This is a genomic window from Pseudomonas allokribbensis (assembly GCF_014863605.1).
Taxonomy (GTDB): domain Bacteria; phylum Pseudomonadota; class Gammaproteobacteria; order Pseudomonadales; family Pseudomonadaceae; genus Aquipseudomonas; species Aquipseudomonas allokribbensis.
Genome location: NZ_CP062252.1, coordinates 56,932 through 111,370 on the forward strand (window position 1 = coordinate 56,932; position 54,439 = coordinate 111,370).

The 54,439-nt window shown below is 61.2% G+C and carries 58 protein-coding genes (1 of these 58 cut by a window edge); 22 read left to right on the forward strand and 36 right to left on the reverse strand.

The window, feature by feature from the left end; translation table 11 throughout:
• Positions 1-27 precede the first annotated feature (27 nt).
• Positions 28-333 carry a c-type cytochrome gene (locus tag IF199_RS00265; RefSeq protein WP_192559403.1) on the reverse strand — a complete coding sequence of 102 codons (306 nt, stop codon included), beginning with the start codon at positions 331-333 and terminating at the stop codon, positions 28-30.
• A gap of 191 nt (positions 334-524) precedes the next feature.
• Here IF199_RS00265 and yihA point away from each other — a divergent pair, with 191 nt between their 5' ends.
• On the forward strand, positions 525-1,169 hold the full coding sequence (gene yihA, locus IF199_RS00270) for a ribosome biogenesis GTP-binding protein YihA/YsxC (protein WP_096822423.1): 645 nt from the start codon (positions 525-527) through the stop codon (positions 1,167-1,169).
• 425 nt (positions 1,170-1,594) lie between these two features.
• On the opposite strand, the gene polA is transcribed toward yihA, so the two are convergent.
• Entirely contained in the window at positions 1,595-4,399 is a 2,805-nt protein-coding gene (gene polA / locus IF199_RS00275; protein ID WP_192559404.1) for a DNA polymerase I, read from the reverse strand.
• Between the two features lie 74 nt (positions 4,400-4,473).
• Between polA and IF199_RS00280 the strand changes: the two genes are divergently transcribed.
• Positions 4,474-4,764, forward strand: coding sequence for a DUF2782 domain-containing protein (locus IF199_RS00280; protein ID WP_192559405.1), 291 nt, complete (start codon positions 4,474-4,476; stop codon positions 4,762-4,764).
• Positions 4,765-4,824: 60 nt separating this feature from the next.
• The gene (locus IF199_RS00285) at positions 4,825-5,778 is read left to right on the forward strand and encodes a homoserine kinase (protein ID WP_102621162.1); all 954 of its coding nucleotides are present in this window, start codon (positions 4,825-4,827) and stop codon (positions 5,776-5,778) included.
• A gap of 42 nt (positions 5,779-5,820) precedes the next feature.
• On the opposite strand, the gene IF199_RS00290 is transcribed toward IF199_RS00285, so the two are convergent.
• The gene (locus IF199_RS00290) at positions 5,821-6,741 is read right to left on the reverse strand and encodes a zinc ABC transporter substrate-binding protein ZnuA (RefSeq protein WP_102621161.1); all 921 of its coding nucleotides are present in this window, start codon (positions 6,739-6,741) and stop codon (positions 5,821-5,823) included.
• 66 nt (positions 6,742-6,807) lie between these two features.
• Here IF199_RS00290 and zur point away from each other — a divergent pair, with 66 nt between their 5' ends.
• Genes zur through IF199_RS00310 form a run of 4 tightly spaced genes read left to right on the forward strand, consistent with a single transcriptional unit; the run spans position 6,808 to position 9,607 of the window.
• Positions 6,808-7,290 (forward strand): zinc uptake transcriptional repressor Zur, encoded by a 483-nt coding sequence (gene zur, locus IF199_RS00295; protein WP_011331783.1) that lies wholly within the window; start codon positions 6,808-6,810, stop codon positions 7,288-7,290.
• On the forward strand, positions 7,290-8,075 hold the full coding sequence (gene znuC / locus IF199_RS00300) for a zinc ABC transporter ATP-binding protein ZnuC (RefSeq protein ID WP_096822428.1): 786 nt from the start codon (positions 7,290-7,292) through the stop codon (positions 8,073-8,075). The genes zur and znuC overlap by 1 nt, the downstream gene beginning before the upstream one ends.
• A complete protein-coding gene (gene znuB / locus IF199_RS00305) occupies positions 8,068-8,856 on the forward strand; it encodes a zinc ABC transporter permease subunit ZnuB (protein WP_065260666.1) in 789 nt (262 codons plus the stop codon). The genes znuC and znuB overlap by 8 nt, the downstream gene beginning before the upstream one ends.
• 37 nt (positions 8,857-8,893) lie before the next feature.
• Positions 8,894-9,607, forward strand: coding sequence for a PA5502 family lipoprotein (locus tag IF199_RS00310; protein WP_102621160.1), 714 nt, complete (start codon positions 8,894-8,896; stop codon positions 9,605-9,607).
• 37 nt (positions 9,608-9,644) lie between these two features.
• On the opposite strand, the gene katE is transcribed toward IF199_RS00310, so the two are convergent.
• Positions 9,645-11,786 carry a catalase HPII gene (gene katE, locus IF199_RS00315; RefSeq protein ID WP_192559406.1) on the reverse strand — a complete coding sequence of 714 codons (2,142 nt, stop codon included), beginning with the start codon at positions 11,784-11,786 and terminating at the stop codon, positions 9,645-9,647.
• 259 nt (positions 11,787-12,045) lie between these two features.
• Between katE and IF199_RS00320 the strand changes: the two genes are divergently transcribed.
• The 3 genes from IF199_RS00320 to IF199_RS00330 all read left to right on the forward strand — a co-directional run bounded on the left by IF199_RS00320 (position 12,046) and on the right by IF199_RS00330 (position 14,575).
• The gene (locus IF199_RS00320) at positions 12,046-13,053 is read left to right on the forward strand and encodes a methionine ABC transporter ATP-binding protein (protein WP_102621158.1); all 1,008 of its coding nucleotides are present in this window, start codon (positions 12,046-12,048) and stop codon (positions 13,051-13,053) included.
• Entirely contained in the window at positions 13,053-13,727 is a 675-nt protein-coding gene (locus tag IF199_RS00325) for a methionine ABC transporter permease (protein WP_096822432.1), read from the forward strand. The genes IF199_RS00320 and IF199_RS00325 overlap by 1 nt, the downstream gene beginning before the upstream one ends.
• Positions 13,728-13,801: 74 nt before the next feature.
• Positions 13,802-14,575, forward strand: coding sequence for a MetQ/NlpA family ABC transporter substrate-binding protein (locus IF199_RS00330; RefSeq protein ID WP_102621157.1), 774 nt, complete (start codon positions 13,802-13,804; stop codon positions 14,573-14,575).
• 61 nt (positions 14,576-14,636) lie between these two features.
• Here IF199_RS00330 and IF199_RS00335 read toward each other — a convergent pair whose 3' ends face one another.
• Genes IF199_RS00335 through IF199_RS00355 form a run of 5 tightly spaced genes read right to left on the reverse strand, consistent with a single transcriptional unit; the run spans position 14,637 to position 18,545 of the window.
• Positions 14,637-15,272 carry an SCO family protein gene (locus IF199_RS00335; RefSeq protein ID WP_085733848.1) on the reverse strand — a complete coding sequence of 212 codons (636 nt, stop codon included), beginning with the start codon at positions 15,270-15,272 and terminating at the stop codon, positions 14,637-14,639.
• On the reverse strand, positions 15,269-16,168 hold the full coding sequence (cyoE, locus tag IF199_RS00340; protein WP_085733847.1) for a heme o synthase: 900 nt from the start codon (positions 16,166-16,168) through the stop codon (positions 15,269-15,271). The genes IF199_RS00335 and cyoE overlap by 4 nt, the downstream gene beginning before the upstream one ends.
• Positions 16,156-17,235 carry a COX15/CtaA family protein gene (locus IF199_RS00345; RefSeq protein ID WP_192559407.1) on the reverse strand — a complete coding sequence of 360 codons (1,080 nt, stop codon included), beginning with the start codon at positions 17,233-17,235 and terminating at the stop codon, positions 16,156-16,158. Before IF199_RS00345 ends, cyoE begins: the two co-directional genes overlap by 13 nt.
• A gap of 10 nt (positions 17,236-17,245) precedes the next feature.
• Positions 17,246-17,839: a hypothetical protein gene (locus IF199_RS00350; protein ID WP_192559408.1), complete on the reverse strand. Its 594-nt coding sequence runs from the start codon at positions 17,837-17,839 to the stop codon at positions 17,246-17,248.
• The gene (locus tag IF199_RS00355; protein ID WP_192559409.1) at positions 17,805-18,545 is read right to left on the reverse strand and encodes an SURF1 family protein; all 741 of its coding nucleotides are present in this window, start codon (positions 18,543-18,545) and stop codon (positions 17,805-17,807) included. Before IF199_RS00355 ends, IF199_RS00350 begins: the two co-directional genes overlap by 35 nt.
• A 71-nt stretch (positions 18,546-18,616) precedes the next feature.
• Here IF199_RS00355 and IF199_RS00360 point away from each other — a divergent pair, with 71 nt between their 5' ends.
• The gene (locus tag IF199_RS00360) at positions 18,617-18,820 is read left to right on the forward strand and encodes a twin transmembrane helix small protein (protein ID WP_065260656.1); all 204 of its coding nucleotides are present in this window, start codon (positions 18,617-18,619) and stop codon (positions 18,818-18,820) included.
• A 13-nt stretch (positions 18,821-18,833) separates the two neighbouring features.
• Here the strand turns inward: IF199_RS00360 and IF199_RS00365 are convergent, their stop codons facing one another.
• The 4 genes from IF199_RS00365 to coxB form a co-directional block, all read right to left on the reverse strand.
• Entirely contained in the window at positions 18,834-19,721 is an 888-nt protein-coding gene (locus IF199_RS00365) for a cytochrome c oxidase subunit 3 (protein ID WP_085733844.1), read from the reverse strand.
• Positions 19,722-19,746: 25 nt separating this feature from the next.
• Positions 19,747-20,298, reverse strand: a complete 552-nt coding sequence (locus IF199_RS00370; RefSeq protein WP_085733843.1) for a cytochrome c oxidase assembly protein — start codon at positions 20,296-20,298, stop codon at positions 19,747-19,749.
• Between the two features lie 27 nt (positions 20,299-20,325).
• The gene (ctaD, locus tag IF199_RS00375) at positions 20,326-21,912 is read right to left on the reverse strand and encodes a cytochrome c oxidase subunit I (RefSeq protein ID WP_102621155.1); all 1,587 of its coding nucleotides are present in this window, start codon (positions 21,910-21,912) and stop codon (positions 20,326-20,328) included.
• Positions 21,913-21,994: 82 nt separating this feature from the next.
• Positions 21,995-23,122: a cytochrome c oxidase subunit II gene (coxB, locus tag IF199_RS00380; RefSeq protein WP_102621154.1), complete on the reverse strand. Its 1,128-nt coding sequence runs from the start codon at positions 23,120-23,122 to the stop codon at positions 21,995-21,997.
• A 369-nt stretch (positions 23,123-23,491) separates the two neighbouring features.
• On the opposite strand from coxB, the gene IF199_RS00385 reads away from it, so the two are divergent.
• The gene (locus IF199_RS00385; RefSeq protein WP_096822440.1) at positions 23,492-24,124 is read left to right on the forward strand and encodes a hypothetical protein; all 633 of its coding nucleotides are present in this window, start codon (positions 23,492-23,494) and stop codon (positions 24,122-24,124) included.
• A 51-nt stretch (positions 24,125-24,175) separates the two neighbouring features.
• On the opposite strand, the gene IF199_RS00390 is transcribed toward IF199_RS00385, so the two are convergent.
• The 6 genes from IF199_RS00390 to IF199_RS00415 all read right to left on the reverse strand — a co-directional run bounded on the left by IF199_RS00390 (position 24,176) and on the right by IF199_RS00415 (position 31,743).
• Positions 24,176-25,702 carry a SulP family inorganic anion transporter gene (locus IF199_RS00390; RefSeq protein ID WP_192559410.1) on the reverse strand — a complete coding sequence of 509 codons (1,527 nt, stop codon included), beginning with the start codon at positions 25,700-25,702 and terminating at the stop codon, positions 24,176-24,178.
• 90 nt (positions 25,703-25,792) lie between these two features.
• Positions 25,793-26,524 carry a carbonic anhydrase gene (locus IF199_RS00395; RefSeq protein WP_096822442.1) on the reverse strand — a complete coding sequence of 244 codons (732 nt, stop codon included), beginning with the start codon at positions 26,522-26,524 and terminating at the stop codon, positions 25,793-25,795.
• A gap of 238 nt (positions 26,525-26,762) precedes the next feature.
• Positions 26,763-27,821, reverse strand: coding sequence for a PA0069 family radical SAM protein (locus IF199_RS00400; RefSeq protein ID WP_192559411.1), 1,059 nt, complete (start codon positions 27,819-27,821; stop codon positions 26,763-26,765).
• Between the two features lie 74 nt (positions 27,822-27,895).
• Positions 27,896-29,197: a c-type cytochrome gene (locus IF199_RS00405; RefSeq protein ID WP_192559412.1), complete on the reverse strand. Its 1,302-nt coding sequence runs from the start codon at positions 29,195-29,197 to the stop codon at positions 27,896-27,898.
• A 12-nt stretch (positions 29,198-29,209) separates the two neighbouring features.
• A complete protein-coding gene (locus IF199_RS00410; RefSeq protein ID WP_096822445.1) occupies positions 29,210-30,994 on the reverse strand; it encodes a GMC family oxidoreductase in 1,785 nt (594 codons plus the stop codon).
• A gap of 2 nt (positions 30,995-30,996) precedes the next feature.
• Positions 30,997-31,743, reverse strand: coding sequence for a gluconate 2-dehydrogenase subunit 3 family protein (locus IF199_RS00415; protein WP_192559413.1), 747 nt, complete (start codon positions 31,741-31,743; stop codon positions 30,997-30,999).
• 298 nt (positions 31,744-32,041) lie between these two features.
• Here IF199_RS00415 and IF199_RS00420 point away from each other — a divergent pair, with 298 nt between their 5' ends.
• A complete protein-coding gene (locus IF199_RS00420) occupies positions 32,042-32,686 on the forward strand; it encodes a dual specificity protein phosphatase family protein (RefSeq protein WP_096822447.1) in 645 nt (214 codons plus the stop codon).
• Here the strand turns inward: IF199_RS00420 and IF199_RS00425 are convergent.
• The 3 genes from IF199_RS00425 to prlC all read right to left on the reverse strand — a co-directional run bounded on the left by IF199_RS00425 (position 32,673) and on the right by prlC (position 37,202).
• The gene (locus tag IF199_RS00425; RefSeq protein ID WP_192559414.1) at positions 32,673-34,724 is read right to left on the reverse strand and encodes a M3 family metallopeptidase; all 2,052 of its coding nucleotides are present in this window, start codon (positions 34,722-34,724) and stop codon (positions 32,673-32,675) included. The genes IF199_RS00420 and IF199_RS00425 overlap by 14 nt on opposite strands.
• A gap of 112 nt (positions 34,725-34,836) precedes the next feature.
• Positions 34,837-35,127: a YheV family putative zinc ribbon protein gene (locus IF199_RS00430; protein ID WP_007953955.1), complete on the reverse strand. Its 291-nt coding sequence runs from the start codon at positions 35,125-35,127 to the stop codon at positions 34,837-34,839.
• A complete protein-coding gene (gene prlC, locus IF199_RS00435; RefSeq protein ID WP_170929373.1) occupies positions 35,124-37,202 on the reverse strand; it encodes an oligopeptidase A in 2,079 nt (692 codons plus the stop codon). Before prlC ends, IF199_RS00430 begins: the two co-directional genes overlap by 4 nt.
• Positions 37,203-37,264: 62 nt before the next feature.
• Here prlC and IF199_RS00440 point away from each other — a divergent pair, with 62 nt between their 5' ends.
• Together IF199_RS00440 and IF199_RS00445 are read left to right on the forward strand one after the other, a co-directional pair.
• On the forward strand, positions 37,265-37,810 hold the full coding sequence (locus IF199_RS00440) for a gamma carbonic anhydrase family protein (protein ID WP_085647197.1): 546 nt from the start codon (positions 37,265-37,267) through the stop codon (positions 37,808-37,810).
• Between the two features lie 28 nt (positions 37,811-37,838).
• Positions 37,839-38,489 carry an HAD family hydrolase gene (locus IF199_RS00445; RefSeq protein WP_096822449.1) on the forward strand — a complete coding sequence of 217 codons (651 nt, stop codon included), beginning with the start codon at positions 37,839-37,841 and terminating at the stop codon, positions 38,487-38,489.
• Positions 38,490-38,492: 3 nt separating this feature from the next.
• Here the strand turns inward: IF199_RS00445 and IF199_RS00450 are convergent, their stop codons facing one another.
• A complete protein-coding gene (locus IF199_RS00450) occupies positions 38,493-39,578 on the reverse strand; it encodes an aminopeptidase (RefSeq protein WP_192559415.1) in 1,086 nt (361 codons plus the stop codon).
• Positions 39,579-39,637: 59 nt separating this feature from the next.
• On the opposite strand from IF199_RS00450, the gene IF199_RS00455 reads away from it, so the two are divergent.
• Positions 39,638-40,060, forward strand: coding sequence for a PA0061/PA0062 family lipoprotein (locus IF199_RS00455; RefSeq protein WP_096822451.1), 423 nt, complete (start codon positions 39,638-39,640; stop codon positions 40,058-40,060).
• A gap of 40 nt (positions 40,061-40,100) precedes the next feature.
• A complete protein-coding gene (locus IF199_RS00460) occupies positions 40,101-40,520 on the forward strand; it encodes a PA0061/PA0062 family lipoprotein (RefSeq protein WP_192559416.1) in 420 nt (139 codons plus the stop codon).
• 6 nt (positions 40,521-40,526) lie between these two features.
• Here the strand turns inward: IF199_RS00460 and IF199_RS00465 are convergent, their stop codons facing one another.
• The gene (locus IF199_RS00465) at positions 40,527-40,766 is read right to left on the reverse strand and encodes a DUF1161 domain-containing protein (protein WP_074689739.1); all 240 of its coding nucleotides are present in this window, start codon (positions 40,764-40,766) and stop codon (positions 40,527-40,529) included.
• Positions 40,767-40,868: 102 nt separating this feature from the next.
• Complete coding sequence (locus IF199_RS00470; protein WP_096822453.1) at positions 40,869-41,300, reverse strand: OsmC family protein; 432 nt, start codon at positions 41,298-41,300, stop codon at positions 40,869-40,871.
• 241 nt (positions 41,301-41,541) lie between these two features.
• Here IF199_RS00470 and IF199_RS00475 point away from each other — a divergent pair, with 241 nt between their 5' ends.
• Positions 41,542-42,543 (forward strand): LLM class flavin-dependent oxidoreductase, encoded by a 1,002-nt coding sequence (locus tag IF199_RS00475; protein WP_192559417.1) that lies wholly within the window; start codon positions 41,542-41,544, stop codon positions 42,541-42,543.
• 79 nt (positions 42,544-42,622) lie between these two features.
• Here IF199_RS00475 and IF199_RS00480 read toward each other — a convergent pair whose 3' ends face one another.
• Positions 42,623-42,847, reverse strand: a complete 225-nt coding sequence (locus IF199_RS00480; RefSeq protein WP_096822454.1) for a DUF1161 domain-containing protein — start codon at positions 42,845-42,847, stop codon at positions 42,623-42,625.
• 128 nt (positions 42,848-42,975) lie between these two features.
• Positions 42,976-43,191, reverse strand: a complete 216-nt coding sequence (locus tag IF199_RS00485) for a dodecin (RefSeq protein WP_096822455.1) — start codon at positions 43,189-43,191, stop codon at positions 42,976-42,978.
• Between the two features lie 156 nt (positions 43,192-43,347).
• On the opposite strand from IF199_RS00485, the gene IF199_RS00490 reads away from it, so the two are divergent.
• Positions 43,348-43,674, forward strand: a complete 327-nt coding sequence (locus IF199_RS00490; protein ID WP_007953918.1) for an ElaB/YgaM/YqjD family protein — start codon at positions 43,348-43,350, stop codon at positions 43,672-43,674.
• On the opposite strand, the gene IF199_RS00495 is transcribed toward IF199_RS00490, so the two are convergent.
• Positions 43,647-44,564 (reverse strand): LysR family transcriptional regulator, encoded by a 918-nt coding sequence (locus IF199_RS00495; protein ID WP_192559418.1) that lies wholly within the window; start codon positions 44,562-44,564, stop codon positions 43,647-43,649. The genes IF199_RS00490 and IF199_RS00495 overlap by 28 nt on opposite strands.
• 112 nt (positions 44,565-44,676) lie before the next feature.
• On the opposite strand from IF199_RS00495, the gene trpB reads away from it, so the two are divergent.
• The 3 genes from trpB (at position 44,677) to IF199_RS00510 (ending at position 47,285) form a co-directional block, all read left to right on the forward strand.
• Positions 44,677-45,909, forward strand: a complete 1,233-nt coding sequence (gene trpB, locus IF199_RS00500; protein ID WP_085713009.1) for a tryptophan synthase subunit beta — start codon at positions 44,677-44,679, stop codon at positions 45,907-45,909.
• Positions 45,909-46,721, forward strand: coding sequence for a tryptophan synthase subunit alpha (gene trpA / locus IF199_RS00505; protein WP_007953915.1), 813 nt, complete (start codon positions 45,909-45,911; stop codon positions 46,719-46,721). Before trpB ends, trpA begins: the two co-directional genes overlap by 1 nt.
• Positions 46,722-46,841: 120 nt before the next feature.
• On the forward strand, positions 46,842-47,285 hold the full coding sequence (locus IF199_RS00510) for an anti-virulence regulator CigR family protein (protein WP_192559419.1): 444 nt from the start codon (positions 46,842-46,844) through the stop codon (positions 47,283-47,285).
• Positions 47,286-47,355: 70 nt separating this feature from the next.
• Here IF199_RS00510 and IF199_RS00515 read toward each other — a convergent pair whose 3' ends face one another.
• The 8 genes from IF199_RS00515 to IF199_RS00550 all read right to left on the reverse strand — a co-directional run.
• Complete coding sequence (locus tag IF199_RS00515; protein ID WP_192559420.1) at positions 47,356-49,317, reverse strand: DUF7844 domain-containing protein; 1,962 nt, start codon at positions 49,315-49,317, stop codon at positions 47,356-47,358.
• Positions 49,314-49,634, reverse strand: a complete 321-nt coding sequence (locus tag IF199_RS00520; RefSeq protein WP_065260625.1) for a DUF2388 domain-containing protein — start codon at positions 49,632-49,634, stop codon at positions 49,314-49,316. Before IF199_RS00520 ends, IF199_RS00515 begins: the two co-directional genes overlap by 4 nt.
• 28 nt (positions 49,635-49,662) lie before the next feature.
• Complete coding sequence (locus IF199_RS00525) at positions 49,663-49,971, reverse strand: DUF2388 domain-containing protein (protein ID WP_192559421.1); 309 nt, start codon at positions 49,969-49,971, stop codon at positions 49,663-49,665.
• Between the two features lie 107 nt (positions 49,972-50,078).
• Entirely contained in the window at positions 50,079-50,396 is a 318-nt protein-coding gene (locus IF199_RS00530) for a DUF2388 domain-containing protein (protein WP_192559422.1), read from the reverse strand.
• Between the two features lie 135 nt (positions 50,397-50,531).
• Positions 50,532-50,777, reverse strand: coding sequence for a DUF1127 domain-containing protein (locus IF199_RS00535; RefSeq protein ID WP_425220345.1), 246 nt, complete (start codon positions 50,775-50,777; stop codon positions 50,532-50,534).
• Positions 50,778-50,998: 221 nt separating this feature from the next.
• Positions 50,999-51,214 carry a DUF1127 domain-containing protein gene (locus IF199_RS00540; RefSeq protein ID WP_003220409.1) on the reverse strand — a complete coding sequence of 72 codons (216 nt, stop codon included), beginning with the start codon at positions 51,212-51,214 and terminating at the stop codon, positions 50,999-51,001.
• A gap of 321 nt (positions 51,215-51,535) precedes the next feature.
• Positions 51,536-53,029: an acetyl-CoA hydrolase/transferase family protein gene (locus IF199_RS00545; RefSeq protein WP_096822461.1), complete on the reverse strand. Its 1,494-nt coding sequence runs from the start codon at positions 53,027-53,029 to the stop codon at positions 51,536-51,538.
• Between the two features lie 215 nt (positions 53,030-53,244).
• Positions 53,245-54,439 carry the 3' portion of an NAD(P)(+) transhydrogenase (Re/Si-specific) subunit beta gene (locus tag IF199_RS00550; RefSeq protein WP_192559424.1) on the reverse strand. Its footprint extends 239 nt past the window's final position, so 1,195 of the gene's 1,434 nt are visible here — the last part of the coding sequence; the start codon falls outside the window, past its right edge — the gene reads right to left on this strand; the stop codon is at positions 53,245-53,247.

A 54,439-nucleotide genomic window follows, 5' to 3' on the forward strand; every position in this document is an offset into this window, starting at 1 on the left:
AATCCAACTACGGCTAAGGGTTAAGAGTTATGGACCGGGTTTACTTCCGCTCATCCAGAGGATGATGGCCTGGTAATCCTCGGCACTGCAGTCCATGCACAAACCACGCGGCGGCATCGCCTTGAAACCCTGGGTCAGGTGTTGCACCAGCGTCTCCATACCTTTCGCCAACCTCGGCGTCCAAGCTTCCTGATCGCCTCTTCTGGGCGCCATGGGGAGTTGGCCGGAATGACAGGCACCACAAACACGGTTGTACACTGCTTCCGGATCCTGTGTAGCCTGTGCGCTGTAAAGCGGCATCAAGACTCCGGCAGCCAGCAGCCATTTCGTCATAAAACGACCTTTTCAGGGTTGAGAGCGTTCTGCGTTCTAATGCGCAATCAAGGTCTGTCGCTCTCGTGAACTTCATCCTTCGCTGGGACAAAGCACACACAAAATCTGCGGCATTATATACTGGCGTCACTGAAACGGAAGCGACACCGCGTTCCGCGCCCAATCCCGGCGCCGCCCACATCGGAAATCCCATGCAACTCAAGAATCCCATCCTCGGCCTGTGCCAACAGTCCACGTTCATGCTCAGTGCCGCCAAAGTCGATCAGTGCCCCGACGACGAAGGCTTCGAAGTGGCGTTCGCCGGTCGTTCCAACGCCGGTAAATCCAGCGCGCTGAACACACTGACTCACGCCAGCCTGGCGCGCACCTCGAAAACCCCGGGTCGCACACAGCTGTTGAACTTCTTCAAGCTAGACGATGAACGGCGTCTGGTCGACCTGCCGGGCTACGGTTATGCAAAAGTACCGATCCCGCTCAAGCAACACTGGCAGCGTCACCTTGAGGCTTACCTCGGTGGCCGCGAGAGTTTGAAGGGTTTGATTCTGATGATGGACATCCGTCATCCAATGACCGACTTCGACCTGCTGATGCTCGATTGGGCCGTTGCGGCCGGCATGCCGATGCACATTCTGCTGACCAAAGCCGACAAGCTGACCTACGGCGCAGCCAAGAACACGCTGCTCAAGGTGCAGTCGGAAATTCGTAAGGGTTGGGGTGATCTGGTGACAATCCAGCTGTTCTCCGCACCAAAGCGCATGGGCCTGGAAGAGGCCTACACTGTGTTGGCGGGCTGGATGGAGTTGGCGGATAAAGGCGCAGAGGCCGCGGCAGAGTAAAGGGATTTCAAAACTGCTTGTGGTGCTGCCAGGCAAGGCAAAAGTGCAGCAAAAACGGCCGGGGTCGCGCTCGACTTTAGGGAACCTAAATGAGCATTTTTTGTTGTGCTTTTAACGCAGCATGGCTGCGCCACAGGCAGTTTTGGGGCAAAAAAAAGCCCCGGACTTCATATGGGGAGGGAGAAGTTCCGGGGTTCAAGTTCCGAACCGCTAGGGCGGGGTTCAGATATCTGCCAACACTTAACACAACATAGGAGCATCGAAGGGCTTCACCAGCCATTCAGTAACTCTGAGTGGCCTGTCGCAAGATTAGTTCAGATTCTTTTCAAAAAACTTTGGAATAAGCTCAAGAGCGATCAGAACTAAGCGTCATTCGATGCCTTTGCCGCGACGTCATGTCGCGGCAAAACCCCGTCCCAGAGGCCTCAGTGCGCCTCGTCCCAGTTGTTGCCAACCCCGACTTCCACCAGTAACGGCACGTCCAGTTTCGCCGCTTCGCTCATGTGGACGCGAATTTCGTCGCGAACCTGATCGACCAGATCCTCGCGAACCTCCAGTACCAGTTCGTCGTGCACCTGCAGGATGACTTTGGCGTCCAGCCCCGAAGCGCTCAGCCAGTTATCCACCGCGACCATGGCTTTCTTGATGATGTCCGCTGCGGTGCCCTGCATCGGCGCGTTGATCGCCGTGCGTTCGGCAGCGGCGCGTTCCTGCGGCTTGTTGGAGTTGATGTCCGGCAGGTACAGGCGACGGCCGAAAATCGTTTCCACGTAGCCCTGATCTGCTGCCTGCGCCCGGGTGCGATCCATGTATTCACGAACGCCCGGGTAGCGCGCGAAGTAGGTGTCGATGTAGGCCTTGGCGGTCTTGGTGTCGACGCCGATGTCCTTGCCCAGCTTCTGCGCGCCCATGCCGTAGATCAGGCCGAAGTTGATCGCCTTGGCGCCACGGCGCTGGTCGGACGTCACTTCGTTCAGCTCGACCTTGAACACTTCGGCCGCCGTGGCGGTGTGCACGTCCAGGTTGTTGCGGAAGGCGTTCATCAGGCCTTCGTCGCGGGACAGGTGCGCCATGATGCGCAATTCGATCTGCGAGTAGTCCGCCGCCAGCAGTTTGTAGCCTTTCGGCGCGACGAACGCCTGACGAATGCGTCGGCCTTCAGCGGTGCGCACCGGAATGTTCTGCAGGTTCGGATCGCTTGAGGACAAGCGACCGGTCGATGCCACAGCCTGATGATACGAGGTGTGGATACGCCCGGTGCGCGGGTTGATCTGCTCCGGCAGGCGATCGGTGTAGGTGCTTTTCAGCTTGCTCATGGAACGGTGTTCCATCAGCACTTTTGGCAAGCGGTGATCGTCTTCGGCCAGTTTCGCCAGCACTTCTTCGGCGGTGGACGGCTGGCCCTTGGCGGTTTTCTTCAGCACCGGCAGGCCGAGTTTTTCGTAGAGGATCACGCCGAGTTGCTTCGGCGAGCCCAGGTTGAACTCTTCACCGGCGATTTCGAACGCTTCACGCTCCAGCGCGACCATCTTGTCGCCCAGCTCGATGCTCTGAACGCCAAGCAGTGCAGCATCGACGAATGCGCCCTGACGCTCGATGCGCGCCAGCACCGGCACCAGCGGGATCTCGATGTCGGTCAGCACGCTGGCCAGACTCGGGATGGCGCTGAGTTTTTCGAACAGCGTCTGGTGCAGGCGCAGGGTGACGTCGGCATCTTCGGCGGCATAGGGCCCGGCCTGTTCCAGAGCGATCTGGTCGAAGGTCAGTTGCTTGGCGCCTTTGCCGGCGATGTCCTGGAAGCTCACGGTGGTGTGATCCAGGTACTTCTGCGCCAGGCTGTCCATGTCGTGACGGGTGGCGGTGGAGTTGAGCACGTAGGACTCAAGCATCGTGTCGAAGGCAATGCCGCGCACGGTGATGCCCTGGCTCTGATCGCCACCGATGGCGCAGTTGGCCAGGATGTTCATGTCGAACTTGGCGTGCTGGCCGACCTTGAGCTTGCTGGGGTCTTCCAGAATCGGCTTGAGTGCGCGCAACACGGTGTCACGATCCAGCTGCTCCGGCACGCCGATGTAGGAGTGGGTCAGCGGGATGTAGGCCGCTTCGTTGGCCTGCACCGCGAAGGACAGACCGACCAGTTGCGCCTGCTGGGCGTCGACGCCGGTGGTTTCGGTGTCGAAGGCAAACAGCTTGGCGTTCTTCAGTTTTTCCAGCCAGACGTCGAAACGGGCCTGATCGAGGATGGTTTCGTACGCGGCTTCAGCCGGAGCGACCGGCGCTTCTTCCGCAGGTGCACTGAACAGATCGGCGGCCGGCTCAGGGGCAGCGGCGCTGCTCAGTTCCAGACGCTTGGCGTCGCGTTCCAGATCGTTGATCCAGCTCTTGAACTCCAGCAGGGTGTAGAGCTCAAGCAGTTGGGCCGGGTCTTCCGGGCCCATTTGCAGGTCGTCGAGGCCGATGTCCAGCGGCACGTCGACCTTGATGGTCGCCAGTTGATAGGAGAGGAAGGCCATCTCCTTGTGCTCTTCGAGCTTGGCCGGCAGGGTCTTGGCGCCGCGGATCGGCAGGGTCGGCACGATATCGAGCTGCGCGTAGAGCTCGGTCAGGCCGCCGTTGACGCCGACCAGCAGGCCGGACGCGGTTTTCGGCCCGATGCCGGGAACGCCGGGGATGTTGTCGGAAGAGTCGCCCATCAGGGCCAGATAATCGATGATCTGCTCCGGAGCGACGCCGAATTTCTCCTTCACGCCCTCCACGTCCATCGAACTACCGGACATGGTGTTGACCAAGGTAATGTGCCCGTCGACCAGTTGTGCCATGTCCTTGTCGCCGGTGGAGATGATCACCGGACGATTGGCGGCCGCGCTGCTGCGGGCCAGGGTGCCGATCACGTCATCGGCCTCGACGCCTTCGACGCACAGCAGCGGGAAGCCGAGGGCTTTCACGCTCTGGTGCAGCGGCTCGATCTGCACGCGCATGTCGTCGGGCATGCTCGGGCGGTTGGCTTTGTATTCGGCGTACATCTCATCGCGAAATGTCCCGCCCTTGGCGTCGAACACCACGGCGAACGGGCTGTCCGGATACTGCTTGCGCAGGCTCTTGAGCATGTTCAGCACGCCCTTGACTGCGCCGGTCGGCAGGCCTTTGGAGGTGGTCAGCGGTGGCAGCGCGTGAAAGGCGCGGTACAGGTAAGACGAACCGTCCACCAGGACGAGGGGGGCTTGGCTCATGAGCAGGATCAACCTTTTCGGCGGGTCCGGCGCTAGAATAGCGGGACCGTTGACGACAAAGGGACAAGGTTATCATGCGTACGTTAAATCGCTTGCTGCTGGTCAGTTTGATTGCAACCACGCCACTGGCCGCGATCGCGGCGGATGATGCGCCGTCAGCGGAGCCGGAGGTCACCATCCGTACCGAAGGTGACAAGACCATCCAGGAGTACCGGCAGAACGGTTTCCTGTACGCGATCAAGGTGACCAAGAAGGGTTTTCCGCCCTATTTTCTGGTGCGCGCGGACGGTACTGATGCAAACTTCATCCGCTCGGACCAGCCGGATATGCTGATCCCCGCGTGGAAGATTTTCGAGTGGAAGTAGTTTCTTAATTTCAACCGGCGCCGACGCGATGGCGGCGCCAGAACTGAGCAGTTTTTAACCATGTCTGTGTTCACCCCCCTGGCTCGGCCCGAGCTGGAAACCTTTCTCGCCCCTTACGGGCTCGGCCGTCTGCTCGATTTCCAGGGGATCGCCGCCGGCAGCGAAAACACCAACTTCTTCATCAGCATGGAAAAGGGCGAGTTCGTCCTGACCCTGGTCGAGCGCGGCCCGGTGCAGGAAATGCCGTTCTTCATCGACCTGCTCGACGTCCTTCACGAGGCCGACCTGCCGGTGCCTTACGCACTGCGCACCACCGACGGCGTGGCCCTGCGCGAGCTGAAAGGCAAGCCGGCGCTGTTGCAGCCGCGCCTGGCCGGCAAGCACATCAAGCAGGCCAACGCCCAGCATTGCGCGCAGGTCGGTGACTTGCAGGCGCACCTGCACCTGGCAACCCAGGGCAACAACATGATCAAACGCAAGACCGATCGTGGCCTGGACTGGATGCTGGAAGAGGGCACGCAGTTTCTTTCGCACCTGAGCGACGCGCCGCGCGCTCTGCTGCAAACCGCGCTGGACGAAATCACGCAACAGAAAGACAAAATTCTCGCGCTGCCGCGGGCGAACATCCACGCTGACCTGTTCCGCGACAACGCGATGTTCGAAGGCACGCACCTGACCGGGCTGATCGACTTCTACAATGCCTGCTCCGGGCCGATGCTCTACGACGTGGCGATTGCCTTGAACGATTGGTGTTCGGACGATGATGGCCTGATCGACGGCCCGCGTGCGCGGGCCTTCCTCGGTGCCTACGCGGCGCTACGCCCGTTCACTGCGGCCGAGGCCGAGTTGTGGCCGACCATGCTGCGAGTGGCGTGCGTGCGGTTCTGGCTGTCGCGGTTGATTGCGGCGGAATCGTTCGCCGGGCAAGACGTGCTGATTCACGATCCGAAGGAGTTCGAGCAGCGTCTGGCGCAGCGTCAGCAGGTCAGCACACCGCTGCCGTTTGCCCTGTAAAAGAAAAAAACCGCAGCCTGTGCAGGCTGCGGTTTTTTTGTATTAGAGCGACTCCAGGCACCCTGCCAGATCATTCCCCAGCTTCTCCAGCACTTGCTCATAACCCTGAGCAGTTGCCGGCGTGTACCCACCCAACGCATCCAGCTCCGCCAGCTTCACCGGCAGGCCCGCCACCAGGGTTTCGGCCAAGCGTGGGCGCAACGGCGGCTCACTGAACACGCAAGTCTTGCCGACTTCCTGCAAGCGCGCACGCATCGCCGCGACATGCTGGGCGCCTGGCTGCACTTCCGCCGCAACGCTGAACACACCGGTGTGTTTCAAGCCGTAGGCCTCTTCGAAGTAGTCGAAGGCTTCGTGGAAGACGAAGTAGGGTTTGCCTTCAACGCTGGCCAGGCGCTTCTTCAAACGCTGATCCAGCGCATCGAGACGCGCGTCGAACGCCTTGGCGTTGCTCTGATAGCGCTCGGCATTGGCCGGGTCGGCAGCGCTCAGGTCAGCGGCCATCTTGTCGGCAATAACCCGCGCGTTCACCGGCGATAGCCACAAATGCGCATCGAGAGTACCTGGGCGGTGATCGTGATCATGCTCGTCGGCGTCTTCGGCGTGGGAGTGGCTGTCTTCGGCGAAGCGACGCAGCTTCATGCCCGGCAGGTCCTGCACCGCGACGCTCGGCAGCGTACGACCATTCAGCACGCGTGGCAGGAAACCTTCCATGTCCGGGCCGATCCAGTACAGCAGGTCCACCGATTGCACCTTGCGCACGTCGGACGGGCGCAACGCATAGTTATGCGGCGAAGCCCCCGGTGGCAGCAGCACTTCGGGAATCGCTACGCCGTCCTGCACCGCAGCGGCAATCAATTGCAGCGGCTTGATGCTGGTGAGGACTCTGACTTCGGCCTGGGCCGAACCGATCAGCAGAAAACTGGCGACAAATGCCACAAAAACAGAAAAAAGTCGGGACACGATGACCACTCAAGGAGGCGAGAACGGGTAACATAATAACGTCTCTAACCAAACTCGTCGCCGCTCATGCCTATTACCCCGATTGCCAGCCGTCCCCACGACCACTCCCATTGCGTCCACAGCGCCCTGTCCGAGGCCGATGCCTTGTGTGCACAGAAAGGCCTGCGCCTGACCGCATTGCGTCGGCGGGTGCTGGAACTGGTCTGGCAGAGCCACAAGCCGCTGGGTGCCTACGACATTCTGGCGGTGCTCAGCGAGCAGGACGGCCGCCGCGCTGCGCCGCCAACCGTGTACCGCGCGCTGGATTTCCTGCTGGAAAACGGCCTGGTGCACCGCATCTCCTCGCTGAACGCCTTTGTCGGCTGCGTTCACCCGAAACACTCGCACCAGGGCCAGTTCCTGATCTGCCGCGAGTGCCACGCCGCCATCGAGCTTGAGCAAAAAACCATCAGCGACGCGATCGTCCACAGCGCCAAGGACGTCGGCTTCATCGTCGAGGCCCAGACCGTCGAAGTGGTCGGCCTCTGCTCCGGTTGCCGGGGGGCTTGATGAGCGATGCGTTGATCCGTCTGGAGCAGGTGGCTGTCCGGTTTGCCGGGCAGAACGTGCTGGACAACATTCACCTGAGCGTCGAGCCGGGGCAGATCGTCACCCTGATCGGCCCCAACGGCGCCGGCAAGACCACGCTGGTGCGCGCCGTGCTCGGGCTGCTGAAACCCGACAGCGGCAGTGTCTGGCGCAAGCCGAAACTGCGCATCGGTTACATGCCGCAAAAACTTCACGTCGATCCGACCTTGCCTCTGTCGGTGCTGCGCTTTCTGCGGCTGGTGCCGGGTGTTGATCGCCCGCGTGCGCTGGCGGCACTCAAGGAAGTCGGCGCCGAGCACGTCATCGACAGCCCGGTGCAAAGCGTTTCCGGTGGCGAAATGCAGCGCGTGCTGCTGGCCCGGGCGCTGTTGCGCGAGCCGGAACTGCTGGTGCTCGACGAGCCGGTGCAAGGTGTCGATGTGGCCGGGCAAGCCGAGCTGTACAGCCTGATCACCCGCCTGCGCGACCGTCATGGCTGCGGCGTGTTGATGGTCTCCCACGACCTGCATCTGGTGATGAGCACCACCGATCAAGTGGTGTGCCTCAACCGTCACGTCTGCTGCTCCGGGCATCCCGAGCAGGTCAGTGGCGACCCGGCTTTCGTCGAGTTGTTCGGCAATCACGCGCCGAGCCTGGCGGTCTATCACCACCATCACGACCACGCCCACGACCTGCACGGTTCGGTGGTCAAAGGGCCTGTGACGGGCCAACCTCACGTTCACGGAGATAGCTGCAAGCATGGCTGATTTTCTGTTCTACGCCCTGCTTGCAGGTCTGGCGCTGGCGGTGGTCGCGGGGCCGCTGGGCTCGTTCGTGGTCTGGCGGCGCATGGCCTATTTCGGCGACACCCTGTCCCACGCCGCGCTGCTCGGCGTGGCGCTGGGCTTTCTGCTGGATGTCAGCCCGACCGTTGCGGTCACCGTGGGCTGCCTGCTGCTGGCGGTGCTGCTGGTAACCCTGCAACAGCGTCAGCCGCTGGCGTCCGACACGTTGTTGGGCATTCTTGCGCCGAGCACACTCTCTCTCGGGCTGGTGGTACTAAGCTTCATGCATGAAGTGCGGATCGACCTGATGGCCTATCTGTTTGGCGATCTGTTGGCGATCAGTCCGACTGACCTTGCATGGATCCTCGGTGGCAGCGCGGCGGTGCTGGTGCTGCTGGTGACGTTGTGGCGGCCGCTGCTGGCGATCACCGTGCACGAAGAGCTGGCCCGGGTCGAAGGCCTGCCGGTGGCTGGTTTGCGCATGGCGTTGATGTTGCTGATCGCGGTGGTGATCGCCGTGGCGATGAAAATCGTCGGTGTGCTGCTGATTACGTCGCTGTTGATCATCCCGGCAGCTGCGGCACAACGTCACGCCCGCTCGCCGGAGCAGATGGCACTGGGCGCGAGCCTGCTGGGCATGCTCGCCGTGTGTGGCGGGCTGGCGTTGTCCTGGTTCAAGGACACCCCGGCCGGCCCGTCAATCGTTGTGACGGCGGCCGCACTGTTTCTGCTGAGTTTTGTTCTGCCCCGTCGAGGGGTGTAGACTTGCTCGTTTTTTGCGCAAATAGAGAGTCGCAGGAATGAAGCCGTTCGCCTCCCGTTATCTGCTCCTTGTCGCATTTTCAGTGCTGCTGGGCGCCTGCCAAAGCACGCCGCCGGTGGCCGAAGCCCCCGATGCGCGGGCCACGGCCATCGCACAGCTGGAGCAAAGCCTGGCCAGCAGCGAACTGGCCACTGCCGAAGACCAATTGGCAGCCTTGCAGGCCGAAACGCCCAACGATCAGTCCCTTGAGCAATACCAGCGCCAGTTGGCCGAAGCCTATCTGCGCCGCAGCCAGATCGTCCTGCAGAAGGGCGATGTGAATGCTGCCGCAACTGCTTTGGCCCGCGCCCGCGCGCTGATGCCCAAGGCCCCGGCGCTGACCGGTGGCGTCAACGGTGCTATCACCGAAGCCCGCAAGGCTGAACTGGAGAAAGCCGAAGCGGCACTTCAGGCCGCCGAAGCCAAGCCGAAAGCCAAGGTGATCGATCCGACCGCCGAAAGCACCACGGTTGCGCTGAATATCACCGATAGCCGCAAACTTCGCCGTCAACTCGACGCGATCGCCGCCGATGTGGTGAATTACGACTGTGCGGTGAGCATTCAGGCGCCGCGCACCAATGATTACCCGTGGCTGGCGACGTTGATCACCAAGCGCGTGAAGAAGCTCGATCCGGATTTCGATCTGCAGATCGAGAAACAGATCTTGCGCACAGTTCCGGCACAGATGGTCTTGAGCCCACGCAAACCTTGAATGACCGCAGCCTGCATTTCGCAGGCTGCGGTTTTTTTCAGGCCGGAATCGCCTTGGCCTTCGCTTCCCGATCCCAGACCCGATGCTGCCCGATCGCCGCAAAGAACGGCTTGGTCAGCGCTTTCACATCCTTGCCCTCGATCAGCCCGGCATCCACCTCCAGCTTCAACACATCCAGTAACTGCCTGGCGTCGCCTTGCAGCGCAATTGCCTTCAGGTGTTTGTAAGCCTCCAGCAGGTAATGCAACGCCACGCCGTCACCACTCAACACCTTGACCGACGCCGCGCCACCCGGCACGAACACCGCGTCGAACGCCACCGAAGGCAAACCTTCCATCGACGCATCCACCGCCAGGCTTTTGCCATCGGCTGTCTTTACCGGCGCCGAGGTCGGGCCGAGCAATTTGGCATGCGCACCTTCTGCCGCCAGAGCCTTCTTCATCGCATCGATCGCTGCACAATCGACACCATTGGCCACCAGAATCGCCACTTTTCGCGTCTTTATGTTCTCCGGCAACAGGTTGGCCTGACTCAGGGCCGGCGAGTGATCCAAAGATGTCTTGCGTACCTCGACCGTGCCTTTGGCCGGCGCTGGCAACCCAAGGTTGTGCGCCACGCGCTTGGCCAGTTCCAGGTCGATGTTGGCCAGAATCTCGTTCACTTCCCGGGCCCGAATGTGCTCCCGCTCAACCTTGCCCAGTTCGAAGCTGTAGGCCGAAATGATGTGTTCCTGTTCGTGCTTGCTCATGCTCTTGAAGAACAGCCGCGCCTGGGAGAAGTGATCGCTGAACGACTCGCTGCGCTGACGGATCTTGTTGGCGTCGATGCGTTCCGGGTAGCTTTCGAACCCGCCGTCCTGCGCGGCCGGTGGAGTTTCTTTCGGCCAGCCGCCATCAATCGAGTTCGGCTCGTAGGACGCGCGACCCTTGTCGATTACCGTGCGGTGCTGGGCATCGCGCTGGCCGTTGTGGAAGGGCGCGACCGGGCGATTGATCGGCAGCTCATGAAAGTTCGGCCCGCCGAGTCGGCTGATCTGTGTATCGGTGTAGGAAAACAGCCGACCTTGCAGCAACGGGTCATTGGAGAAGTCGATGCCCGGCACGATATGGCCGGGGCAGAACGCGACCTGTTCGGTTTCGGCGAAGAAGTTGTCGGGGTTGCGGTTGAGGGTCATCTTGCCCAGCGGCGTGATCGGGACGATTTCCTCGGGAATCAGTTTGGTAGGGTCGAGGATGTCGAAATCGAAGTCGTGCTCGTTTTCCTCCTCGATGACCTGTACGCCAAGTTCCCATTCCGGGTAGTCCCCCGTCTCGATGGCCTCCCAGAGGTCGCGCCGATGGTAGTCAGTGTCTTTACCCGCCAGCTTCTGCGCTTCGTCCCACACCAGCGAACAGGTGCCGGCGGTGGGGCGCCAGTGGAATTTGACGAAGCGCGACGTGCCCTCGGCGTTGATCAGCCGGAAGGTGTGCACGCCGAAACCCTGCATGCTGCGCAGGCTTTTCGGGATGGCCCGGTCGGACATGGCCCAGATGACCATGTGCGCCGATTCCGGCACCAGCGACACGAAGTCCCAGAACGTGTCGTGAGCCGAGCCGCCGGTGGGCATTTCGTTGTGCGGCTCGGGTTTTACCGCGTGGACGAAGTCGGGAAACTTGATCGCGTCCTGAATGAAGAACACCGGCATGTTGTTGCCGACCAGGTCGAAATTGCCTTCATCAGTGAAGAACTTCACGGCAAAACCACGCACGTCGCGCACGGTATCGCCGGAGCCGCGTGGCCCTTGCACCGTGGAAAAGCGTACGAAAACCGGGGTTTTCTTCCCCGGATCCCGTAGGAAACCAGCCTTGGTCAGCGCCGAATGGTTCTCGTAGGTTTGAAAGAAACCATGTGCACCTGTGCCGCGGGCATGGACGATACGCTCGGGAATCCGCTCATGGTCAAAGTGCGTGATTTTCTCACGCATGATGAAGTCTTCGAGAAGCGACGGCCCACGGGGCCCGGCCTTCAGCGTGTTCTGATTGTCAGCGATCTTCACACCCTGATTGGTGCGCAGGGCCTGGCCGGTGGCGTCGGAGCGAAACTTTTCCAGGCTGTCGAGTTTGGCGTTGGTGTTGGCGCGATCCGGGGTGTTGGTCCCGGCCAGTTGGCTTTTGTCGGTGGCAGGCTTTTTGGTACTCATCAGACGTAAACTCCTCGTTTGACCCCGGTCGCGCCGGGGCTCTTGAGTGGTTCCCGGGCACGGTACCCGGAGTTTCAAGTCGCTTAACTAGTGACTGACGAGGGTTTTTGCCGTTCCTTTTTTATGACCTTTGATCGCGTTATTGCCAAATGAAAGGTTGAATGCGGAATAAATGCTAATAACCTCTATACGGACAGGCTAAAATGCGCGCCCGGCTAACCGCTGATCCTTTTCCAACGCGCCCCACAAGGTTCGCTACGTGATCGAGTTTCAAAACGTCCATAAGACTTACCGCGTCGCCGGTAAGGACATCACCGCGCTGCATCCGACGAGTCTCTCCATCGAGAACGGTCAGGTGTTCGGCCTGATTGGCCATTCCGGCGCGGGAAAAAGTACCCTGCTGCGTCTGATCAATCGCCTGGAAGAATCCAGTGGCGGCAAGATCATTGTCGACGGCGAAGAAGTCACCGCGCTGGACGCCAACGGCCTGCGCCGTTTCCGTCAGCAAGTCGGGATGATCTTCCAGCACTTCAACCTGCTGGCGTCCAAGACCGTGGCCGACAACGTCGCGCTGCCGCTGACCCTCGCCGGTGAACTGTCCCGCGCCGAGATCGACCAGCGTGTGGCCGAATTGCTCAAGCGCGTCGGTTTGTCCGATCACGCGAAAAAATTCCCGGCGCAGTTGTCCGGTGGCCAGAAGCAGCGCGTCGGTATTGCCCGTGCCCTGGCGACCAAGCCGAAAATCCTGCTGTGCGACGAAGCCACCAGCGCCCTCGACCCGCAGACCACCGCGTCGGTGCTGCAACTGCTGGCCGAGATCAACCGTGAGCTGAAGCTGACCATCGTGCTGATCACCCACGAGATGGACGTGATCCGCCGTGTGTGCGATCAGGTGGCGGTGATGGACGCCGGCGTGATCGTCGAGCAAGGCTCGGTGGCCGACGTGTTCCTGCATCCGAAGCACCCGACCACCAAGCGTTTCGTCCAGGAAGACGAGCAGATCGACGAAAGCGAGCAGCGCGATGACTTCGCTCACGTGCCGGGTCGCATCGTACGTCTGACCTTCCAGGGCGAAGCGACCTACGCGCCGTTGCTCGGAACCGTCGCCCGGGAAACCGGTGTGGACTACAGCATCCTGGCCGGTCGTATCGACCGCATCAAAGACATTCCTTACGGGCAATTGACCCTCGCCGTCACCGGTGGCGACATGGACGCGGCGTTCGCCCGCTTCACCGCCGCTGACGTTCACATGGAGGTGTTGCGCTAATGGCAGACCTGATGAGTTTCTTCACCAATATCGACTGGTACGAAATCTGGCTGGCCACTGGCGACACCATGATGATGCTCGGCGGTTCGCTGCTGTTCACCGTGTTGCTCGGCCTGCCGCTGGGCGTGTTGCTGTTTCTGTGCAGCCCGCGTCAGTTGCTCGAAGCCAAAGGCGTATACGCTTTGCTGTCGCTGGTGGTGAACATCCTGCGTTCGCTGCCGTTCATTATTCTGTTGATCGTGATGATCCCGTTCACCGTGCTGATCACCGGCACCTCGCTGGGTGTGGCCGGTGCGATTCCGCCGTTGGTGGTGGGGGCAACGCCGTTCTTCGCGCGGCTGGTGGAAACCGCTCTGCGTGAAGTCGATCGCGGCATCATCGAAGCGACCCAGTCGATGGGTGCGACCACTCGGCAGATCATCATGAACGCCTTGTTGCCGGAGGCCCGTCCGGGCATCTTCGCGGCGATTACGGTGACGGCGATTACACTGGTTTCCTACACCGCAATGGCGGGTGTGGTCGGCGCCGGTGGCCTGGGTGACCTGGCGATTCGTTTCGGCTACCAGCGTTTCCAGACCGACGTGATGATCGTCACCGTGGTGTTGCTGCTGATTCTGGTGCAAGTGCTGCAAATGGCAGGCGACCGACTGGTCGTTCACTTTTCGCGCAAATAACCGGTTTTGTAATGACATGAGCCGGCCATTCGCTGGCAGGCGCCAGACGGGCGCCGTAAAAAGGAGTTAGCTGAATGAAAAAACTGATCGTTGCCCTGGCTGCCGTTGCAGCGTTCTCGGCCCACGCCGACGAAACCCTGACCGTTGCGGCCACCCCGGTGCCGCACGCGGAAATCCTCGAATTCGTGAAGCCGGTTCTGGCCAAAGAAGGCGTGGATCTGAAGGTCAAGGTCTTCACCGATTACATCCAGCCGAACGTGCAGGTGGCCGAGAAGCGTCTGGACGCCAACTTCTTCCAGCACCAGCCGTACCTCGATGAGTTCAACAAGGCCAAGGGCACCAGCCTGGTCGCCGTGACCGGCGTGCACCTGGAGCCGCTGGGCGCGTACTCCAGCAAGATCAAGAAGCTCGACGAGCTGCCAAGCGGCGCCAACGTGGTGATCCCGAATGACGCCACCAACGGCGGCCGTGCGCTGTTGCTGCTGGCCAAGGCTGGCGTGATCACCCTGAAGGATCCGACCAACATCCTGTCGACCGTCAAGGACATCGCCCAGAACCCGAAAGACCTGAAAATCCGTGAACTGGAAGCCGCGACCATCCCGCGCGTGCTGACTCAGGTCGACCTGGCGCTGATCAACACCAACTACGCGCTCGAAGCCAAGCTGGATCCGTCCAAGGACGCGCTGATCATCGAAGGCAGCGACTCGCCTTACGTGAACATTCTGGTGTCCCGTGCGGACAACAAGGACAGCGACGCGATGAAGAAACTGGCCGCTGCCCTGCACAGCCCGGAAGTGAAGAAATTCATCACCGAGAAGTACAAAGGCGCGGTGTTGCCGGCGTTCTGATTCAGATAGCTGCAATGAAAAGGGGACGCCAGTGGCGTCCCCTTTTTTGTGCGTTCAGCGTTTACTTGCGGTTCAACATCACCGGCAACTGCGCGACCAGTTTGGCGTTGTTCAACGGCGCCCGAATGAACCCGCGCTGTGTCCCGTCCGGCCCGATCACCGCAAGGTTTCCGCTGTGATCAACGGTGTAGTTCGGCTTGCTGGTGTCCGCCGGAATGAACGGAATACTCACCGCGTTCGCTACCTTTTGCAGCTCCTCGATCGACTTCGGCGTCAGGCCGATGAACTGCGGATCGAAGTAGCCCAGGTACTGCTTCAACTGCGCAGGGTTGTCGCGGTTCGGGTCGACGCTGACCAGCACGATCTGCAACTTGTCCACAGCGTCCTTCGGCAGTTCGCTCTTGATCTGGCGCAGCTGGGCGAGGGTGGTCGGGCAGATGTCCGGGCAGAAGGTGTAGCCGAAGAACAGCAGGCTCCACTTGCCCTTGAGCTCGTTGACCGTGACCGGTTGGCCGTCCTGATTGGTCATCGTCACGTCCGGCAGGTTGCGGCTTTGCGGCAGCAGGATGATGCCGGCGTCGATCAGCGCAGTCGGGTCGCCCTGGCCCTTGCCGCTCAGCACTTTGTTGACGGTCAGGCCGAGGATCAGCGCGATCACGGCCACGAGGATGAAGACGGTTTTCTGGGTTCGAGTCATAGGTTCAACAGTAAGTAGTGGTCTACGAGCAGGGCGATGAACAGCAGAAACAAGTACCAGATAGAGTACTTGAAGGTGTTGATCGCCGCGTGCGGCCGAGTGCCACGGTACAGCACCACGGCCCATTGCAGAAACCTCGCGCCCAGGCCGAGGGCGCAGATCAGGTACAGCGCGCCGCTCATGTGGATCACATACGGCAACAGGCTGACTGCCAGCAGGGCGAAGGTGTACAGCAGAATGTGCACCTTGGTGTAGTGCTCGCCGTGGGTGACCGGCAGCATCGGAATGTCGGCCTTGGCGTATTCCTCCTTGCGGTGGATCGCCAGCGCCCAGAAGTGCGGCGGGGTCCAGGCAAAAATGATCAGCACCAGTAGCAACGGTTCGGCGCTGACGTGGCCGGTGGCGGCGGTCCAACCGAGCAGCGGCGGGGCGGCGCCGGCGAGGCCGCCGATGACGATGTTCTGCGGTGTCGCGCGTTTGAGGAATCCGGTGTAGATCACCGCGTAGCCGAGCAGCGAGGCCAGGGTCAGCCACGCGGTCAGCGGATTGGTGAAGGTCAGCAGCAAGGCTTGGCCGAGCAGCGCCAGCACCAGTGCAAAGGTCAGCGCTGCCGTGGGCGAGACCCGGCCCTCGGCCAGCGGCCGTTTGTGGGTGCGCGCCATGACGGCGTCGATGCGCCGGTCCACCACGTGATTGACCGCCGCCGCGCCACCGGCACACAGCGCGATCCCTAGGTTGCCGAACACCAGCACCGTCCACGGCACGCCGGCGCGGGTCGCGAGGAACATGCCGACCAGCGAGGTGATGAGCATCAGCACCACGACTTTCGGTTTGGTCAGCTCCAGGTAATCTCGCCACAACGCCTGCGCGGGACGTTCGCCGATCAGAATCGCCATGGCGTCTCTCCTTTTATCGTGATGGGCGCCGCCGACTGTTTACGCGGGCTCAGGTGCCAGCGCGCAAGCATCGGTTGCTTGACCCGAACCAGACTGGTTCGCGCGTGATAGTTGACCAGCACCATGGTCAGCAGCAGGGCTGCGCCGCCGGCGTTGTGCGCCACGGCCACCGGCAGCGGCAGGTGAAACAGCACGTTGCTGATGCCGAGGGTGATCTGCACGCCGAGGGCGATCAGCACCAGCCCGGCCAGCCGCGTCATGCCCACGACTTTCAGTTGCCACGCCAGACCGAGCAGGACAATCGTCACCAGCAGGGCGCCGATGCGGTGGGTCAGGTGAATCGCCGTGCGCGCATCGCTGTCGAGTTGCCCGCCGAGGTAATTGGGGCCGATGTGTTGGGTCAGGTGAAAGCCGTTGGCGAAGTCCGCCGGCGGCAGCCATTGGCCGTGGCAGGTCGGGAAGTCGATGCAGGCCACTGCCGCATAGTTGGAACTGACCCAGCCGCCGAGGGCGATCTGGCCGATCACCAATAGCAATCCGGCGGTGGCCCAATATTGCAGGCGCTTGGGTACGGTCAGTGCCGGCAACACGCCGGACAGTCTCAATGTCAGCAGAAACAGCAGGCTCAAGGTCGCGAAGCCTCCAAGCAAATGCCCGGTCACCACTTGCGGCCAGAGCTTGAGCGTCACCGTCCACATGCCGAACGCGGCCTGGGCGAACACCACCGCCAGCAGAAACAGCGGCAGCTTCAGCGGTTGCCCCGGATGACGGCGGTTAACCCACGCCCGCCCGGCCAGAATCGAGATCAACATGCCGAGGGTGCCGGCGAAGTAACGGTGGATCATCTCGTTCCAGCCTTTGTGCGCCTCCACGGGCGAATCGGGGTAATGCAGTTCGGCATGGGCCAGTTGGGCTTCGCTTTTCGGCACGCTGATAAACCCGTAGCAGCCGGGCCAGTCCGGGCAGCCGAGACCGGCGTGAGTCAGGCGGGTGTAGGCGCCGAGCAGCACCACGATCAGTGCGAGCAGGGTGGCAAACAGCGCGAGGCGAAATCCAGGTTTGGCCATGACGATGCCCTTATCCGATGTTCGACAGTTTCAGCAGGTGGCGCAGGTCGTTGAGCAGATCCTTGCCCTTCACACTCGGGTCGTAGCGCAGCACGAGATTGCCGTGGGGATCGATGATCCACAGCTGTGGCGTGGTTTTGTCGCCGGTGGCTTTGCTGAACGCGGCGCTATCCAGTGGGTAACGTTGCAGCTGTGGATATTCGCGGCTCAGCTTGGCTTCGTAGTCGGCCGTCAGCGGTTGCGCGGCAGCGAGGGCATGGCTGGCGCGACCGGCATCGCGGCCGAGGCCGATCTGGATCTGCCGCGCCAGGTACACCAGTTGCTGGCAGTCCACCGCGCAGTCCTTCGGCGCGGTTACCAGCATCTGCCAGCGTTCTTCGTCAGCCGCTACGCCGAGGTCGGCACGGCTCTGGCCGTTGCCGATCAGTTCGCCGTGATAGCTGCGACCGTCCGGCACCCAGAATTGCAGCTTGTACATGCCGGTGGCGAGGATCATCGGGCCGATCACGCCGAGCAGGATCAGCAGCAGTTGAATGCGGCCGCGACGGCGACTGGCCGGGGCTTTTGCTTCAGACATGCTGGGTGGATTCATGGCCGCTCCCATGGTGTTTCTCCTTTGCGTTGTGCCAGCCGAGATAGAGGTAAAGACCGAACAGGGCGGTGGCCATGGCGAACCACTGCACGGCGTAACCGAAGTGTTTTTCCGGGCCCATGGCAACCACCGGCCAGTCGGCCTGATAGCTGGCGGGACCGGGTTCTGCGCGTAATTCATAGGCGAAGCCGTCGCGCTCGAGGGTTTTCCACCATTTGGCGGGTTCGACGGCGGTGACGGTTTGCGGCCAGGTGCTGCTGACCGGGTCGGCGTGCAACTGGAAGGTCGCGCCGGGGGCGACATACACCCAGGCGTCGACATTCACGGCATCGGCCGGTGTCTTGAATTGCGGGGTAACGCGCCGGTCCGGCCACGGCAGCCAGCCACGATTGACCAGCAGCCACAGGCCGGTGCGCTGATCCTGAAACGGTTGCAGCAGCTCGACGCCGACCTTGCCGTCACGTTGACGGTTGTCCAGCAGCAGGCTGTGGGCGGCATCGAACTGGCCGTGCAGATGCACCCGGCGAAAGGCCGGATCGGTGCTGTGCACCAGCTCGGTGCTGGCCATCGGTTCGGCGGCGCGGCGTTCGGCGTAGCTGGCGAGCAGGGCGGTTTTCTCCGCACCCCGGCCCAGCTGCCAGAAGCCCAGCGAAATCAGCAGCGGCAGCAGCAAGGCGACCACCAGCGTCGGCACGACGCCCGGCCGAAAGCGCTTCATGGCCGCGCCAGAAAAGCAGTGAATGCGACCGCTATACTTGATTGCATCGCCTGTACCCCCGGAGTCTTCCCATGCTCAAAGCAGCTATCGTCCTGATGCTGATTGCCACGGTGATCAGCCTGTTCAGCGGCCTGTTTTTCCTGGTCAAGGACGACAGCAGCTCGAATCGCCTGGTCATCGCCTTGAGTGTTCGGGTGGCATTGGCCGCTTGCACCGTCGGCTTGATTGCCTGGGGTTTCTACAGCGGCCAACTGGTGTCGCACGCGCCTTGGTAGCTGTGTCCGATCCTCAGAGCACGTAAACGAAGATGAACAAGCCGATCCACACCACATCGACGAAGTGCCAGTACCAGCTCGCGGCTTCGAAGCCGAACTGGTGCTCGTTGTCGAAGTGGCCGCGCATGATCCGCATCAGCATCACGAACAGAATGATCGTGCCGATGGTCACGTGGGCGCCGTGGAACCCGGTGAGCATGAAGAACGTTGCGCCGTAGATGCCGGAACCGAGGGTCAGGCCCAGCTCGTGATAGGCGTGCATGTACTCCTCGGCCTGCAAGGCGAGGAAGCCGCAACCCAGCAGCACGGTGATCAACAGCCACAGCTTCAGCGCACCGCGATGACCTTTCTTCAAGGCATGGTGGGCGATGGTGATGGTCACGCTGGAGCTCACCAGCAGGATGGTGTTGATCAGCGGCAGGCCCCACGGGCTGATGACTTCCTTGGGCGGCGGGAACAGTTTCGGATCCGGCGTGTGCAATAGCGGCCAGGTGAACTGGAAGTTCGGCCAGAGCATGTGGGCGATGCCTTTGGTGCCTTCGCCGCCCAGCGCCGGACCGGAAATGTGCCGCACATAGAACAGCGCGCCGAAGAAGGCGATGAAGAACATCACCTCGGAGAAGATGAACCAGCTCATGCCCCAGCGGAACGAGCGGTCCAGCTGCGGGCTGTACAACCCCGCCCGGCTTTCCTTGATCACTGTGCCGAACCAGCCGAACAGCATGTACGCCAGCAACAGGCCACCGACGAAAAAGATCAGCGGGCCGTGGGATTCAGGGCGCGCTGCCTTCAGATCGTTGAACCAGGTCGCCAGGCCGTACACCGTGGTGACCATGCCGATGGTCGCGACGATCGGCCATTTGCTCTGGGCCGGGACGTAATAGTGCTCATGAGTTGCCATTTATTGTTCTCCTTATCGGGCACGCTTAACCGCCAGTGTTTGCAGCCACCGGAGGATGTCGGGCGGTGATATCGAACAGCGTGTAGGACAGCGTCAGGTGCTTCACGTCCTTGGGCATGTCGCGGTCAACGATGAAACGCACCGGCATCTCGATCTGCTGACCGGGCTGCAGCACCTGCTGGGTAAAGCAAAAACATTCGGTCTTGTGGAAATACGCCGCCGCTTCGCTCGGGGCGATGCTCGGTACGGCCTGGGCGCTCATCGGTTTGTCGGTGGGATTGCGCGCGATGAAAATCATCTCGTTGACCGCGCCGGGGTTGGCCGTCAGTTCGTCATGCTTGGGATAGAAATCCCAAGGCATGTCGACATTGTTGGTCGACAGGAACTGCACCCGCACCTGCCGGGACTTGTCCACAACCTGTTCGCCTTCGTACTGCCCGGCGGTCTTGCCATTGATGCCGAACGCCTTGCACATCACGTCGTAGATCGGCACCAGGGCAAAACCGAAGACAAACATCGCCACCACCACGCCGAGCAGTCGGGTCACCAGTTTCTTCAGCGATATCGAGTCAGCCATGGCGGCGGCCCTCAAGGGCTACGGGTTTCATTTCACTTCCGGCGGCGTGGTGAAGGTGTGATACGGCGCCGGCGACGGCACGCTCCACTCCAGGCCTTCGGCGCCATCCCACGGTTTGGCCGGTGCCGGCTCGCCGCCGCGGATGGTCTTGATCACGATGAACAGGAAGAAAATCTGCGTGGCGCCGAACATGAACGCGCCGATCGACGAGACCATGTTGAAGTCGGCGAACTGCAGGTTGTAGTCCGGAATCCGCCGTGGCATCCCCGCCAGTCCCACGAAGTGCATCGGGAAGAAGGTCATGTTCATGCCGACGAAGGACAGCCAGAAGTGCAGCTTGCCCAGGGTCTCGTCGTACATGTGACCGGTCCACTTCGGCAGCCAGTAATAAGCCGAGGCGAAGATCCCGAAGATCGCCCCCGGCACCAGCACGTAATGGAAGTGCGCGACCACGAAGTAGGTGTCCTGGTACTGGAAGTCCGCCGGGGCGATGGCCAGCATCAGCCCGGAGAAACCGCCGATGGAGAACAGGATCACGAACGCCACGGCAAACAGCATCGGCGTCTCGAAGGTCAGCGAGCCTTGCCACATGGTGCTGGCCCAGTTGAACACCTTCACCCCGGTCGGCACTGCGATGAGCATCGTCGCGTACATGAAGAACAGCTCGCCCACCAGCGGAATGCCCACCACGAACATGTGGTGCGCCCAGACGATGAACGACAGGAACGCGATGCTCGCCGTGGCGTAGACCATCGAGGTGTAGCCGAACAGCGGCTTGCGCGAGAAGGTCGGGATGATCTGGCTGACGGCGCCGAAGGCCGGCAGGATCATGATGTACACCTCGGGGTGGCCGAAGAACCAGAACACGTGCTGGAACAGCACCGGGTCACCGCCACCGGCGGCACTGAAGAAACTGGTGCCGAAGTGGATGTCCATCAGCATCATCGTCACGCACCCGGCCAGTACCGGCATCACCGCGATCAGCAGGAACGCGGTGATCAGCCAGGTCCAGACGAACAGCGGCATTTTCATCAGCGTCATGCCGGGGGCGCGCAGGTTGAGGATGGTGGCGATCACGTTGATCGCGCCCATGATCGAACTGATCCCCATCAAGTGGATGGCGAAGATAAAGTAGGTCACGCTTTCCGGTGCATACGTCGTGGACAGCGGTGCATAGAACGTCCAGCCGAAGTTCGGCCCGCCACCGGCGGTGAACAGGGTCGAGACCAGCAGTAGGAAGGCCGCCGGCAGCAGCCAGAAGCTGAAGTTGTTCATCCGTGGCAGCGCCATGTCCGGTGCGCCGATCATCAACGGGATCATCCAGTTGGCGAGGCCGACGAACGCCGGCATCACCGCACCGAAGACCATCACCAGCCCGTGCATGGTGGTCATCTGGTTGAAGAACGCAGGCTCGACGATCTGCAGACCGGGCTGGAACAGCTCGGCACGGATCACCATGGCGAACGAGCCGCCGAGCAGGAACATGCAGAACGCGAACCACAGGTACAACGTGCCGATGTCCTTGTGGTTGGTGGTCAGCACCCAGCGCATCAGGCCTTTGGCGGGGCCGTGGGCGTGGTCGGCATGACCGTGGTCATCGATGACAGCGCTCATGGCCGGTCTCCTTCAAGTGAGTGGACTGGGCAGGCCGGGGCGCCTTGCCCCGGCCGGTTCACGAAGTACGCAATAGACCGGCTCATTTGCTTTCCGCCTGTTTCAGCTCCAGCACTTCTTTTGGCGTGACCATGTCGCCCTTGTTGTTGCCCCAGGCGTTACGTTCGTAGGTCACGACCGCTGCGATATCGACTTCCGAGAGTTGCTTGCCGAACGCCGCCATGGCGGTGCCCGGTTTGCCGAAGTACACGCGGTGCAGGTGATCGGCTTTCGGCCCGGTGGCAATCGGCGAGCCCTTGAGCGCCGGGAACATCGGCGGCAGGCCCTGGCCTTCGGCCTGGTGACAGGCTACGCAGGTGGTGTGGTAGATCTTGTCGCCGCGCTCCTTGAGCTCGTCGAGGGTCCATTCCTTGCTCGTCAGCTCTTTGAGCTGGGCAGCCTCGGCCTTGCGATCGGCGAGCCATTTTTCATAGTCCGCTTTCTCTTTGACCTCGACCACGATCGGCATGAAGCCGTGATCCTTGCCGCACAGCTCGGCGCACTGGCCACGGTAGAGGCCGGGCTTGTCGATGCGCGTCCAGGCTTCATTGACGAACCCGGGGATCGCATCGCGCTTGACCGCGAAGGCCGGCACCCACCAGGAGTGGATCACGTCGGCAGAGGTGACGAGGAAACGCACCTTGGCCCCGGTCGGCAGCACCAGCGGCTTGTCGACCTCGAGCAGGTAGTGCTCGCCCTTGGCTTCCTTGTTGTGAATCTGTTCGGCGGGGGTGGCCAGGTTGCTGAAGAACTCGACGTCCTGGCCCAGGTATTTGTAGTGCCACTTCCACTGATAGCCGGTGATCTGGATATCGATATCCGGCTCACTGGTGTCGTACATGCGGATCAGGGTGGCGGTCGCCGGCACCGCCATCGCCACCAGGATCAGCAGCGGGACGACGGTCCAGAGAATCTCGACGGTGGTGCTTTCGTGGAATTTTGCGGCGACCTGCCCGGTAGAACGGCGGTGCACCATCATCGACCAGAACATGGCGCCGAAGACGATGATCCCGATCACCACACAGATCCAGAAAATGGTCATGTGCAGGTCGAATACTGCGTGACTGATTTCAGTCGCTCCAGGCGCCATATTCACAGTCCAGGCAGCGTGCACCGGGCTGAAAATCGACCACAACAGGAGGCCCATCCAGACGTGTGGATGTCGCATCATTGCGGGTTCCCCTTATCGTTCTTGTTATCCCGCCGGCTTTCGCCTGCGGCAAGGGAGCGGCTGCATCAGACTACGAACTTGAATCGCCGGGCCTTGCTGCGGGTGCAGTCGGGCGTCATCAGCTAACTCCATTCAATGGCGAGTATAGACAGCGGCTGAAAAATGCAATGCGCGGACGTCAACCGAGTGAAACAGCTGGCACTTGCGTTCCGGGGCACGAATGGAGAAGGATGCAGACGAGTGGTGGCAAACCGATATAACGCAGGTGTATCAAGGATGAAATAATTATGACAAATGCGTCTTAGCATTTTTCGTAAGCCAGCTAAGTTATGTCTTCCCTATTTCATTGCCTTGTTTCCTGGAGTTTTCATGAACACCGCCGCATTGCGCGAGCAGATCCACATAGCCCGACAACACGAGATTGAAACCGGAAAGCTGACCCGTCAGCTGGAAGCCCAACTGCAACACCTGCACCCGGCGATCCAGTTGCCGGAAACCGACGCCAATGGCGTGCTGACGCGTTTTGTCGCCGCCTACATCGACGAAGTGCCAGACCTGCTGGATGCAGCCAATGAAGTCGCCAGGGAAGCGGGAATCGAGTCACAGATCAAACCGGTGCTGAAAATCGCCGAACAGTACTTTCTCCAGCCGCCGGTCGGCCTGGACAGTCTGCTGGACGAAGCCTACCTGGCGCACCGCTTTGTCGAAGAGGTCAACGACCTGTACATCAAGCATTTCGGCCAGCCACTGATCCCCTTGGACATGACGGTCGCCAATCTGATTGCTCACCAGTTGCTCGGTGAGGAATTTGCCAATCAACTCGACGAAGTGGTGCACCACGCGGTGGACAGCATGCTCGACGACGACAGCTTTGCGCTGGAGTCGGTGGAAGCCTACCGCGAGAAACTCAGCAGCCCGGACACTGGCGCGGCGTGGAAGCGCTGGCCGTGCATGAGTCGCCGTCTGGGCGTGGGCCTGGAACTGGATCAGCCTGCGGCTTGATCTCTGCGCAAACGATTGGGGGAACAGATTGCTCTGTTCCCCCAAATGTTTTCAGCCTGCCGCACCGATCCCGGTGGTGGTACGGATTCGTCCTTCAAGCCGTCGCTTCAATCCCCGCGACTCGATCAACAGCTTCGAACCCTTGGCCGCATTGGCCCGGCCCCACTCTTCCAGCAATTCCAGACACGAATGGTCGATGTAGCTCAGGTTGTTGAGCGGCACGTGCACCGTCGTGCCCGCAGGAATGCTGCCCAGCACCTGAGTCAGCGCAGGCACCTTGAGAAACGTCGCCGCGCCCACCAGACGCAACTCCATTTCCCCGTCCTGCGGCAGATCGATCAGGCTGATCTTCAGCCGCGAAGCCTTGAACGCCAGTTTCACCAGGGTCAAACCGAAACCGATCAGCACGCCGGTCAACAGGTCGGTGAAGATGATCGCCAGCGCCGTAGCGGCGTAGGTGAACATCGGCATCCGGCCATACCGCCCCAGACCGCGAAAGGCTTTCAGATCCACCAGTTTGAAACCGGTGTAGACCAGCACCCCGGCCAGGCTCGCCACCGGAATGCTTTGCAGCACACTCGACAGCAACAACACGAAGGCCAACAGCCACAGGCCATGGAAAATCGTCGAGTAGCGTGTGGTGGCGCCGGCCTGGACGTTGGCCGAGCTGCGCACGATCACCCCGGTCATCGGCAGCGCGCCGACCAGCCCGCAGAGCATGTTGCCGACCCCTTGTGCCGACAGTTCGCGGTCGAAGTCCGAGCGCGGGCCGCTGTGCATGCGATCCACCGCGGCGGCGGAGAGCAGGGTTTCGGCGCTGGCGATGAAGGCCACGGCAAACGCGGCAATCAGCAGGGTCGGATCGGCCAGGCTCAGCAGATCCGCCGGTTTCAGCCAGTCGATGGCTTCTGCCAGGTTCGCCGGTACTTCAACCCGCTTCACTTGCAGCGCCAGCAACAGACTGGCGCCTGTCGCCAGCCCTACACCGAGCAGCGCGCCGGGAATGAAACGCAGTGAATGCGGACGGCATTTCTCCCACAGCCACATCACGGCGATGGTCGACAGCCCGAGCAATCCGGCCTGCCAGCCAAACGACGGCAAGGCCTGGGCCACTGCGCCGGGGAATGCTGTCAGGTTGTCCAGGCCAGAAGGTTTCGGTGCGGCATCCAGCATCACATGCACTTGCGAGAGCACAATCAGCACGCCGATCCCGGCGAGCATCCCATAGACCACCGCTGGCGCCGTGACCCGAAACCAGCAACCGAGCTTCAGGCGCCCGGCCACCAGTTGCAGCAAACCCGCCAACAACAGAATCGGCCCGAGCATCTCGATACCATGCTGGCGCACCAGTTCGAACACCAACACCGCCAGACCCGCCGCCGGCCCGCTGACTTGCAACGGCGAACCCGCCAGCCAACCCACCACCAGCCCACCGATGATCCCGGTGATCAAACCTTTGGCCGGCGGCAGCCCCGAAGCAATCGCAATGCCCATGCACAGTGGCAGGGCGACCAGAAACACCACCACCGAAGCCAGCAGCTCCCGTGGCAACACCGCTTTCAATTGAGCTGCACGCATGATGACTCTCCCGAAGTTTTCTTCAGGCGTGGCGAAGCCTGGCCGCTGAAACAGCGACCGGCGTCAGACCACACGGATTTTTAGGAGGATTTAGAAGCGCGCTTTGGGCGTCGCCACCGGAATCGGATGGCTGCCATCGAGCGGCAGGAAGCGTCCCTGATCCGCGTCGTAAGCTTTGATTTCGCTGGTTTCGATGTTGTAGACCCAGCCATGGATGAACAGATGACCGTTCGCCATGCGCGAGGCTACCGAAGGATGGGTACGCAAGTGCTGCAGTTGGGCGATGACGTTTTCCTCGGTGAGGATCGGCATGCTTTCTTTTTCGTCGGTGCAGTTGCAGTTGTCATGCACCATGGTTTTCGCGACTTCGGCGTGGCGCAGCCAGGCTTTGACCGTCGGCATCTTTTCCAGACTGTCCGGATTGAGCACTGCGCGCATGGCGCCGCAATCGGAGTGGCCGCAAATGATGATGTGTTGCACGCCGAGCGCCAGTACCGCGTATTCGATGGCGGTGGAAACGCCACCGTTCATCTGGCCGTAGGGTGGAACGACGTTGCCGACGTTACGGGTCACGAACAGATCGCCGGGGGAGCTCTGGGTGATCAGTTCAGGAACGATGCGCGAGTCGGCGCAGGTGATGAACATCGCCCGTGGCGACTGGGCCGTGGCGAGTTTCTTGAAGAGTTCTTCCTGTTGCGGAAAGACCTCATGATGAAAATGCAAAAAGCCGTCAACGATATGTCGCAGCGCTGCATCGGCGGATTCCGCCCCAGGGACGGCTTGCGCCGACGCAGCCAACGGCTGTTTATCCTTGTCACTCATGATTCATCCTCTTTGGCGGATTCGGGGAGTCGTTCCCGTGTATTCCGGTATGAAGCCAGTGGCTGTTTAAAAACATCCGGGTCATCCCGACCCGTCAGTCACTCGATGAACAAGGTAACCGCCGAAACTTAACTCAAACTGAATCAAGCGCTCTAGAACGTGTGTTCCAGGTCACAAAAAACGTGACCAGCGTAACCGGGCAAGCAATTCCCTCCACTCAACCATAGGCCAATTGTCCCTAAATCAGCGCCATCTGGCGACCCGGCGGACAAAAGGCTGTGCAATCCAGATTGAAACCTTCGCGGTGATTGAGTCCCAGGCGTTTCAACGCCTTGGCGAAGCGCTGGGCGAGCAGGTCGGCGAACGGCCCTTCACCGCGCATCCGTGCGCCAAAACGGCTGTCGTACAGCTCGCCGCCACGACTCTGGCGGATCAGGCTCAGCACATGGGCGGCGCGCTGCGGGTAGTGCGCTTCAAGCCATTCCTCGAACAGTGGCGCCACTTCCAGCGGCAGGCGCAGCATCATGTAAGCGGCGCTCTGGGCACCGGCGGCGTGGGCTTCGGTCAGCAGGCTTTCGATTTCGCTGTCGTTGATCATCGGAATCATCGGCGAGCACAGTACGCCGACCGGGATACCCGCTTCGCGCATCACCCGGATCGCCCGCAACCGGGCCTTGGGCGCGGCGGCCCGGGGTTCGAGAATGCGTTTGAGCTCATCGTCCAGGGTGGTGAGGCTGATCATCACCGCCACCAGCCGTTGCTGCGCGAGTTCGGTGAGCAGATCGAGGTCACGCAGGATCAGCGAGCCCTTGGTGACGATGGTCACCGGGTGCCGATAGCGCAGTAATACTTCGAGGGTCTGGCGAGTGATTTTGTGTTCGCGTTCGATAGGCTGATACGGGTCGGTATTGGAACCCAGATTGATCGGCGCACATTGATAGCCTTTTTTCCCCAGCTGTTCTTCCAGCACCTGGGCGGCGTTGGTCTTGGCGATCAGTTTCGTTTCGAAATCCAGCCCCGGCGACATGTCCCAATAGGCATGACTCGGCCGCGCGTAGCAATAAATGCAGCCATGCTCGCAACCGCGATAGGGATTGATCGAGCGGTCGAAGGGCAGGTCCGGTGAGGTGTTGCGGGTGATGATGGTTTTAGCCGTCTCGAAGCTGACTTCGGTGCCCTGGGTCAGTGGTACTTCCTGATACCAGCCATCGTCCTCGGCCACCGAACGACTGGGCGCGAAGCGGTTGTGCGGATTGGTGGCGGTGCCGCGACCGCGCGGGGGAAGAGGGGTAGACATGGCAGTGCCTCGATACTGTGTGCATATACAGTATCGAGGCGCTGTCGATCTGACTAGTGCCGTTGGGCGAACGGTCAGTTGTGCTGTGTCACCTGGCCGAGGTCATCGGTCGAGGTGTGCTTCAAGTCTTCCTTGCGTAACTCCGCAACATCAGCTGCTTTGACCGGCGCGCCCTTGTTGCCCCAACTGCCTCGGATGAAGCTCACCACATCCGCCACTTCCTGATCCGACAGACGCCAGGCGAAGCCAGGCATGGTGAAGGTCGACGGCGCGGTGTGCGTCGCAGGCAGCGTGCCGCCCTTGAGCACGATGTGGATCAGCGACGTCGGGTCTTCCGATTGCAACACCGGGTTGCCCGCCAGCGCCGGGAACACCCGGGTGTAGCCGTGGCCGTCGGTGCGGTGGCACGCCGCGCAGTTGTCGATGTACACCGACGCGCCACGCTGACTGTCATCACCGTTCCATAAAGCCTTGGCGGCTTTCTCGTCGTACTGATGTGGCTGGTCGGCAGGATCATTGGCCGGCAGCGACTTCAGGTATCGGGCGATCGCGGTCAGGTCGGCGTCGGTCATGTACTGCATGCTGTGGGTGACCACGTCGCTCATACCGCCGAATACCGCGCTGCGGTCGCTGCGGCCGGTCTTGAGGAACTGCACCAGTTGCTCTTCGCTCCAGCTGCCGAGGCCATCCTTGTGGTCGCCGCGCAGGCTCTTGGCGATCCAGCCTTCCAGCGGCGCGCTGCCTGACAGAAAACTGCTGCCTTCGGCCGCGCTCAGGGATTTTTCCTGCATGGTCAGGGCCCGTGGCGTATGGCAGGCGCCGCAATGTCCGAGGCCTTCTACCAGATACGCCCCACGGCTGACGACGGCATCGTCCGACGCGGGTTTGTAGTCCTCGACCTTCGGCGCAAACAACCAGCGCCAGCCCATCAGCGGCCAGCGCATGCTCAATGGCCACGGGATGTCGCTGGCCTTGTTTTCCTGCGCCACCGGTTCAACACCGTGCATGAAGTAGGCGTAGAGCGCCTGCATGTCATCCTGACTGACACGGGCGTAGGACGGGTACGGCATCGCCGGGTACAAGGTACTACCGTTTTTGGCGACGCCATGACGCACAGCCTGGTCGAACTCCTCGAAGCTGTAGCCGCCCAGCCCGGTGTTGTCCGGGGTGATGTTGGTCGAATAGATCGTGCCGATCGGGGTTTCCATCGGCAGGCCACCGGCGAACGGCTTGCCGTCCTTAGCCGTGTGGCAGGCCACGCAGTCACCGGCACGGGCGAGGTATTCACCTTTTTTGATCAGGGATTGATCAACTTCGGCGCCGTAAAGGGATGCGCTGCCGAGCAGCGCCAGGGTCGCGATAACGAGAGTCTTCATGGTCATCGCTCCTTAAGCCTGAACCAGCGGGCCGGGGTTTTTCAGGTATTGCTCGCGGATCGCTTTCGCCGACCAGTAGGTCAGCGCGGCGACCAGCCCGGTCGGGTTGTAACCCAGGCCCTGCGGGAATGCCGAGGCGCCCGGGACGAACACGTTGTGCACGTCCCAGCTCTGCAAGTAGCGGTTCAGCGCGCTGGTCTTCGGATCGGTGCCCATGATCGCGCCACCGTTGAGGTGGGTGGTCTGGTACGACGCGGTGTTGAAGTGCTCGCCGACTTTCTTGCCAAGCACGGCAATGGCTTTCGGGCCCATGGCTTGCGCGACCTTGCCCATTTTTTCGACCATGAAACGGTTCATCTTGATGTCGTTTTCCTGCCAGTCGAAGGTCATCCGCAGCAGCGGCAGGCCGTAGGCATCGCGGTACACCGGGTCCAGATCGAGGTAGTTGCCACGGTAGGACTGATGCGCGCCGTGAGCGTCCATCGACACCTGGTGGGTGTAGTAATCGGCGGTCGCGCGTTTCCAGTCGCTGCCCCAGGCCGGGGTGCCCGGCGGGTTGGAGGTGCCGGCAATCGGACGGCTGCCGGCCTGGTTGACCCACATCGGCGAGCCCCCGACGAAACCGTGTGGCCCGTGGTCGAAGTTGTCGGCGTTGAAGTCGTCCAGCGCCACGCCGTTGCCGCCAGCGCCGATGAAGTTGTTGGTGTGGGTGTCCTTGTCGAAGAACGCCTTGATGGTCGCCATGTTCTGGTAGGCGAAGTTACGCCCGACCACACCTTCGCCACTGACCGGGTCGTACGGTTTGCCGATGCCGGAGAGCAGCATCAGGCGCACGTTGTGCAACTGGAACGCGCCGAGGATCACCAGATCCGCCGGTTGCTCGATCTCGCGACCCTGGCCGTCGATGTAGGTGACGCCGGTGGCTTTGGTTTTCGTGCTGTCGAGGTTGACCCGCAGGACGTGGGCGTTGGGCCGCAGTTCGAAATTCGGCAGCGGTTTCAGCGCCGGCAGAATATTCACGTTCGGCGACGCCTTGGAATACATGTAGCAAACGTAGCCGCTGCAGAAGCCGCAGAAGTTGCACGGGCCCATCTGCGCACCGTAAGGGTTGGTGTACGGCCCCGAAGTATTTGCGGAAGGCAGGTTGTAGGGTTTGTAACCGACCTCTGTGGCCGCTTTGCCGAACAGTTGTGCGGAAACCGTGTTCTTCTGCGCTTCCAGCGGAAACGGGTTCGAACGATCCGGCGCGTATGGGTTGCCGCCCTTGCCCTGGCCAACCAGTTGGCCTTTCACGGTCCAGGCCTGGCCGGAGGTGCCGAAGACTTTTTCGGCGAAATCGAAGAACGGTTCCAGTTCTTCATAGCTGACGCCGAAGTCCTGGATGGTCATGTCCTTGGGGATGAAGCTTTTGCCGTAACGCTCTTCGTAGTGGCTGCGCATGCGCAGTTCGATCGGATCGACACGAAAGTGCACGCCCGACCAATGCAGCCCGGCGCCGCCCACGCCATTGCCCGGCAGGAACGCGCCCAACTGGCGGTTCGGCAGGGCGATGTCATTGACGCTGTGACGGATGGTGACGGTCTCTTTGGAGATGTCCTGGAAGAGTTTTTTCCGCACGCTGTAGGTGAGTTCGTCGATCACCTGGGGATAGTTGCCGTCAGGATAGGTGTCCTGCATCGGGCCGCGCTCCAGCGCCAGCACGTTGAGACCGGCTTCGGTCAGCTCCTTGGCCATGATTGCGCCTGTCCAGCCGAAACCGACGATTACTGCGTCGACCTTCTTCATTACCGTTGCCATGCTCACGCCCTCTCGCCGCGAATCGAAACTGCCGGGAAGGGGTATTGCTCGTTGCGTTCCACCCAATCCATGAAATCGGCGCGGGCGCCGGGGAAGCCGATCATGGTCCAGCCGACCATGCCTTTATTGCCACCGTGGATCGGGTCGCAGAAGAACCCCTCCTTGGTGTTTTGCAGCAAAAGATTGAAGAAAATCTTCGCGGGAACAGCGTCGAATTGCGGTTTTCCGGCTTCAAGCTGCTTGAGCAGATCGTCTCGGGTAGCGCTGTCTTGCTCGGCAAATGTTTTGCCATTGAGGGATTTTGCCCACTGATCCGTGGCGGCGATGCCGAGGCGATAGATCTCTTTTGGCACCAGTTTGCTCTGCCAGCCCATCTCGGGCGCAGCGTCGGCATTGAACGGGCCTTGCATGTACCAGAGGGCACCGGCGGCGTACGGCGTGTTCATCTGGCGGTCGATATATTCCGGCACGCCAGCCTCGAGAGCGCCAGGGCCCTGGGCATCGTTGGGGATCAGTTGCGCGACGGCGGCATTGATGAATGCCCACTCTTCGGCGGTGAAGTAGTTCGGCTGATAGACGCCCGCGTCAGCGCCGGCCGGTTTTGCCGGTGCCGCAGCCGGTGCGCTTTCCGAGGCGGCTTGCAGCACGCTGCTACCGAGTCCGGTGCCGGCGAGGGTGACCACCGGGATCAGGGTCAGGGATTTGCGCAAAAACTCACGCCGCGGGTTGTCTCGATCTTGATCAGACATGGGGTGCACCTCATCAGGCATTGATGGTTATCAGCCGCTTCTGGGGACGGCTTTTGAGTGGTCGGTTGCGACGTGGCCGGAAATGACCCGGAAAATGGGGACGCGTCTGCAACATGATGTGACAAATGGTAGCAGCCTAACCAACCGGATGAATCGATTCAGCCGAAAAAAAGCCCGGATTTGCGACGAAGGATGTCCCTGGCTTCACGTTTCTTTGACAAACGCCTCACAGGGATTTGACTGGACAACCCTCAAGCTGCGGCCCTCACTGACGAATCCCACACGGTCACCACTCAGCATGTCCTTGAAGCGTTTTTCCTCTGCGATCTGTTTCTCGCTGCTTGCCCTGCTCGGCTCGATCCCGGCCCATGCCGCAGATGCGCCGGTTTCTCGTCCTCCGGAATGGGCGCAACCGGTCGAAGTGAAATACAACTTCTTTCAGATGTCGCCCACGCTTTATCGCAGTGCGCTGCCGGATGCCGGTGCCGTGCCGTTGCTGCAAAACCTGAAAGTGGCAACGGTCATCAACTTTCTGCCAGAGGCGGATTCGAGCTGGCTGAACGCTCCTGGCATCAATCAGGTGCAACTGCCGTATCGCACCAATCATGTCGATGACAGCGACGTGCTCAAGACCTTGCGCGCGATCCAGACCGCCGAAGCCAACGGCCCGGTGTTGATGCATTGCAAGCACGGCTCCGACCGCACCGGCCTGATGGCCGCGATGTACCGCATCGTGGTGCAGGGCTGGAGCAAGGAAGACGCCCTGAACGAAATGACCCAGGGCGGTTTCGGTGAAAGCGGTCACTTCAAGGACGGCGTTCGCTACGTCATGCAGGCTGATGTCGAGAAGCTGCGTACCGCGCTGGCCAACGGCGATTGCAGCACCAGTGCGTTCGCTACTTGCTCGATGAAGAGCTGGTTCCAGACCGTCAATCTGAAGTAACCCGCCGGATGATCGAACGGCCGGCACCCACGTCTTCACTGACCGGCCGGCCGACGAAAGCTTCCACTGCTTCCAGTAACGGGCGCCCGGCCCCGGGTGCAAAGAACGTTTCCCGGAACGCCCGGCCGGTCTGCGGCCTGAACACCCAGTCATGACTGAAGCGTTTGAACGCTTCTTGAGCCAGCACCCCTGACCAGACATAGGCGTAAACCGACGCGTCGTACTGGGTCACCATGTAATCGAAACCATTGGCGAACCGGTGATTGCCCGGTAGTTGCAGGTGAGCCATTGTCCTCTGCACGTCGGCGCAAACCGCTTCGACAGAACGCCCATCGCCGTGAGTCAGGTGCAGCTCGAAATCGATGATGGCGCCCATCAGCAACAAGGCTTTTTGCCGGCTGGCGTGGGCCTGGCTGGCCGTCAGGGCGGCGTCGACCCGTGAGGCACTCAGGCGCTCGCCGGTCTGGAAATGCGCGCCGAGCCACAGCACAAACTCCCGCGACTGACACCACTGCTCGAACAATTGCCCGGAAAACTCCGCCGCCTCATGGCCCAGTTGCAGGATGCCGGACAGGGTGTAATGAGGTGAACGCGTCAGTACGTGCTGAAGGCAGTGGCCAAACTCATGAAAAAGTACCTGCAGGTCGTCGAGTTCGAGACGGCACGGATGGCTGTCAGTGGCCGGAGTGAAATTGCTGTAGAGCACAGCAATGGGGAGCGCCGGGCGCCCTTCGGCATTGATCCGGCGGTTGCGCAGCGTGGAGGTGCCGGCGAAATCCGCAGCGTTGTCGCGGTGAAACGGGTCGAGGTAGATGTAGCCGATGATCTGCTCGTGCTCGCTGATTTCCAGCAGCCGTACATCGTCATGCCAGTGCCTGCCGCCGATTTGCTCGACGATGCGGATCCCGAACATGCGCTCACAGAACAGACAGAGCCGGCGCAGGGTGCCCTCGAGCGGGAAGTACTCACGCAGGTCGTCCAGCGCACCGGGAAACTGCTGCTGGCGCCATTGTTCGGCGAGAAAGTCTTCATCCCAAGGTTGAATCCGGTCGATTCCGCGTTGCAACGCAAAGGCGGCCAGTTGTATGGCGTCCTGCTCGAGAGCCGGCGCCAACTGCGCAACCTGGCGCTGGAGAAAATCACTGACCCACGCTGTCGTCCCGGACATGGTTTTTGCCAGCGTCAGTTGCGCGGCGTTTTCGTGGCCAAGTAAACGGGCTTTCTGTTGGCGCAAGGCAAGCAACGCCGTCAGTACCGGGCCGTTATCGAAGCGGCCGGCCAACGGCCCCTGATCGGAGGCGCGGGTCGCGTAGGCCACACAGCATTCTTCCCGCAAGGCACGGTTCTCGGCGTACTTGAGGATGTGATTGCAGGTGTTCTGATCCAGACGGATCAGCCAGCCGTCATGGCCGGCCTCGCGTGCGGCGCGCGCCAGGCGATCCCTCATCGCCGGTGACAGGCCCGCGAGCAGTGCAACGTCGTCGATACGTTTGCTCCAGGTCTCGGTCCAGCGTTCGAGGTGGGTCAAAAACACGGATTCCAGGCCGCCGATCTCAAGGTTCAACCGGGCCAGTTCCTGCTGTTGCTCAGTGGGAAGCTCGATGCCCGACTGCCTGAATTTGCGCAGTATCCGCGCCAGCACGATCTTGCGTGACTCATCGAAGTTGGCCGCGATCGAACTCCGCGCCAAACGCTGGTAGGCCTCGTACAGCGGGCGATTGCAGGATTTTTCGGAACGATACTGATTGATCGCCAGATGCGCCTTGGCGCTTTCCACGAGCCACGTGGCATCGTCGGACCTGACCATCGACAACGTTTCGAGAATCGAGCGGACTTCATTGAGACGGGCATCCGCTTCATCGATGCTCAGCACCAGATCATCCCAGCCGGGGTGCTCGGCCTGACTGGCGATCACTTGCGCAATGATTTGTCGGTTGTCGGCAATGATGCTGTTGATCGCCGGCAGCAGATGCTCGGCGCGAATATCCGGCCAGGGTGGCAGGGTCCAGTGTTGCAGGAGGGGATTGGAGTCAGGCATGGCAGCTTCCTTCGAGGCATGGCGGAAACGGCCAGCCTACGAAGCAAGTGCAGAGGACGGGTGTTAAGCCAATACCACCTTCCACCGGGATTCGGCAGAAGGTGGTTCTGGATCAGTGTTGCTCGTCGGGCTTTTTCTTCAGTTTCGGATTCGGGAAGAACTGCACCGCCTGAACCGTTTTGTCCGGGGCAGGCTTGAGCGCGCTGGTGTTGACCCGCGTGCCCAGCTCTTTTGGAACCGACAACCCTTGTGCGTTCAGCGTATCGCTGTAGCCGCACGCCACGCATTCGCGGTGCGGGACATCGTCCTCGCTCCACATCATCAGCTTGTCCGGCTCGCTGCACGCCGGGCAGACGGCCCCGGCGATAAAGCGTTTTTTGGTTTTCACAGGTGCCTCACTCATGCTGCCGCGTCCTCACTCAGGCCGCTGTGGCGCAAGAGTGCGTCAATCGATGGCTCACGGCCACGGAAGTCGACGAACAGCACCATCGGCTCCTGCGAGCCGCCGCGGGCCAGGATCGCCTCGCGGAAGGCGCGACCGGTATCGGCATTGAGCACGCCGTCTTCTTCGAACTTGGAGAAGGCATCTGCCGACAGCACTTCCGCCCATTTGTAGCTGTAGTAACCCGCTGCGTAACCGCCGGCGAAGATGTGCGCGAAGCTGTTCGGGAAGCGGTTGTAGGCCGGAGGGCGCATCACCGAGACTTCGTTGCGCACGCCTTCCAGCACCTGCGCGACGCTGCGACCGTCACCGTGGGTGGCGTGCAGTTCGAAGTCGAACAGCGAGAACTCCAGCTGACGCACCATCATCAGGCCGGACTGGAAGTTCTTCGCCGCGAGCATTTTTTCCAGCAGATCCTGCGGCAGCGGCTCGCCGGTTTCGTAGTGGCCGGAAATCAGCGCCAGGCCTTCCGGCTCCCAGCACCAGTTTTCCATGAACTGGCTTGGCAGCTCGACCGCATCCCACGCCACGCCGTTGATGCCCGATACGCCGGCATGCTCGACGCGGGTCAGCAGGTGATGCAGGCCGTGACCGAATTCGTGGAACAGGGTGGTCACTTCATCGTGGGTCAGCAGCGCAGGCTTGCCGCTGTCGGCCGGCGTGAAGTTGCACACAAGGTTGGCCACCGGGCTTTGCAGCACGCCGTCGAGGGTGCGGCGCCGGTCGCGGGCGCCGTCCATCCAGGCACCGCCGCGCTTGTTGGCGCGGGCGTAGAGGTCGAAGAAGAAGCGGCCGACGTGCTGGCCGTTTTCCTTGATCTCGAACAGGCGCACGTCCGGATGCCAGGTGTCGAAGCCTTTCAGTTCGGCGATCTCGATGCCGTACAGACGCTGAACGATGGCGAACAGGCCGCCCAGCACTTTATCGATCGGGAAGTAGGCGCGCAGGGTTTCCTGGGCGACGCTGTAGCGTTGTTCGCGGAGTTTTTCACCGTAGAAACCGCTGTCCCAGCTTTGCAGATCGGCGCAGCCCTGTTCGGCGGCGTAAGCCTTGAGCTGTTGCAGATCCTGGGCAGCGAACGGTTTGCTGCGCTTGGCCAGGTCGCGCAGGAAGCTCAGCACCTGGTCGCTGGATTCGGCCATTTTGGTCGCCAGGCTCAGCTCGGAGAAACTGGAGAAACCGAGCAGCTTTGCCAGCTCCTGACGCAGGTCGAGGATTTCGCCCATCACCGGGCCGTTGTCGTTCTGGCCGGCGTTCGGGCCTTGATCCGACGCACGGGTGCAGTAGGCGGCGTAGACTTCTTCGCGCAGCGCACGGTCCTGGGCGTAGGTCATCACCGCGTAGTAGCTCGGGAATTCCAGGGTGATCAGCCAGCCGTCGAGGCCTTTGGCCTGTGCCGCAGCAGCCATTTGCGCCTTGGCCGAATCGGTCAGGCCGGCGAGGGCGGCTTCATCGGTCAGGTGCTTGGTCCAGGCCTGAGTGGCGTCGAGCAACTGGTTGGAGAAGCGGCTGCCCAGCTCGGACAGCTTGCTCTGCACTTCGGCGTAGCGCTTCTGTTCGGCTTCCGGCAGGTCGATACCCGACAGGCGGAAATCGCGCAGGGCGTGTTCCAGAATGGTTTTTTGCGCCACGTCGAAACCGGCGGCTTCCGGGCTGTTGGCCAGGGCTTCATAGGCCTGGAACAGTTCGCGGTTCTGGCCCATCTCGGTGGAGTAGGCGCTCAGGGCCGGCAGGCACGACTCGTAGGCTTCACGCAGTTCGGCGCTGTTGCACACGGCATTGAGGTGGCTGACCGGGCTCCAGGCAGCGCCCAGGCGATCGTTGAGTTCGTCCATCGCCAGCACCAGCCCGGCCCAGGTCGGGTTCTGGCCCTGGGTCTTGAGGATTTCGGCAATGGCGGCGCGGTTGTCGGCCAGGATGGTTTCGATGGCCGGCTGCACGTGTTCGGCACGGATCGCGGAGAACGGCGGCAGGTCGTAGGACTGCAGAAGAGGGTTGTTCACGCTCACGGTTGGCACCTTGGCTGGAAGAAACATGCGCCCATCTTAATTACAATCGACACCCACCGCAGCTATCGGCGACAGAGAGAGAACTAATCGTGTCCCTTCGCAAGTACCAGAATCACACCCCACGCTTGAGCAAAGGCGCTTTTGTCGACGGCTCCGCGGTGGTGATCGGCGACGTCGAAATCGGCGAAGACAGCTCCGTGTGGCCGTTGACGGTGATCCGCGGCGACATGCACCGCATCCGTATCGGCGCACGCACCAGCGTGCAGGATGGCTGTGTGTTGCACATCACCCACGCCGGCCCGTTCAATCCGGACGGCTTTCCGCTGCTGATCGGTGACGACGTGACCATCGCCCACAAGGTCATGCTGCATGGCTGCACCGTCGGCAGCCGCGTGCTGATCGGCATGGGCAGCATCGTCATGGACGGCGCGGTGGTCGAGGATGACGTGATCATCGGCGCCGGCAGCCTGGTGCCACCGGGCAAGCGCCTGGAAAGCGGTTTCCTGTACGTCGGTAGCCCGGTGAAGCAGGTTCGCCCGCTGACCGACAAGGAAAACGCCTTTTTCACCTACAGCGCGGCGAACTACGTGAAGCTCAAGGACCTGCATCTGGCTGAAGGCTACGACCAGCTCTGACTTTTCTCTCTATTGCCCGGGATTTTTCATGCATTACCAGACCGTACTGTTCGACCTCGATGGCACCCTGACCGATCCGCGTGAGGGCATCACCCGCTCCATCCAGTTCGCCTTGAGCAAACTCGGTATCGATGAGCCGGACCTGACCAAACTGGAACACTTCATCGGCCCGCCGCTGTTGCAGGCGTTCATGCAGTTTTATGGTTTCGATGAAGCCAAGGCGTGGGAGGCGGTGAATTTCTATCGCGAGCGTTTCAAGGTTACCGGTCTGTACGAGAACCGGGTGTTCGAGGGCGTCACGCCATTGCTGGAAACCCTGAGTGGCCAAGGCCGGCAGCTGTATATCGCGACTTCAAAGCCGTGGGTGTTCGCCCGGGAAATCGCCCGGCACTTCGATTTCGCCAAACACTTCAAGGTGATCTATGGCAGCGAGCTGGACGGCACCCGCACCAACAAGGTCGAGCTGATTGCCCACCTGATCGCAGAAGAAGGGCTGGATCCGGCCAATACGCTGATGATCGGTGACCGCAAGCACGACCTGATCGGCGCCCGCAGCAACGGTCTGGATGCAGCGGCGGTGGGTTATGGTTTCGGCAGCCATGAAGAGCTGAGCGCCGAGGCGCCGGCTTATCACTTCGAAACCCTGGCCGAGTTGCATCAGGCGTTTTTGCAACGCTGATCGTCAATCGGAGCGAAGGGCGGCCAGCTCACGCAGGGCTGTCTTTCGCTTGTCAGCCGGCAATCCGCCCAGTTTCTCCACCTGTGCATAGAACTTCAGCCAATCCCCGCCCACCTGCCTGAACAAGGCTGCAAACGCCGGCACCCACTGGTCATACAGCCCGAACGGCAACAACCGCGCATTGTTCAGCGGTGCATTGACCCAGGCGTCGTAGCGTTTGTCTCCGGCCCACTGGCTGTCGCGCATCGCCCGATAATCCCGGCGAAACCGTTCGAACTCGGCGGCCTTGCGTTCGCGCATCTGTTCGACGGGCATCGGCTGGGCGTACAGCTTCTCCAGCCGGGTACGGGTATCGAGGATCAGTTGAATAAACTGATCCCGGCGTTTGAGCTGGGCATCGTTCTCTGGCGGCAAGCCGCGAAACGCCCGCCACTGCCGGGTGCCTTCCTGCTCGACAAAGGTCGCGTAGGACTCGTTGAACTCGGTGTCGTCCTTCACATAGAAACGTTGGTGGCCCAGCTCATGGAAGATCAGCGTGGCCAAGCGTTCGTCACCCCAACCCATCATCGAGTTGAGGATCGGGTCATTGAACCAGCCCAGGGTCGAATAGGCTTCGACACCGCCAATCGACACGTCCATACCTTGCAGGCGCTGAATCGCCGCCTCGCCCCGCGCCGCACTCTGGCTGTAGTAGCCGCGATAGGCCACGCAGCCGGCAATCGGGAAGCAATGGTTTTGTGGGCTCAGGGAAAACTCCGGGGTGGCGAACACGTTCCACACCACGTACGGGCGATGGATATCGGCGTACAGGCGATAGCTCTGGTTATCCGGCAGGTGCAGGTGTTGGCTGGCGAAGTCCCGGGCCTTCTGCGACTGGGCCAGGTGGGCACGCAGTGTGGCGTCCCGGCCCGGGTCGGCGATCACCTCGGCCACTGGCTCGCGAGCCCGCAGCAATTGCAGCTGACCACTGGCCAACTGACTGTAATAGCTGACGCTGGAACAACCGTTGAGCAGCAAAAGCAATGTGCTCGGAAACAAAACCCGCAAAACGCGATCAAGTAACCCAAGGCTTGGAAACGGCCTGATCACAATAAGAAATCCCCCGGAAAGTCTGATCGCAAGACTATCCCGCCCATTGGAGCTCCGCCATGCGCATGTTGATACTGACGGGAGGCCTGCTGACGCTGGCCGGTTGTGCCGGATTCGGAATGCCTTCGCCCGACCCCACGCAAGCCTGGATCGACCTGGATACACGGCAACAGGACACGGCGCTGCAAGCGCTGGAAGTCGACAAGAAGGCTGCCGTCGACAAACGTTACTTCGAAGTACAACCCGGCAGTCATGAACTGAAGGTGCGTTACCAGTTTCCGGTGGAGGCAACCAACATCGGCCCCGACGCGGAGCCCCTGTGGCGCGATTGCCAGTTGAACGTGACATTCAAGGACTTCAACGCCGGCCAGCGCTATCAGCTCCAGGCCGGCAATATCGGTTTCCGGCCGTGGGCCAAACTCTATGACCAGCAGCGCAACGTAGTCGGTCAGGGCAAACCGGCAGGCTGTCAGCGCACCTGATCGGCGTTATGCTGGATGTCCGAATTCACGGACATTCATCATGCGCAAGACGATGCTGTTACTGGTTGCCGGTTTACTCGCCGGTTGTCAGACGCCGATGCCTCCGGTCGATCCCAACATGGCCTGGGTCGAGTTCTCGACGCCGACCCCGGGCGGAAAATTGCTGATGGCCGAACGTCTCGACAAGCAGCGCCTGACTGACGGACGTTTTTTCCAGGTAACGCCCGGCAGCCATGAGTTGCTGGTGCGTTTCGATTTCGAGGCGCCTGGTGGAGGCGGCGGTCTGTTGAACGACCCCGTGGAGCGCCTGTGCTACCTGACCATCCGCTTCGACCATTTCGAAGCGGGTCAGCGTTATGTGCTGGAGGGTCGCTCCCTGATGTTTACTCCCAGTGCCCGGCTGTATAACGCCAAGCGGGAAATTGTTGCCGAGGATCGCGACACCTATTGCGCCATCTAACCTGAATCAGCGGTCGTTCTTCTGGTAGATGATGGCCTTCGTACCGTTGTCGCAAGTACCGACGATCATGGCGACGTCGTGCTTTTCGGCTTCCTCTTTGGAGACTATCTCCAGGGTGTAGGAAGGCACGGCATTCGCCTGAATCTTGATTTCGATCTCTTGCTTGAGTTCTTCGCAATCTTTTGGCGCCGCGAAGGCCGACGTCGCCAGCACGCCACAGATAACCGCCAAGGCAAAACGTTTCATGGTTGAAGCTCCTGGGAGCAGCGCGCACGAAGATGCGCGAAAGCTGCTGTCATTTATTCGACCACATTTTTGCCTGGCGGGTTCTGATTCGGCGCAAGTCAATCAACTGACCAGTGATGCATCCAGGCTGATCTTCGCGTTCAGCACCTTCGACACCGGACATCCTTCCTTGGCCTTGTTGCTCAGTTCCTCGAATTGCGCCTGGGTTGCACCTGGGATTTTCGCTTTGAGGATCAGCTTCACGGCGGTGATCGCGAAACCGCCCTCAACCTGATCGAGGGTGACTTCGGCCTGGGTGTCGATGCTTTCGGCCTTCAGGCCGGCGTCGCCGAGGATCATCGAGAACGCCATGGAGAAACAGCCGGCATGGGCGGCGCCGATCAGTTCTTCCGGGTTGGTGCCCTTGCCGCCTTCGAAGCGGGCCTTGAAGCCGTACGGCGCTTCCCGCAGGACGCCGGTTTCGGTGGAGATCGAGCCGATGCCGGTTTTCAGGTCACCTTCCCAATGTGCGGATGCCTTCTTCACGATAGCCATGTGTGCCTCCTCAAATCGGCGCGAAACGCCGCGCCATCAGGGTTTCTGCTTGCAAGGCTTCTGAGGATAGACGCCGGGACAAAGTTCAGCTCATCTGAATCGTTGACTTTTTTAGTAGGAAATTTCGGATCGGCTATTGAAACTCGGGTATATGCCCTTATTGCAGAGAGCACGCTTATGAATTGGGCAGGTTTGCGTTCGCCAAGAACAAACCTGCGCCCTCAATCGGAGATGCAGGTTTATGAAGCAACTGTCCGACGTAAAGTTTTCCACCCTCGATCTGGTGCCGGTGCGCGAGAACGGCAGCCCGGCCCAGTCGCTGCGCAACTCGCTGGATCTGGCGCAGCATGTCGAAAAATTCGGCTACACCCGGTTCTGGGTCGCCGAGCACCACAACATGGACGGCATCGCCAGTTCTGCGACGTCGGTGCTGCTGGGCTATCTGGCCGGCGGCACGTCGACCATCCGTGTCGGCTCCGGTGGCGTGATGCTGCCCAACCACGCGCCGCTGGTGATTGCCGAGCAGTTCGGCACCCTTGAAAGCCTGTACCCGGGGCGGATCGACCTCGGCCTGGGCCGCGCGCCCGGCTCCGACCAGATGACCGCCCGAGCCCTGCGCCGTGAACGCTCCGGCAGTGCCGACGACTTCCCGGATGACGTGGCCGAACTGGCGCGTTTCCTCGGCCCGCGTACGCCGGATCAGCGTGTGATCGCGATGCCGGGCACCGGCACCAACGTGCCGATCTGGCTGTTGGGTTCCAGCCTGTTCAGTGCGCAACTGGCCGGCGAGCGCGGTTTGCCCTACGCCTTTGCCTCACATTTCGCACCGCGCTTCATGCACGAGGCGATTCGCGTCTACCGCAACCACTTCAAGCCATCGGAGGTGCTCGACAAGCCGTACGTGATGCTCGGCGTGCCGCTGGTGGCCGCCGACACCGACGAGCAGGCCGATTACCTGGCGACCTCGGTGTACCAGCGAATTCTCGCGCTGATGCGTGGGCAAAGTCTGGTGCAGCGTCCGCCGGTGAAAACCATGGACGGCCTGTGGCTGCCCCACGAGCGTGAGGCGGTGGGCGATTTCCTCGGTCTGGCGATGGTCGGCAGCCCGCAGAAAATCCGCGCAAAACTTGAGGTGCTGATTGAACAGACTCAGGCGGATGAGCTGATCTTCACCTGCGACCTGTACGAACACGCCGATCGCCTGCATTCCTACGAATTGCTGGCGCAGGTGATGAAGGGCTGAAGTCCGATAGTTGTGCAAAAAAGATAGCCGGGCACAAAAAAGCCGACGCATTGCGTCGGCTTTTGCATTTCAGGCGCGATCAACCGCGCTTGTAGACGATTTCCTTGGTGCCGCCCTCGCATTTGCCGACGACCTTGCCGCCAGCGGCAGCACCTTTATCGACGATTTCCAGCGAATAACCGGAAACGTGTTTCGCATCCAGTTTTGCCGCGATCGCGGCTTTCACTTCTTCACAGGGCTTGCCGGCAGCAAACGCACCACCCGCAAGGCTCAACAAACCTACTGCCAACATGAACTTCTTCATCGGTCGCACTCCCTGGTCGGATTAAAAGAGGCGGGCATCGAGCGATCTACCCGATGCGCTCACCCTGTAGCGCTTTGCCATTCCTATGGCATTCGGCCAGCGCGCAAGTTCAGAAGCGTAGACCAAACTCAGCTGCTGGCAATCCGGAACCCGACTTTCAGGGTCACTTGAAAGTGGGCGGCCTTGTTGTCCTTGATGTGGCCACGGGTATCGACCACCTCAAACCATTCCAGATGCTTGATGCTCTTGCCGGCCTCGGCCAGCGCGTTGTTGATGGCGTCTTCGATGCTGCTGGGGGACGAACCGACCAGCTCGATTTTCTTGTAGGTGTGATGGTCACTCATGGCGATCTCCTTGACGTGTGGAATTGAGCCTAGCAGCGATTTGCAGTGTTGATTTCGTTCGCTTCGGGAAAGGCGAGTTCAGATTTTCTGCACTTTCCAGAACCCGCGAAGTCCCAAACAACACACGCCACTCATCACCAATGCAGGAGAGCCACCATGGCCAACACCTCGTTACGCAAAGCCTCATTGCAAAGCATGGAAGCGGAGATCGAGAGTCTGCTCAAGTCGCTGGAAAGCCTGAAAGACGACGCTTCGGACGAGTCGCGCAAGACCCTCAAGGCGCTCAAGGGCAACGCCGAAAGTGCGCTGAAACATTCGCGCAGCCTGCTCAGCGATGCCTACGAAGAAGTCAAAGTCAAAACCCGCGAAACCGGGATCGCCACCCGTGATTACGCGCAGGAACATCCGTGGACGACCGCCGGTGTGGCGGTCGGTGCACTGGGTCTGCTGGCCGCTTATCTGCTGTTCAAGCGCGGCGAGTGATCCGCCTGGCGCAGCTCGTTCTTGAGCCATTGCGCCAGTTGCCGGGCGCGTCCGTCTGCGGCGCGCTTGGGTAGCCACAGCGCCAGTTGCGCCGGGGTTTCGCAAAAGCCCCATGGCGCGACCAGGCGCCCGGCTTTCAAGTCTTCGGCCACCAAGGGTTCCGGCGCAATCGCCACGCCCAATCCGGCGCCGGCCGCTTCCAGCAAGTAATACAGATGCTCGAAACCTTGGCCCAGCTTCAATGCCTTGGCGTCGAGGCCGGTTTGCTGCGCCCAGCTCGGCCAGGCTTGCGGGCGTGAAGTCGTGTGCAGCAAGGGTTCGCCGAGCAGGGCAGTGGGCGGCGCCGATTTCAGGTGCTGGTAGCCGCTGAACAGCGGGCTCATGACCGGGCCGATGCGTTCGCTGGCCAGCTCGTAAACTTGCATGTCCGCCGGCCATGGCGGCTCGGCGAACAGCAGCAAGGCATCGAGTCCCGGGCGGCGCGGATCAAGGTCACCTTCTCCGGCCGACAGGTGCAGACGCAAGTCCGGCAGATCGGCATTGAGCCTTCCCAGTCGCGGAATGAACCAGCGCGCCAGCAGGCTGCCGGAGCAGCCGAGCACGAACGGCGCGTCGGCGGTGCTTTGGGTCAGCTCGGCACAAACACTGCGCAAGCGGTCGAACGCCTCGCCGCTGGCATCGCGCAGACGGATACCGGTATCTGTGAGTTTCAAGCCGCGACCGTCCTTGACGAACAGGCTGACGCCCAGGTGCTCTTCAAGCACCTTGAGCTGGCGGCTGACCGCGCCGTGGGTGACGTGTAGCTGCTCGGCGGCCTGGCTGACGCTGTTCAGCCTGGCGGTGGCTTCGAAGGCGCGCAGGGCGTTCAGCGGGGGAAGGTCATGGCTCATGATATCTGTGAGTCTTCCTGACAGGTTGTGGCGATCTTATCGGTTTTCAGCCTGCAAGGTCAGGGGTAGAGTGAACGCCATTGTCTTCTCGTGAAATCTGCTGGAGCGAACCATGACCCAGACTTCGAACACCTCCGATCTGCGTAACGGCCCTGACGCCAACGGCCTGTTTGGCTCGTTCGGCGGCCGTTACGTCGCCGAAACCCTGATGCCGTTGATCCTCGATCTGGCCCGCGAGTACGAAGCGGCCAAGGAAGATCCGGCGTTCAAAGAGGAATTGGCCTACTTCCAGCGCGACTACGTCGGACGTCCGAGCCCGCTGTATTTCGCCGAGCGCCTGACCGAGTTCTGCGGTGGCGCCAAGATCTACCTCAAGCGCGAAGAGCTGAACCACACCGGCGCGCACAAGATCAACAACTGCATCGGCCAGATCCTGCTGGCGCGGCGCATGGGTAAGAAACGCATCATCGCCGAGACCGGCGCCGGCATGCACGGCGTGGCGACGGCCACCGTGGCTGCGCGCTTCGGCCTGGATTGCGTGATCTACATGGGCACCACTGACATCGAACGTCAGCAGGCCAACGTGTTCCGCATGAAGCTGCTGGGCGCCGAGGTGATCCCGGTGGTCGCCGGCACCGGCACCCTGAAAGACGCGATGAACGAAGCACTGCGTGACTGGGTGACCAACGTCGACAGCACCTTCTACCTGATCGGCACCGTGGCCGGCCCGCATCCTTACCCAGCTATGGTTCGCGACTTCCAGGCGGTGATTGGCAAGGAAACCCGCGAGCAGCTGCAAGCTCAGGAAGGTCGTCTGCCGGACAGCCTGGTGGCGTGCATCGGCGGCGGTTCCAACGCCATGGGCCTGTTCCACCCGTTCCTCGACGACAAGAGCGTAGAAATCATCGGCGTCGAAGCCGCCGGTTACGGCATCGAAACCGGCAAGCACGCGGCCAGCCTCAACGGCGGCGTACCGGGTGTGTTGCACGGCAACCGTACCTTCCTGCTGCAGGACGACGATGGTCAGATCATCGACGCCCACTCGATTTCCGCCGGCCTCGACTACCCAGGCATCGGCCCGGAGCACGCGTGGTTGCATGACATCGGCCGCGTCCAGTACACCTCGGTGACCGACGACGAAGCTCTGGCCGCATTCCACCAGTGCTGCCGTCTGGAAGGGATCATCCCGGCACTGGAAAGCGCCCATGCCCTGGCCGAAGTATTCAAACGCGCACCGAAACTGCCGAAGGATCACCTGATGGTGGTCAACCTGTCCGGCCGCGGTGACAAAGACATGCAGACCGTCATGCACCACATGGAAACTTCCAAGCAGGAGAAACACTGATGAGCCGCCTGCAAACCCGCTTTGCCGAACTCAAGGAACAGAACCGCGCCGCACTGGTGACCTTCGTCACCGCCGGTGATCCGGATTACGACACTTCGCTGGCGATCCTCAAGGGCCTGCCGAAAGCCGGTGCCGACGTGATCGAGCTGGGTATGCCGTTCACCGACCCGATGGCCGACGGTCCGGCGATCCAGCTGGCGAACATCCGTGCCTTGGGTGCCAAACAGAACCTGATCAAAACCCTGCAGATGGTCCGCGAGTTCCGCAAGGACAACAGCGACACGCCGCTGGTGCTGATGGGTTACTTCAACCCGATCCACAAATTTGGTGTCGAGCGCTTCATCGCTGAAGCCAAAGAGGCCGGCGTTGATGGCCTGATCGTGGTCGACATGCCACCGGAGCACAACTCGGAGCTGTGCGACCCGGCCCAGGCTGCAGGCATCGACTTCATCCGTCTGACTACGCCGACCACGGATGATGCACGTCTGCCGAAAGTGTTGAACGGCAGCTCCGGGTTCGTTTACTACGTGTCGGTCGCCGGTGTGACTGGTGCCGGTGCGGCGACTCTGGAACACGTCGAGGAAGCCGTGGCGCGCCTGCGTCGTCATACCGACCTGCCGATCAGCATCGGTTTCGGTATCCGTACGCCGGAGCAGGCCGCGTCCATCGCGCGTCTGGCCGATGGCGTGGTGGTGGGGTCGGCGCTGATCGATCACATCGCCAATGCGACCACGCCGGACCAGGCCATCGACGGCGTACTGAGCCTGTGTTCGGCACTGTCCGAAGGCGTGCGTAAGGCCCGCGTCAGCTGAAGGTAAAGTTCCTGATACAGAGGAATTAGCACCTCGCGGCACAGACTAATCAAGCAAGACCGAGGGATTCAGAACCACGTTCTGAGTCCCTTTTTGCTGTTAGTGCAGTGAGGAAAACCCATGAAAATGCCGAAACGTCTGATTGCCAGTCTGGGCGTGCTGATGATCAGCGCGACGCCGCTGCTGGCCAGCGCTGACCCACGCGACGATCACGACCACGGCGGCCCGCAACAGGGTCAGTACGACAATCGCGGTGGCGATCACCATGATTGGCAAAGCAGCCATCGGGGTGGCCCGCCACCGCGCGACTTCGGGCCGGTGCGTCAGGTGATTCGTGACAATCACGGCTACTTCGTTCGCGGTGCACCTCCGCCGCCGGGTATTCGCCTGGAACGCGGCCGGCCGTTGCCGCACGGCTATTACGGCGAGCGGCTGGAGGCCCGGGCGTTGGGACGTTTGCCGGTGTATCCGGGCTATGAATGGCGTCGGGCCGGTGGCGATATCGTGTTGATCGCGATCGGTACCGGGATCGTCTACGAAGTGCTGGATGGTGTTCTGTACTGATTTGCAGGCAATAAAAAAGACCGCAGCCTTTCACAGGCTGCGGTCTTTTGTTTTTCAGAGGCATTGTTTTTCAGGGCAGCTCCAGGCCACCCGAGGCTTTGTGCAGTTTGCGCAAATGCTCGCCGATCTGCTTCACGTTGGCCTCGTTGGCTGCAATCTCCGCTGCCCGCTTCGGTTCCAGCAGCGCTCGCACTTCCTTGTCCAGATCACCGCTCAGCACCAGTAGCTGTTTCTGGCGCTGACTGCTTTCGGCTTCCAGTCGGCTGAACTCGCTGGGTTGTGGCAGGCCATAACCACGAGAGTCGAGCAGTTCTGCCGGGCGACTGAGGAAGCCGCTGTTGGCGAGGATCTGCTGCAACGTTGCGTTGGCCTTGTCCATGCCGCCGTTTTCCAATTCCCGTGCGCCGAGGTAGCGTTGCTTGACCTCATCCTGGGCCAGCAGCAACTGGCGACGGAAGCTTGCCTGCTCCAACAGCAGCAATGCGGCGCTGGTACGCAGGTCCGCGCGTTCGAACCATGGCCGCCGCTCTTCGGCAGACAGCGACAGCCATTCCTCGACGCTGGCCTGCTTGATCGGCAATTGCTTCTTCAGCACCTCGAACATTGCCTGATAGCGATCGCGGAACGAGTCGAAGCGGTAACCCAGGCGCAACGCCTCTTTGGGATTGTCGAGCACGCTGGTATCCGCCAGGCCTCGGCCCTTGAGCACTTCCAACAGGCCATTGGGCATGATGCTGTCGAGGCCGGTGAGCTGTGCATTGTTGCTTCCACTGCGCAGCAGTTTCAGGCTCTCCACCGCGCAGTTGTTGGACAGGAAGAAGTAGTTGCCGTCGTAGCTCCAGTGCATTTCGGCGGCGTGTTCGACGACGTCTTCGATCTCGCTGCGGGACAGGTTCAGCGGCACCGAGGCGAGGCTGCGCAGTTCGGTCTTGGTGTATTCGTCGATCACCTGCGCCAACGGCAGGACGAACAGACGCGAAGGGTATTTTCCGACCAGTCCGTCCCAGCTCGACAGCTGCACATCGCCGACGAATGCGCGGTAGGACAGCACCAGATGCTGGTCCAGGTCCAGTCTGCAATCCGGTCCGCGTGGCCGGCCCGGGGCGCAGATCACCAGGCGCAACATGCTGTGCCCCCAGCGGCTGACCCAGTTCTGGTTCGCTTCGGCCAGCAGGTAGTCGATGGCGTAGACCCGCTCCGGATCGACCTGGCCCAGCGGCTGTTTGGCAAAGTCGTTGCCGGCATTGAGGAAGGCGAAGGATTTGGCGCAGGAGTCCTTTTCCGGCGGCGCCCAGCCGAAGTGTTCCTTGTAATAGCGGTACAGCGCCGGGCGGCGGCAGGCGTAGCTCGGGTCGAGGAGGAAGTACTCCATGTTGACCGCGACGAACTCCTTCGGACTGGATATCTCGTACAGGTCCGGGCTGCGGGCGATCTGCCGGTTGTGCTGTTCACGTTCGCCACGGCGGCCGACGTATTGCTGCCAGCCGGCGAGATCGAGCAGGCGCGGGTCATCGCTGAGGGTAAAGCGCCGGTCATTCTGGCCCCGACACTCATCCGGCAGGCCGATCAGCCCGGCGCTGTTGTTGCGGCGCGTGCAGCGCTGGATCAGCGTGCGTTCGGTGGCCGGCCACAGGCGTGCGCGGTCGTAGATATGGGTGATTTCGTGCAGCACCGTGGCCAGCAGTTCCTGCCGCACCGTGCCGTGGGGGCGATTGGTTTTTTGCGTGGCCGCGCTGCCGTCAGTGAGCCCGGCGAGCAGTCTGCGGTTCAGGTCCAGCTCGGAGACGAGCGTCGCCTGGCCATAGGCATTGGCGGGCATGTCGTCGGTCCAGCCGACATCGATGCGTCGATCCAGGCGTTCGATGAAGCTGGGCGGCAGTTTCTGCATCGCTTCATCGAGCAACGCCTGGCTGGCCTGTTGTTGGGCGGGGCTCAGACCGTCGGTCTTGAGCCGCAGTTGCAGGCTGGCGTGGGCGTTGCTGCCGATCAGCAGCAGCGCCCCGGCCAGCAGCCAGGCGCTGAGAGACTTCACAATGCGAGGATGGCTTCGGCGAGTACCTGATCACTGGCGTCGCGGGCTTCCGGCACGCGGGTGCGCAGGGTGTTGAGGGCGGCTTCCAGGTGCGCGCCACGGATATCACCGTTGCTGGCGACGAAGCTGGCAGCGTCATCGTGGGCTTCGCGGATGATTTTCGAATCGCGGATCGAAGTGGTGGTATCGGAAGTGAAATCGATGGTGCGCTGGGAGGCACGAACGATGATGTTACTGGTGGCTACCAGGGTGTGCGCCTGGGCCATATCGGCCAACAACAACAGGCCAAGGGCGGCAGCAATCAGCGGGCTACGCATGGAACGACTCCGGAGGGGGCAAGAATAACTATTGGACGAGAATTGCCTGTGCCAGTTCAAGGTCGCTTACATGAAGTTTTGGCCGGGATTTGCGCAGGTAATGCAACGCGGATTCCAGCTGAGCGCCTCGCAACTGGCCGTCACTGGCAACGAATGCCGCCGCATCGTCGTGGGCGGCGAGCAGCAGTTTACGGTCGAAAGGCGCGGAAGACACCATGCTGGTGGCGTAACCGCTGACAACGGTGTTTTGCGTCGAGACGTCAAAGGCATCGACCGAGGTCGTCCAGCAAGCAGTGACCAGAACAGAAGAGATAAGCAGATTTGAAAGAAAACGCATGAGTCTCAGGTGCTGTTAGCGAGTCCCAAGGCTAGCGTAATGCCCGGGCCAGAGCCAGCGGCGAAACATCGGGACATGACTGGCATGTCCCTTCCGGCAATGCCGGCTCAGATCGCCAGAATGGCTTGTGCCAGTTGTGCGTCGGTCGCATTCAGTTGCGGGGCCTGATGGCGGATGAGGTCCAGGGCACTCTCCAGCTTCACGCCGCGGATCTGGCCTTCGCTGGCAACGAAGCTGGCAGCGTCGTCACGGGCAGCGATCACGACTTTGTTGTCACGCAGCGAAGAACTGACGTCGGAAGTCGCGTCCGAAGAGGACTTCAGCGCGCCAACAACGGCGTCGGTGGTCACGATGAAGCTGGTAGCGCTGACATTGGCAGCCACGGCCAGCAGGGCGGCAGCGCTGAGCAGGCGAAGACGGGACATGGTGTAACTCCTCTGGAAATATCGTATTGAGAGGTGGCTTGGTGTCTGGGAAGTCAGACGCCAGTCGCACGGCATTCGCCACGTTCTGCCCGGATATTAGGCCTGTGTGGGAGGTTTCGCACAGAGGGCAAAATGCTAGCGCCAGAAGGGTTTCTCCAGTTCGTTCTGTCGATCGGCGTGGCTGAGGCCAAGATCGGCGAGATCCCGACCATCGAGTTGAGCCAGCAGGCGCCGCGTCCTGGCGCGCTCCAGGCCTTGCCAGAAACCTCTGAATAGCCGTCGTAGACGACCGAAGCGAGGAGAGCGTTCGACCGCGACTGCTGAAACATCCTGTAAGTGATTCATGACGTCTTCCTTTTGCCGATGGAGGCGGAAGGTCATGTTGAGCCGAATGCAATGAGCACGGCAGATACACCACAGTGAAATTGTACTGGTTCAGTTGTTTGTTAATTAAAACTGTACCTGTCATTGATACAGGCCCCTGTACCGGATGTTTTCCGGGCCCAAAACGACAAGACCCGTCGCGGTTTCCCGCGACGGGTCTTGTGTGTTCAATTCGGGTTGCTGGCGGTGGGTCTAGCGACCAGAGCCAGCGACGCTACTTAGCGCCAGAACGGCTTGCTCAGCTCTTCGTAGCGTTGTGCTTCGCTAATCCCGGCGTCAGCCAGCAGGCGCGAATCCAGACGAGCCAGTTGGTGGCGGCTGGAGATGCGGCGCTGCCACAGCATCAGGTTGGCGATAACGCGCAGAGGCAGGGAAGCCTGGGTTTTTGCAGCTTTGTCTTCGAAGAACAGTTCGGAACTGAGTGTACGTTCCATGGTTGACATCCTTCCGCTTGTGGCGGGATCAGGTAGTGGTTTAACTGGTGCCCATGATCCTCTCGTTTGGCCAGACTCTCTAGATACAGTTCACTTGTATTGTGAGTGACCAGTTAACTGTTTATAGGGGGTGTACGGGTCAAAATTGCGCAAACTGTACCTGTCTGCGCCTATTTGGTGCACTTTTGCTCAATTCGGTGATTCGAGTAGGCAAAAGCCTTAGGAAAAGACCGGTACAGCAGTACAGTTTTTGACGGTAATGGAGGTTTTCAGAATCCCGCTGGCGAAACTGTGTTTGCGCCAGCGGAAAATCTGTGCGGATTACGCCTTCAGCATGCGTCCGGTTTCTTCCAGATTGATGTGCCAGCTCAGGGCATCGCGCAAGATGTGCGGGGTGTGGCCGCCGATGGCGCAGGCTGCTGTGAAGTAGTCGTTCAGTGCCTGGCGGTAATCCGGGTGCACACAGTTGTCGATGATGACCCGGGCGCGTTCCCGTGGCGCCAGGCCACGCAGGTCGGCCAGACCGACCTCGGTTACCAGGATGTCGACGTCGTGTTCGGTATGGTCGACGTGGCTGACCATCGGCACCACGCTGGAAATCGCGCCGCCCTTGGCGATCGACTTGGTCACGAACACCGCCAGGTGTGCGTTGCGCGCGAAGTCACCCGAACCGCCAATGCCGTTCATCATCCGCGTGCCGCAGACGTGGGTGGAGTTGACGTTGCCATAGATGTCGAACTCGAGCGCCGTGTTGATACCGATGATGCCCAGGCGCCGAACCACTTCCGGATGGTTCGAGATCTCTTGCGGGCGCAGCACCAGTTTGTCCTTGTACTTCTCAAGGTTGCCGAACACGTCGCTGTTGCGCCGCTCCGACAGGGTGATCGAGCTGCCCGAGGCAAAGCTCAGCTTGCCCGCATCGATCAGGTCGAAGGTCGAGTCCTGCAGCACTTCGGAGTACATGGTCAGGTCTTCGAACGGCGAGTCGATCAACCCGCACATCACCGCGTTGGCAATGTTGCCGATCCCGGCCTGCAACGGGCCGAGCTTGTTGGTCATGCGTCCGGCATCGACTTCCTGCTTGAAGAAGGTGATCAGGTGATCGGCGATGGCCTTGGTGTCGACATCCGGCGCCGACACGGTGGACGGCGAGTCCGACTGCTGGGTGATGACGATCGCGACAATCTTCTCCGGAGGGATCGGGATCGCGGTGCTGCCGATACGGTCGTCGACTTTTACCAGCGGGATGGGCGTGCGGGTCGGGCGATAGGTCGGGATATAGATGTCGTGCAGACCTTCGAGGTTGGCGTTGTGCGCCAGGTTGATCTCGACGATCACGTGTTTGGCGAAGATCGCGAAGCTCGCCGAGTTGCCCACCGAGGTGGTCGGCACGATGTGGCCCTGTTCGGTGATGGCCACGGCTTCGATCACGGCGATGTCCGGCAGCTTCAGTTGCTGGTTGCGCAGTTGCTCGACGGTTTCCGACAGGTGCTGGTCGATGAACATCACTTCGCCGGCGTTGATCGCCTTGCGCAAGGTGCTGTCGACCTGGAACGGCATGCGCCGCGACAGGACGCCGGCCTCGGTCAGTTGCTTGTCGAGGTCGTTGCCCAGGCTGGCACCGGTCATCAGGCTGATCTTCAGCGGCGTGACCTTGGCTCGCTCGGCCAGTGCATGGGGAACGGCCTTGGCTTCGCCGGCGCGGGTGAAGCCGCTCATGCCGACGGTCATGCCGTCCTCGATCAGCGCAGCAGCGTCGGCGGCGCTCATCACTTTATCCAACAACGAAGGCAGGCGAATACGGTCACGGTACATGGATTATTTTCTCGGGCAGCGAGTAGCAGGATGCGCAGTCTAGTGAATTTCGCGGGCGCCTGTCCCGCTACCAAGGTCGCAAACGAGGCGTCTATTCAGCGGGTTTCAAGTAAAACACTGTTACCGGATCTGCAACAACGCGGCAAATTGTCCGACGTTTTTCGCAAACAAAAACGCCCCGACAAGTCGGGGCGTCCGGTGAAACAGCGAGCGAGTTACTCGACCGCTTTGACCATGTCTTCGATGACTTTCTTCGCGTCGCCGAAGACCATCATGGTCTTGTCCAGGTAGAACAGTTCGTTGTCCAGACCGGCATAGCCGCTGGCCATCGAGCGTTTGTTGACGATGATGGTCTTGGCCTTGAACGCTTCGAGGATCGGCATGCCGGCAATCGGCGATTTCGGATCGTTCTTGGCAGCGGGGTTGACCACGTCGTTGGCGCCGAGCACCAGCACCACGTCGGCCTGGCCGAACTCGGAGTTGATGTCTTCCATCTCGAACACCTGGTCGTACGGCACTTCGGCCTCGGCCAGCAGTACGTTCATGTGTCCGGGCATCCGACCGGCCACCGGGTGAATCGCGTACTTCACGGTCACGCCATGGTGGGTCAGCTTCTCGGTCAGCTCCTTCAGCGCATGCTGCGCACGGGCCACCGCCAGGCCGTAACCCGGAACGATGATCACGGTGTCGGCGTTGGTCAGCAGGAAGGTCGCGTCATCAGCCGAACCGGATTTCACCGGGCGAGCTTCTTTTTCACCGGCAGGGCCGGCGTCTGCTGTATTGCCAAAACCGCCTAGCAGCACATTAAAGAAGGAACGGTTCATCGCCTTGCACATGATGTACGAGAGGATCGCACCGCTCGAACCCACCAGGGAGCCGGCAATGATCAGCATCGAGTTGTTCAGCGAGAAACCGATACCCGCCGCCGCCCAGCCGGAATAGCTGTTGAGCATCGACACCACGACCGGCATGTCGGCACCGCCGATCGGGATGATGATCAGCACGCCCATGATGAAGGCCAAGGCCAGCATCAATGCGAATGCGGCGAGGTTGCCGGTCAGCATGAAGGTGATGCCGAGGATCAGCGTCGCCAGACCCAGTACCGCGTTCAGCTTGTGCTGACCGCTGAACTGTACCGGTGCGCCCTGGAACAGACGGAACTTGTACTTGCCCGACAGCTTGCCGAACGCGATCACCGAACCGGAGAAGGTGATGGCACCAATGGCTGCGCCGAGGAACAGCTCCAGACGGTTGCCCGCCGGGATCGAGTCGCCCAGTTGCTTGACGATGCCCAGCGACTGCGGCTCAACCACCGCAGCAATGGCGATGAACACCGCTGCCAGACCGATCATGCTGTGCATGAACGCAACCAGTTCTGGCATCTTGGTCATTTCAACGCGCTTGGCCATG

What these genes read in the sequence shown, in the direction of transcription:
- IF199_RS00265 (WP_192559403.1), bottom strand. Translation starts at nt 333, where the DNA reads ATGACGAAATGGCTGCTGGCTGCCGGAGTCTTGATGCCGCTTTACAGC.
- yihA (WP_096822423.1), top strand. Translation starts at nt 525, where the DNA reads ATGCAACTCAAGAATCCCATCCTCGGCCTGTGCCAACAGTCCACGTTC.
- polA (WP_192559404.1), bottom strand. Translation starts at nt 4,399, where the DNA reads ATGAGCCAAGCCCCCCTCGTCCTGGTGGACGGTTCGTCTTACCTGTAC.
- IF199_RS00280 (WP_192559405.1), top strand. Translation starts at nt 4,474, where the DNA reads ATGCGTACGTTAAATCGCTTGCTGCTGGTCAGTTTGATTGCAACCACG.
- IF199_RS00285 (WP_102621162.1), top strand. Translation starts at nt 4,825, where the DNA reads ATGTCTGTGTTCACCCCCCTGGCTCGGCCCGAGCTGGAAACCTTTCTC.
- zur (WP_011331783.1), top strand. Translation starts at nt 6,808, where the DNA reads ATGCCTATTACCCCGATTGCCAGCCGTCCCCACGACCACTCCCATTGC.
- znuC (WP_096822428.1), top strand. Translation starts at nt 7,290, where the DNA reads ATGAGCGATGCGTTGATCCGTCTGGAGCAGGTGGCTGTCCGGTTTGCC.
- znuB (WP_065260666.1), top strand. Translation starts at nt 8,068, where the DNA reads ATGGCTGATTTTCTGTTCTACGCCCTGCTTGCAGGTCTGGCGCTGGCG.
- IF199_RS00310 (WP_102621160.1), top strand. Translation starts at nt 8,894, where the DNA reads ATGAAGCCGTTCGCCTCCCGTTATCTGCTCCTTGTCGCATTTTCAGTG.
- katE (WP_192559406.1), bottom strand. Translation starts at nt 11,786, where the DNA reads ATGAGTACCAAAAAGCCTGCCACCGACAAAAGCCAACTGGCCGGGACC.
- IF199_RS00325 (WP_096822432.1), top strand. Translation starts at nt 13,053, where the DNA reads ATGGCAGACCTGATGAGTTTCTTCACCAATATCGACTGGTACGAAATC.
- IF199_RS00330 (WP_102621157.1), top strand. Translation starts at nt 13,802, where the DNA reads ATGAAAAAACTGATCGTTGCCCTGGCTGCCGTTGCAGCGTTCTCGGCC.
- IF199_RS00335 (WP_085733848.1), bottom strand. Translation starts at nt 15,272, where the DNA reads ATGACTCGAACCCAGAAAACCGTCTTCATCCTCGTGGCCGTGATCGCG.
- cyoE (WP_085733847.1), bottom strand. Translation starts at nt 16,168, where the DNA reads ATGGCGATTCTGATCGGCGAACGTCCCGCGCAGGCGTTGTGGCGAGAT.
- IF199_RS00345 (WP_192559407.1), bottom strand. Translation starts at nt 17,235, where the DNA reads ATGGCCAAACCTGGATTTCGCCTCGCGCTGTTTGCCACCCTGCTCGCA.
- IF199_RS00350 (WP_192559408.1), bottom strand. Translation starts at nt 17,839, where the DNA reads ATGGGAGCGGCCATGAATCCACCCAGCATGTCTGAAGCAAAAGCCCCG.
- IF199_RS00355 (WP_192559409.1), bottom strand. Translation starts at nt 18,545, where the DNA reads ATGAAGCGCTTTCGGCCGGGCGTCGTGCCGACGCTGGTGGTCGCCTTG.
- IF199_RS00360 (WP_065260656.1), top strand. Translation starts at nt 18,617, where the DNA reads ATGCTCAAAGCAGCTATCGTCCTGATGCTGATTGCCACGGTGATCAGC.
- IF199_RS00365 (WP_085733844.1), bottom strand. Translation starts at nt 19,721, where the DNA reads ATGGCAACTCATGAGCACTATTACGTCCCGGCCCAGAGCAAATGGCCG.
- IF199_RS00370 (WP_085733843.1), bottom strand. Translation starts at nt 20,298, where the DNA reads ATGGCTGACTCGATATCGCTGAAGAAACTGGTGACCCGACTGCTCGGC.
- ctaD (WP_102621155.1), bottom strand. Translation starts at nt 21,912, where the DNA reads ATGAGCGCTGTCATCGATGACCACGGTCATGCCGACCACGCCCACGGC.
- coxB (WP_102621154.1), bottom strand. Translation starts at nt 23,122, where the DNA reads ATGATGCGACATCCACACGTCTGGATGGGCCTCCTGTTGTGGTCGATT.
- IF199_RS00385 (WP_096822440.1), top strand. Translation starts at nt 23,492, where the DNA reads ATGAACACCGCCGCATTGCGCGAGCAGATCCACATAGCCCGACAACAC.
- IF199_RS00390 (WP_192559410.1), bottom strand. Translation starts at nt 25,702, where the DNA reads ATGCGTGCAGCTCAATTGAAAGCGGTGTTGCCACGGGAGCTGCTGGCT.
- IF199_RS00395 (WP_096822442.1), bottom strand. Translation starts at nt 26,524, where the DNA reads ATGAGTGACAAGGATAAACAGCCGTTGGCTGCGTCGGCGCAAGCCGTC.
- IF199_RS00400 (WP_192559411.1), bottom strand. Translation starts at nt 27,821, where the DNA reads ATGTCTACCCCTCTTCCCCCGCGCGGTCGCGGCACCGCCACCAATCCG.
- IF199_RS00405 (WP_192559412.1), bottom strand. Translation starts at nt 29,197, where the DNA reads ATGAAGACTCTCGTTATCGCGACCCTGGCGCTGCTCGGCAGCGCATCC.
- IF199_RS00410 (WP_096822445.1), bottom strand. Translation starts at nt 30,994, where the DNA reads ATGGCAACGGTAATGAAGAAGGTCGACGCAGTAATCGTCGGTTTCGGC.
- IF199_RS00415 (WP_192559413.1), bottom strand. Translation starts at nt 31,743, where the DNA reads ATGTCTGATCAAGATCGAGACAACCCGCGGCGTGAGTTTTTGCGCAAA.
- IF199_RS00420 (WP_096822447.1), top strand. Translation starts at nt 32,042, where the DNA reads ATGTCCTTGAAGCGTTTTTCCTCTGCGATCTGTTTCTCGCTGCTTGCC.
- IF199_RS00425 (WP_192559414.1), bottom strand. Translation starts at nt 34,724, where the DNA reads ATGCCTGACTCCAATCCCCTCCTGCAACACTGGACCCTGCCACCCTGG.
- IF199_RS00430 (WP_007953955.1), bottom strand. Translation starts at nt 35,127, where the DNA reads ATGAGTGAGGCACCTGTGAAAACCAAAAAACGCTTTATCGCCGGGGCC.
- prlC (WP_170929373.1), bottom strand. Translation starts at nt 37,202, where the DNA reads ATGTTTCTTCCAGCCAAGGTGCCAACCGTGAGCGTGAACAACCCTCTT.
- IF199_RS00445 (WP_096822449.1), top strand. Translation starts at nt 37,839, where the DNA reads ATGCATTACCAGACCGTACTGTTCGACCTCGATGGCACCCTGACCGAT.
- IF199_RS00455 (WP_096822451.1), top strand. Translation starts at nt 39,638, where the DNA reads ATGCGCATGTTGATACTGACGGGAGGCCTGCTGACGCTGGCCGGTTGT.
- IF199_RS00460 (WP_192559416.1), top strand. Translation starts at nt 40,101, where the DNA reads ATGCGCAAGACGATGCTGTTACTGGTTGCCGGTTTACTCGCCGGTTGT.
- IF199_RS00465 (WP_074689739.1), bottom strand. Translation starts at nt 40,766, where the DNA reads ATGAAACGTTTTGCCTTGGCGGTTATCTGTGGCGTGCTGGCGACGTCG.
- IF199_RS00470 (WP_096822453.1), bottom strand. Translation starts at nt 41,300, where the DNA reads ATGGCTATCGTGAAGAAGGCATCCGCACATTGGGAAGGTGACCTGAAA.
- IF199_RS00475 (WP_192559417.1), top strand. Translation starts at nt 41,542, where the DNA reads ATGAAGCAACTGTCCGACGTAAAGTTTTCCACCCTCGATCTGGTGCCG.
- IF199_RS00480 (WP_096822454.1), bottom strand. Translation starts at nt 42,847, where the DNA reads ATGAAGAAGTTCATGTTGGCAGTAGGTTTGTTGAGCCTTGCGGGTGGT.
- IF199_RS00485 (WP_096822455.1), bottom strand. Translation starts at nt 43,191, where the DNA reads ATGAGTGACCATCACACCTACAAGAAAATCGAGCTGGTCGGTTCGTCC.
- IF199_RS00490 (WP_007953918.1), top strand. Translation starts at nt 43,348, where the DNA reads ATGGCCAACACCTCGTTACGCAAAGCCTCATTGCAAAGCATGGAAGCG.
- IF199_RS00495 (WP_192559418.1), bottom strand. Translation starts at nt 44,564, where the DNA reads ATGAGCCATGACCTTCCCCCGCTGAACGCCCTGCGCGCCTTCGAAGCC.
- trpB (WP_085713009.1), top strand. Translation starts at nt 44,677, where the DNA reads ATGACCCAGACTTCGAACACCTCCGATCTGCGTAACGGCCCTGACGCC.
- trpA (WP_007953915.1), top strand. Translation starts at nt 45,909, where the DNA reads ATGAGCCGCCTGCAAACCCGCTTTGCCGAACTCAAGGAACAGAACCGC.
- IF199_RS00510 (WP_192559419.1), top strand. Translation starts at nt 46,842, where the DNA reads ATGAAAATGCCGAAACGTCTGATTGCCAGTCTGGGCGTGCTGATGATC.
- IF199_RS00520 (WP_065260625.1), bottom strand. Translation starts at nt 49,634, where the DNA reads ATGCGTAGCCCGCTGATTGCTGCCGCCCTTGGCCTGTTGTTGTTGGCC.
- IF199_RS00525 (WP_192559421.1), bottom strand. Translation starts at nt 49,971, where the DNA reads ATGCGTTTTCTTTCAAATCTGCTTATCTCTTCTGTTCTGGTCACTGCT.
- IF199_RS00530 (WP_192559422.1), bottom strand. Translation starts at nt 50,396, where the DNA reads ATGTCCCGTCTTCGCCTGCTCAGCGCTGCCGCCCTGCTGGCCGTGGCT.
- IF199_RS00535 (WP_425220345.1), bottom strand. Translation starts at nt 50,777, where the DNA reads ATGACCTTCCGCCTCCATCGGCAAAAGGAAGACGTCATGAATCACTTA.
- IF199_RS00540 (WP_003220409.1), bottom strand. Translation starts at nt 51,214, where the DNA reads ATGGAACGTACACTCAGTTCCGAACTGTTCTTCGAAGACAAAGCTGCA.
- IF199_RS00545 (WP_096822461.1), bottom strand. Translation starts at nt 53,029, where the DNA reads ATGTACCGTGACCGTATTCGCCTGCCTTCGTTGTTGGATAAAGTGATG.